General features: G+C 71.3%; 56 protein-coding genes and 2 pseudogenes (1 of these 58 only partly in view). 25 read left to right on the forward strand and 33 right to left on the reverse strand.

Going from position 1 to position 54,765, the window contains the following annotated elements:
• Positions 1-378: 378 nt before the first annotated feature.
• The gene (locus IE212_RS24460; RefSeq protein WP_190200087.1) at positions 379-1,020 is read right to left on the reverse strand and encodes a DNA-3-methyladenine glycosylase; all 642 of its coding nucleotides are present in this window, start codon (positions 1,018-1,020) and stop codon (positions 379-381) included.
• 145 nt (positions 1,021-1,165) lie between these two features.
• Between IE212_RS24460 and IE212_RS24465 the strand changes: the two genes are divergently transcribed.
• The 3 genes from IE212_RS24465 to IE212_RS24475 all read left to right on the forward strand — a co-directional run bounded on the left by IE212_RS24465 (position 1,166) and on the right by IE212_RS24475 (position 3,245).
• Positions 1,166-1,948 (forward strand): sporulation protein, encoded by a 783-nt coding sequence (locus tag IE212_RS24465; RefSeq protein WP_190200088.1) that lies wholly within the window; start codon positions 1,166-1,168, stop codon positions 1,946-1,948.
• A gap of 40 nt (positions 1,949-1,988) precedes the next feature.
• Positions 1,989-2,528, forward strand: a complete 540-nt coding sequence (locus tag IE212_RS24470) for a YbhB/YbcL family Raf kinase inhibitor-like protein (protein WP_190200089.1) — start codon at positions 1,989-1,991, stop codon at positions 2,526-2,528.
• A 210-nt stretch (positions 2,529-2,738) separates the two neighbouring features.
• A complete protein-coding gene (locus tag IE212_RS24475; protein ID WP_190200090.1) occupies positions 2,739-3,245 on the forward strand; it encodes an HNH endonuclease in 507 nt (168 codons plus the stop codon).
• A gap of 117 nt (positions 3,246-3,362) precedes the next feature.
• Here IE212_RS24475 and IE212_RS24480 read toward each other — a convergent pair whose 3' ends face one another.
• The 3 genes from IE212_RS24480 to IE212_RS24490 all read right to left on the reverse strand — a co-directional run bounded on the left by IE212_RS24480 (position 3,363) and on the right by IE212_RS24490 (position 5,770).
• Positions 3,363-4,313, reverse strand: coding sequence for an SPFH domain-containing protein (locus IE212_RS24480; RefSeq protein ID WP_190200091.1), 951 nt, complete (start codon positions 4,311-4,313; stop codon positions 3,363-3,365).
• Between the two features lie 131 nt (positions 4,314-4,444).
• Entirely contained in the window at positions 4,445-4,876 is a 432-nt protein-coding gene (locus IE212_RS24485; RefSeq protein WP_190200092.1) for an NfeD family protein, read from the reverse strand.
• Between the two features lie 96 nt (positions 4,877-4,972).
• On the reverse strand, positions 4,973-5,770 hold the full coding sequence (locus tag IE212_RS24490) for an ABC transporter ATP-binding protein (RefSeq protein ID WP_030248899.1): 798 nt from the start codon (positions 5,768-5,770) through the stop codon (positions 4,973-4,975).
• Positions 5,771-5,921: 151 nt separating this feature from the next.
• Between IE212_RS24490 and IE212_RS24495 the strand changes: the two genes are divergently transcribed.
• Entirely contained in the window at positions 5,922-6,707 is a 786-nt protein-coding gene (locus IE212_RS24495; protein ID WP_190200093.1) for an Rv1486c family protein, read from the forward strand.
• Positions 6,708-6,964: 257 nt separating this feature from the next.
• Here IE212_RS24495 and IE212_RS24500 read toward each other — a convergent pair whose 3' ends face one another.
• The 3 genes from IE212_RS24500 to IE212_RS24510 form a co-directional block, all read right to left on the reverse strand.
• Positions 6,965-7,207, reverse strand: a complete 243-nt coding sequence (locus IE212_RS24500) for a chaplin (protein WP_190200094.1) — start codon at positions 7,205-7,207, stop codon at positions 6,965-6,967.
• 155 nt (positions 7,208-7,362) lie between these two features.
• Positions 7,363-8,004: a response regulator gene (locus IE212_RS24505; protein WP_190200095.1), complete on the reverse strand. Its 642-nt coding sequence runs from the start codon at positions 8,002-8,004 to the stop codon at positions 7,363-7,365.
• A complete protein-coding gene (locus IE212_RS24510; protein WP_190200096.1) occupies positions 7,997-9,142 on the reverse strand; it encodes a GAF domain-containing sensor histidine kinase in 1,146 nt (381 codons plus the stop codon). Before IE212_RS24510 ends, IE212_RS24505 begins: the two co-directional genes overlap by 8 nt.
• A 468-nt stretch (positions 9,143-9,610) precedes the next feature.
• Here IE212_RS24510 and IE212_RS24515 point away from each other — a divergent pair, with 468 nt between their 5' ends.
• On the forward strand, positions 9,611-10,393 hold the full coding sequence (locus IE212_RS24515; RefSeq protein ID WP_190200097.1) for a transglycosylase SLT domain-containing protein: 783 nt from the start codon (positions 9,611-9,613) through the stop codon (positions 10,391-10,393).
• A gap of 91 nt (positions 10,394-10,484) precedes the next feature.
• On the opposite strand, the gene IE212_RS24520 is transcribed toward IE212_RS24515, so the two are convergent.
• Entirely contained in the window at positions 10,485-12,998 is a 2,514-nt protein-coding gene (locus IE212_RS24520) for an ABC transporter ATP-binding protein/permease (RefSeq protein ID WP_190200098.1), read from the reverse strand.
• 241 nt (positions 12,999-13,239) lie between these two features.
• Here IE212_RS24520 and IE212_RS24525 point away from each other — a divergent pair, with 241 nt between their 5' ends.
• Both IE212_RS24525 and serB read left to right on the forward strand, forming a co-directional pair.
• Complete coding sequence (locus IE212_RS24525; RefSeq protein WP_190200099.1) at positions 13,240-15,612, forward strand: streptophobe family protein; 2,373 nt, start codon at positions 13,240-13,242, stop codon at positions 15,610-15,612.
• Positions 15,613-15,741: 129 nt separating this feature from the next.
• Positions 15,742-16,956 (forward strand): phosphoserine phosphatase SerB, encoded by a 1,215-nt coding sequence (gene serB / locus IE212_RS24530; protein ID WP_190200100.1) that lies wholly within the window; start codon positions 15,742-15,744, stop codon positions 16,954-16,956.
• Between the two features lie 88 nt (positions 16,957-17,044).
• Here serB and IE212_RS24535 read toward each other — a convergent pair whose 3' ends face one another.
• From IE212_RS24535 to IE212_RS24545, 4 genes are all read right to left on the reverse strand, one after another.
• Positions 17,045-17,563, reverse strand: a complete 519-nt coding sequence (locus IE212_RS24535; RefSeq protein WP_190200101.1) for a SixA phosphatase family protein — start codon at positions 17,561-17,563, stop codon at positions 17,045-17,047.
• A 66-nt stretch (positions 17,564-17,629) separates the two neighbouring features.
• Entirely contained in the window at positions 17,630-17,836 is a 207-nt protein-coding gene (locus IE212_RS24540) for a hypothetical protein (protein WP_190200102.1), read from the reverse strand.
• A 182-nt stretch (positions 17,837-18,018) separates the two neighbouring features.
• The gene (locus IE212_RS35460) at positions 18,019-18,135 is read right to left on the reverse strand and encodes an SGM_5486 family transporter-associated protein (RefSeq protein WP_097215821.1); all 117 of its coding nucleotides are present in this window, start codon (positions 18,133-18,135) and stop codon (positions 18,019-18,021) included.
• 68 nt (positions 18,136-18,203) lie between these two features.
• Positions 18,204-19,619, reverse strand: a complete 1,416-nt coding sequence (locus IE212_RS24545; protein WP_190200103.1) for a CynX/NimT family MFS transporter — start codon at positions 19,617-19,619, stop codon at positions 18,204-18,206.
• A gap of 103 nt (positions 19,620-19,722) precedes the next feature.
• Here IE212_RS24545 and IE212_RS24550 point away from each other — a divergent pair, with 103 nt between their 5' ends.
• Positions 19,723-20,415, forward strand: coding sequence for a FadR/GntR family transcriptional regulator (locus tag IE212_RS24550; RefSeq protein ID WP_190200104.1), 693 nt, complete (start codon positions 19,723-19,725; stop codon positions 20,413-20,415).
• Here IE212_RS24550 and IE212_RS24555 read toward each other — a convergent pair.
• The 3 genes from IE212_RS24555 to fabG form a co-directional block, all read right to left on the reverse strand.
• Positions 20,393-20,743, reverse strand: coding sequence for a hypothetical protein (locus tag IE212_RS24555; RefSeq protein ID WP_190200105.1), 351 nt, complete (start codon positions 20,741-20,743; stop codon positions 20,393-20,395). The two genes, IE212_RS24550 and IE212_RS24555, sit on opposite strands and share 23 nt — an antisense overlap.
• Positions 20,744-20,903: 160 nt before the next feature.
• The gene (gene fabI, locus IE212_RS24560; RefSeq protein ID WP_190200106.1) at positions 20,904-21,671 is read right to left on the reverse strand and encodes an enoyl-ACP reductase FabI; all 768 of its coding nucleotides are present in this window, start codon (positions 21,669-21,671) and stop codon (positions 20,904-20,906) included.
• A 5-nt stretch (positions 21,672-21,676) separates the two neighbouring features.
• Entirely contained in the window at positions 21,677-22,396 is a 720-nt protein-coding gene (fabG, locus tag IE212_RS24565; RefSeq protein WP_190200107.1) for a 3-oxoacyl-[acyl-carrier-protein] reductase, read from the reverse strand.
• Between the two features lie 271 nt (positions 22,397-22,667).
• Between fabG and IE212_RS24570 the strand changes: the two genes are divergently transcribed.
• Genes IE212_RS24570 through tyrS form a run of 3 tightly spaced genes read left to right on the forward strand, consistent with a single transcriptional unit; the run spans position 22,668 to position 26,907 of the window.
• The gene (locus tag IE212_RS24570; RefSeq protein WP_190200108.1) at positions 22,668-24,191 is read left to right on the forward strand and encodes a TldD/PmbA family protein; all 1,524 of its coding nucleotides are present in this window, start codon (positions 22,668-22,670) and stop codon (positions 24,189-24,191) included.
• On the forward strand, positions 24,188-25,582 hold the full coding sequence (locus tag IE212_RS24575) for a metallopeptidase TldD-related protein (RefSeq protein WP_190200109.1): 1,395 nt from the start codon (positions 24,188-24,190) through the stop codon (positions 25,580-25,582). Before IE212_RS24570 ends, IE212_RS24575 begins: the two co-directional genes overlap by 4 nt.
• A 56-nt stretch (positions 25,583-25,638) precedes the next feature.
• Positions 25,639-26,907, forward strand: coding sequence for a tyrosine--tRNA ligase (gene tyrS / locus IE212_RS24580; protein ID WP_190200110.1), 1,269 nt, complete (start codon positions 25,639-25,641; stop codon positions 26,905-26,907).
• A 62-nt stretch (positions 26,908-26,969) separates the two neighbouring features.
• On the opposite strand, the gene IE212_RS24585 is transcribed toward tyrS, so the two are convergent.
• A complete protein-coding gene (locus tag IE212_RS24585) occupies positions 26,970-27,245 on the reverse strand; it encodes a GlsB/YeaQ/YmgE family stress response membrane protein (protein ID WP_190200111.1) in 276 nt (91 codons plus the stop codon).
• A 200-nt stretch (positions 27,246-27,445) separates the two neighbouring features.
• Here IE212_RS24585 and IE212_RS24590 point away from each other — a divergent pair, with 200 nt between their 5' ends.
• Complete coding sequence (locus IE212_RS24590) at positions 27,446-27,838, forward strand: DUF3099 domain-containing protein (RefSeq protein ID WP_190200112.1); 393 nt, start codon at positions 27,446-27,448, stop codon at positions 27,836-27,838.
• Positions 27,839-28,055: 217 nt separating this feature from the next.
• Complete coding sequence (locus IE212_RS24595) at positions 28,056-28,271, forward strand: hypothetical protein (RefSeq protein WP_190200113.1); 216 nt, start codon at positions 28,056-28,058, stop codon at positions 28,269-28,271.
• 70 nt (positions 28,272-28,341) lie between these two features.
• On the opposite strand, the gene moaA is transcribed toward IE212_RS24595, so the two are convergent.
• The 3 genes from moaA to IE212_RS24610 all read right to left on the reverse strand — a co-directional run bounded on the left by moaA (position 28,342) and on the right by IE212_RS24610 (position 31,479).
• Positions 28,342-29,331: a GTP 3',8-cyclase MoaA gene (gene moaA / locus IE212_RS24600; protein ID WP_190200114.1), complete on the reverse strand. Its 990-nt coding sequence runs from the start codon at positions 29,329-29,331 to the stop codon at positions 28,342-28,344.
• Between the two features lie 169 nt (positions 29,332-29,500).
• A complete protein-coding gene (locus tag IE212_RS24605) occupies positions 29,501-31,126 on the reverse strand; it encodes a monocarboxylic acid transporter (RefSeq protein WP_190200115.1) in 1,626 nt (541 codons plus the stop codon).
• A complete protein-coding gene (locus tag IE212_RS24610; RefSeq protein ID WP_190200116.1) occupies positions 31,123-31,479 on the reverse strand; it encodes a DUF485 domain-containing protein in 357 nt (118 codons plus the stop codon). Before IE212_RS24610 ends, IE212_RS24605 begins: the two co-directional genes overlap by 4 nt.
• A 254-nt stretch (positions 31,480-31,733) precedes the next feature.
• On the opposite strand from IE212_RS24610, the gene IE212_RS24615 reads away from it, so the two are divergent.
• From IE212_RS24615 to IE212_RS24625, 3 genes are all read left to right on the forward strand, one after another.
• Entirely contained in the window at positions 31,734-33,263 is a 1,530-nt protein-coding gene (locus IE212_RS24615) for a S8 family peptidase (protein WP_190200117.1), read from the forward strand.
• 64 nt (positions 33,264-33,327) lie between these two features.
• Positions 33,328-34,848, forward strand: coding sequence for a S8 family serine peptidase (locus IE212_RS24620; RefSeq protein WP_190200118.1), 1,521 nt, complete (start codon positions 33,328-33,330; stop codon positions 34,846-34,848).
• 104 nt (positions 34,849-34,952) lie between these two features.
• A complete protein-coding gene (locus IE212_RS24625; RefSeq protein ID WP_190200119.1) occupies positions 34,953-35,909 on the forward strand; it encodes a CopD family protein in 957 nt (318 codons plus the stop codon).
• A gap of 3 nt (positions 35,910-35,912) precedes the next feature.
• Here the strand turns inward: IE212_RS24625 and IE212_RS24630 are convergent, their stop codons facing one another.
• Together IE212_RS24630 and IE212_RS24635 are read right to left on the reverse strand one after the other, a co-directional pair.
• Positions 35,913-36,593 (reverse strand): lysoplasmalogenase, encoded by a 681-nt coding sequence (locus IE212_RS24630; protein ID WP_190200120.1) that lies wholly within the window; start codon positions 36,591-36,593, stop codon positions 35,913-35,915.
• Positions 36,590-37,489, reverse strand: a complete 900-nt coding sequence (locus IE212_RS24635; RefSeq protein WP_190200121.1) for a sterol desaturase family protein — start codon at positions 37,487-37,489, stop codon at positions 36,590-36,592. The genes IE212_RS24630 and IE212_RS24635 overlap by 4 nt, the downstream gene beginning before the upstream one ends.
• A gap of 249 nt (positions 37,490-37,738) precedes the next feature.
• Between IE212_RS24635 and IE212_RS24640 the strand changes: the two genes are divergently transcribed.
• From IE212_RS24640 to IE212_RS24650, 3 genes are all read left to right on the forward strand, one after another.
• Positions 37,739-38,731: a DEDDh family exonuclease gene (locus IE212_RS24640; RefSeq protein ID WP_190200122.1), complete on the forward strand. Its 993-nt coding sequence runs from the start codon at positions 37,739-37,741 to the stop codon at positions 38,729-38,731.
• A gap of 97 nt (positions 38,732-38,828) precedes the next feature.
• Positions 38,829-39,062 (forward strand): metallothionein, encoded by a 234-nt coding sequence (locus tag IE212_RS24645; RefSeq protein WP_030248803.1) that lies wholly within the window; start codon positions 38,829-38,831, stop codon positions 39,060-39,062.
• 49 nt (positions 39,063-39,111) lie between these two features.
• Positions 39,112-39,909, forward strand: a complete 798-nt coding sequence (locus tag IE212_RS24650; protein ID WP_190200123.1) for an SURF1 family cytochrome oxidase biogenesis protein — start codon at positions 39,112-39,114, stop codon at positions 39,907-39,909.
• Between the two features lie 26 nt (positions 39,910-39,935).
• Here IE212_RS24650 and IE212_RS24655 read toward each other — a convergent pair.
• Positions 39,936-40,265 (reverse strand): annotated as a pseudogene (locus IE212_RS24655) (carbon starvation CstA family protein); the annotation flags it as partial.
• Positions 40,266-40,271: 6 nt separating this feature from the next.
• On the opposite strand from IE212_RS24655, the pseudogene IE212_RS24660 reads away from it, so the two are divergent.
• The 3 genes and pseudogenes from IE212_RS24660 to IE212_RS24670 all read left to right on the forward strand — a co-directional run.
• Positions 40,272-40,448, forward strand: a pseudogene (locus IE212_RS24660) (sigma factor-like helix-turn-helix DNA-binding protein); the annotation flags it as partial.
• Positions 40,449-40,643: 195 nt separating this feature from the next.
• Positions 40,644-42,437 carry a glycoside hydrolase family 15 protein gene (locus IE212_RS24665; protein ID WP_190200124.1) on the forward strand — a complete coding sequence of 598 codons (1,794 nt, stop codon included), beginning with the start codon at positions 40,644-40,646 and terminating at the stop codon, positions 42,435-42,437.
• 5 nt (positions 42,438-42,442) lie between these two features.
• Positions 42,443-43,198 (forward strand): SDR family oxidoreductase, encoded by a 756-nt coding sequence (locus IE212_RS24670; protein ID WP_190200125.1) that lies wholly within the window; start codon positions 42,443-42,445, stop codon positions 43,196-43,198.
• 88 nt (positions 43,199-43,286) lie between these two features.
• Here the strand turns inward: IE212_RS24670 and amaP are convergent, their stop codons facing one another.
• The 5 genes from amaP to IE212_RS24695 are packed head-to-tail and all read right to left on the reverse strand — an operon-like array spanning position 43,287 to position 45,615.
• Positions 43,287-43,874 (reverse strand): alkaline shock response membrane anchor protein AmaP, encoded by a 588-nt coding sequence (gene amaP / locus IE212_RS24675; RefSeq protein ID WP_190200126.1) that lies wholly within the window; start codon positions 43,872-43,874, stop codon positions 43,287-43,289.
• A complete protein-coding gene (locus IE212_RS24680) occupies positions 43,871-44,533 on the reverse strand; it encodes a DUF6286 domain-containing protein (RefSeq protein ID WP_190200127.1) in 663 nt (220 codons plus the stop codon). Before IE212_RS24680 ends, amaP begins: the two co-directional genes overlap by 4 nt.
• Positions 44,530-44,904 (reverse strand): Asp23/Gls24 family envelope stress response protein, encoded by a 375-nt coding sequence (locus IE212_RS24685; protein ID WP_190200128.1) that lies wholly within the window; start codon positions 44,902-44,904, stop codon positions 44,530-44,532. The genes IE212_RS24680 and IE212_RS24685 overlap by 4 nt, the downstream gene beginning before the upstream one ends.
• A 5-nt stretch (positions 44,905-44,909) precedes the next feature.
• The gene (locus tag IE212_RS24690; protein WP_030248771.1) at positions 44,910-45,092 is read right to left on the reverse strand and encodes a hypothetical protein; all 183 of its coding nucleotides are present in this window, start codon (positions 45,090-45,092) and stop codon (positions 44,910-44,912) included.
• 49 nt (positions 45,093-45,141) lie between these two features.
• The gene (locus IE212_RS24695) at positions 45,142-45,615 is read right to left on the reverse strand and encodes an Asp23/Gls24 family envelope stress response protein (protein ID WP_190200129.1); all 474 of its coding nucleotides are present in this window, start codon (positions 45,613-45,615) and stop codon (positions 45,142-45,144) included.
• Positions 45,616-45,702: 87 nt separating this feature from the next.
• Between IE212_RS24695 and IE212_RS24700 the strand changes: the two genes are divergently transcribed.
• The gene (locus IE212_RS24700; RefSeq protein ID WP_190200130.1) at positions 45,703-46,422 is read left to right on the forward strand and encodes a nucleopolyhedrovirus P10 family protein; all 720 of its coding nucleotides are present in this window, start codon (positions 45,703-45,705) and stop codon (positions 46,420-46,422) included.
• 111 nt (positions 46,423-46,533) lie between these two features.
• Here IE212_RS24700 and IE212_RS24705 read toward each other — a convergent pair whose 3' ends face one another.
• From IE212_RS24705 to IE212_RS24715, 3 genes are all read right to left on the reverse strand, one after another.
• Positions 46,534-47,337 (reverse strand): enoyl-CoA hydratase/isomerase family protein, encoded by an 804-nt coding sequence (locus tag IE212_RS24705; protein WP_190200131.1) that lies wholly within the window; start codon positions 47,335-47,337, stop codon positions 46,534-46,536.
• 108 nt (positions 47,338-47,445) lie between these two features.
• Positions 47,446-47,664, reverse strand: a complete 219-nt coding sequence (locus IE212_RS24710; RefSeq protein WP_010037790.1) for a helix-turn-helix domain-containing protein — start codon at positions 47,662-47,664, stop codon at positions 47,446-47,448.
• Between the two features lie 364 nt (positions 47,665-48,028).
• Positions 48,029-49,627 carry an ABC-F family ATP-binding cassette domain-containing protein gene (locus IE212_RS24715; protein ID WP_190200132.1) on the reverse strand — a complete coding sequence of 533 codons (1,599 nt, stop codon included), beginning with the start codon at positions 49,625-49,627 and terminating at the stop codon, positions 48,029-48,031.
• A gap of 139 nt (positions 49,628-49,766) precedes the next feature.
• Here IE212_RS24715 and IE212_RS24720 point away from each other — a divergent pair, with 139 nt between their 5' ends.
• Positions 49,767-50,180 carry a VOC family protein gene (locus tag IE212_RS24720; protein ID WP_190200133.1) on the forward strand — a complete coding sequence of 138 codons (414 nt, stop codon included), beginning with the start codon at positions 49,767-49,769 and terminating at the stop codon, positions 50,178-50,180.
• Between the two features lie 32 nt (positions 50,181-50,212).
• On the opposite strand, the gene IE212_RS24725 is transcribed toward IE212_RS24720, so the two are convergent.
• From IE212_RS24725 to IE212_RS24735, 3 genes are all read right to left on the reverse strand, one after another.
• Positions 50,213-51,616 carry a hypothetical protein gene (locus IE212_RS24725; protein WP_190200134.1) on the reverse strand — a complete coding sequence of 468 codons (1,404 nt, stop codon included), beginning with the start codon at positions 51,614-51,616 and terminating at the stop codon, positions 50,213-50,215.
• A gap of 226 nt (positions 51,617-51,842) precedes the next feature.
• The gene (locus IE212_RS24730) at positions 51,843-52,970 is read right to left on the reverse strand and encodes an alpha/beta hydrolase (protein ID WP_190200135.1); all 1,128 of its coding nucleotides are present in this window, start codon (positions 52,968-52,970) and stop codon (positions 51,843-51,845) included.
• 109 nt (positions 52,971-53,079) lie between these two features.
• Positions 53,080-53,781 (reverse strand): class II aldolase/adducin family protein, encoded by a 702-nt coding sequence (locus IE212_RS24735; RefSeq protein WP_190200136.1) that lies wholly within the window; start codon positions 53,779-53,781, stop codon positions 53,080-53,082.
• A gap of 138 nt (positions 53,782-53,919) precedes the next feature.
• On the opposite strand from IE212_RS24735, the gene IE212_RS24740 reads away from it, so the two are divergent.
• On the forward strand, positions 53,920-54,765 hold the 5' portion of the coding sequence (locus tag IE212_RS24740) for an inorganic phosphate transporter (protein WP_190200137.1). 402 nt of this gene lie beyond the right edge of the window; the window shows 846 of its 1,248 coding nt (coding positions 1-846); its start codon is at positions 53,920-53,922; the stop codon falls past the right edge of the window.

Genomic DNA, 54,765 nt, shown 5'->3' on the forward strand with positions numbered 1-54,765 from the left:
TTTTGGCACGCTGTTGAGTTCTCAAGGAACGGTCGCTTCCTTTGTACTCACCCTCTCGGGCTTTCCTCCGGGCGCTTCCCTTCGGTCTTGCGTTTCCGACTCTATCAGATCTTTTCTCGATCCGATTCCCTGTCGGCGGGTTTTGCCTGAAGGCCTTGGCTTTCGCTCGTCGGCCTTTCGACATTCACTACGTTAACCGATTCGCCGTCCAACTCATAATCGAGTCCGTCGGCGTCGAATTCAGGCATGCGGGCACGCCGAATTCGCCCCCGCTGAGGGGGATGTAGCTAGGTAGTGGGTTGTCCGCTTCCGGCTGCTGGCGAATGCCGTACCCGGGTCAAGCGGCTCGGGCTACATTACGCACCTGGGGAGGGCGCGTCAACTTCGGCGGCGCCGCGGGACATGGGCCCGATAGGGGCTCACGGTCGGGTCGTTGGCGATCCAGTAGCGCCAGGGGTGCTCGGCGCCTTCGCCGCCCACTCCGGTGCGGGGGCCGCTGAGTACCTGGTCGGAGGGCACGGGGGTGCCGCTCAGCATGCGGAGGGGGGTCTCTTCGGAGGTGCACGCGTCGGTGCCGTCGAGGGAGCGGTCCACGTCCAGGGCTGTGGCCAGACGGGCCGGGCCTTTGGCCAGTTCCTTGTCATTGCGGGCCGAGAGTCGACGGGTGCGGGCCAGCTCGGCACCCTCGATGATCTCCCCCGCGCGCAGGAGGACGGCGCTCGCCTTGCCCTCGGGCCCGCACACGAGGTTCATGCAGAACCACATGCCGTAGGTGAAGTAGACGTAGACGTGCCCGGGCGGACCGAACATGACGCCGTTGCGTGCCGTGCGACCGCGATATGCGTGGGAGCCGGGGTCGCTCTCACCGTCGTAGGCCTCGACCTCTGTGAGGCGGAGGGCGATCGGACCGTCCGGGGTGGTGCGGACCAGGATGCGGCCGAGCAGGTCGGGGGCGACATCGAGGACGGGCCGGTCGAAGAACTCCCTGGGCAGGGGCGTACGGTCGGGGGTCGCGATCATGCCGTCCGAGGGTACTTGAGACGGGTGGCGCGGCGGGGTGGCAAGCGGGCACCGGCCTTGTCAGGGTGAGGGCATGGAACCGGCCACGGCCGGATCGCGTTTGTAGGGATCAGGGATCCACCCGTAGTGGGCGAGAGGGAGAGACATGGCGTTCAAGAAGCTGCTCGCGAGCCTGGGGGCCGGCGGGGCTTCAGTCGAGACGGAGCTGCACGAGGTCAACGTCGTGCCGGGCGGTGTCGTCCAGGGCGAGGTGCGGATCCAGGGCGGGACCGTGAACCAGCAGATCGAGGGGCTCTCGGTCGGGCTGCAGGCCAAGGTCGAGGTGGAGAGCGGCGACCAGGAGTACAAGCAGGACATCGAGTTCACGAAGTCGCGGCTGGGCGGGGCGTTCGAGCTGCAGGCGGGTGCGGTGCACGCGGTGCCTTTCGGGCTGGAGATCCCGTGGGAGACGCCGATCACGATGATCGACGGGCAGGCGCTGCGCGGCATGAACATCGGGGTGTCGACGGAGCTGGAGATCGCGCGGGCCGTGGACTCCGGTGACCTGGACCCGGTCAACGTGCACCCGTTGCCGGCGCAGAAGGCGATCCTCGACGCGTTCATCCAGCTGGGCTTCCGGTTCAAGAACGCGGACATGGAACGCGGTGTCATCCGCGGTACGCGCCAGCGGCTGCCGTTCTACCAGGAGATCGAGTTCTTCCCGCCGCAGCAGTACCGGGGGCTGAACCAGGTCGAGCTGAGCTTCGTGGCCGACGAGCACGCGATGGACGTGGTGCTGGAGATGGACAAGAGGCCGGGTCTGTTCAGCGAGGGCAGCGACACCTTCCGGTCGTTCCAGGTGGGTCTGAACGACTTCCGGGGGACCGACTGGGTCGCGTACCTCAACCAGTGGCTGTCCGAGGTCGGCAGCAAGCGCAACTGGTTCTAGGCTCGGGGGCGACCGCAAGAACCGATCAGGAGGTACCGAGGTGACCGAGCTCAAGCGGCGGCCGCTCCCCCACGACTTCCATCCGCCCGTACCGTCGTTCACGGTGACGAGCAAGGACATCGAGGAAGGGGCGACGCTCCAGGACGCTCAGGTGAAGGCGGCCGGCAACACCTCGCCGCAGCTGCGGTGGGAGGGCTTCCCGCCCGGGACCAAGAGCTTCGCCGTGACCTGCTACGACCCTGACGCTCCGACGGGCAGCGGGTTCTGGCACTGGGTGCTGTTCGACATCCCCGCGTCGGTGACCGAGCTGCCGGCGGGTGCGGGCGGCGGCGCGTTCGAAGGGCTGCCCGAGGGCGCGGTCCACGCTCGTAACGACTTCGGCAGCAAGGACTTCGGCGGGGCCGCGCCGCCGCCCGGGGACGGACCGCACCGGTACGTGTTCACGGTGTACGCGGTGGACCAGGAGAAGCTCGGTCCGGACTCGGACGCCAGCCCGGCCGCCGTGGGCTTCAACCTGCGGTTCCACACCATCGGGCGGGCTCAGCTGATCGGTGAGTACGAGGTGCCTGCCGAAGGCTGAGTGACCCGCTGGGCCATCCCGGCGTTCATGCAACGTTTGCCCGCTCCTGGTCTTGGAATTGATCAGGAGCGGGCATTTTTGTTGCCGGGGGTCGCGGGGGTCACCCCCCGTGGGAGCAGCAGATATTGCGTTGTCCATCTCGGCGTGCCCGGCCAGAGTTGATCCCAGCCCGCCAGGGGGTGGGCGGGTGCACACGGGAGGTGGGCTGGTATGCGGGACACGCTGGTACTCAACGCGAGCTTCGAGCCGCTGTCGACGGTGACGCTGAACCGAGCCGTCGTTCTGGTGCTTCAGGACAAGGCCGTCGTCGAGCAGGCCCACCCCGAACTGCGGATGCGGGGAGCCGCGGTCGACATACCCGCGCCGCGGGTGATCAGGCTCTGTCAGTACGTACGGGTGCCGTTCCGAAGACGAGCGCCGTGGTCGAGGCGGGGTGTGCTGGTCCGGGACCGGCACCGGTGCGCGTACTGCGGGAGGCGGGCGACGACCGTGGACCACGTGGTGCCGCGGTCGCAGGGTGGGCAGGACACCTGGCTGAACACGGTGGCCTCGTGTGCGGAGGACAACCACCGGAAGGCGAACCGGACGCCTCAGGAGGCGGGTATGCCGCTGCTGCGGGAGCCGTTCGAGCCGACGCCGGCCGATGCGATGTTGCTCGCGCTGGCGCAGGAGGACTTTGCGGCGCTGCCGGAGTGGCTGGTGCTGGACGCGGCGTGACCCATCGCCGTGGCGGCTGCGGTGGTGTTCCGGTGTGCAGGTTGAATGTGGTTGATCGCGCAGTTCCCCGCGCCCCTGAGGAGAAGGTGGGTGCGGGGAACTCGCGTTGAGGTGCTGTCAGTCGATCGACGGCTTCTCGCGGCGTTCCTGGGCCGGTACGGGTGCGCTGGTCGTGCCTGTGTTGCCGCCGCCGATGCCGCCGAAGTTGCCCATCGCGCCGGAGAGGCCCTTGAGGGCGTCGCCGATTTCGCTGGGGACGATCCAGAGCTTGTTGGCGTCGCCTTCAGCGATCTTGGGGAGCATCTGGAGGTACTGGTAGGAGAGGAGCTTCTGGTCCGGGTCTCCGGCGTGGATGGCCTCGAAGACGGTGCGGACGGCCTGGGCCTCGCCCTCGGCGCGGAGGGCGGCTGCCTTGGCCTCACCTTCGGCGCGCAGGATCTGGGACTGCTTCTCGCCTTCGGCGCGCAGGATCTCGGACTGCCGGACACCTTCGGCCTGGAGGATCGCGGCGCGCTTGTCGCGGTCGGCGCGCATCTGCTTCTCCATCGAGTCCTGGATGGAGGTGGGCGGTTCGATCGCCTTGAGTTCGACGCGGTTGACGCGGATGCCCCACTTGCCGGTCGCCTCGTCCAGGACGCCGCGCAGTGCCGCGTTGATCTCCTCGCGGGACGTCAGGGTCCGCTCCAGGTCCATGCCGCCGATGATGTTGCGGAGCGTGGTGACGGTGAGCTGCTCGATCGCCTGGATGTAGCTGGCGACTTCGTAGGTGGCGGCGCGGGCGTCGGTCACCTGGTAGTAGATGACCGTGTCGATGTTGACGACCAGGTTGTCCTGGGTGATGACCGGCTGCGGCGGGAAGGGCACGACCTGTTCGCGCAGGTCGATGCGGTTTCGGATGGTGTCGATGAACGGGACGACGATGTTGAGCCCCGCGTTGAGTGTCCGCGTGTAGCGGCCGAAGCGCTCGACGATGGCCGCGCTGGCCTGTGGGATGACTTGGATCGTCTTGATCAGGGCGATGAAGACCAACACCACCAGGATGATCAGGACGATGATGACCGGTTCCATCGTCGTTCCCCGTACCTCTCTCCGCCTCGGCGTCTTCGGCAGATCTTATGGTTGTCGAAGATCTTGCTGGACGAGTCTGACAGACCGTCGCGTACCTCGCGAGAGGTTCCCTTCAGTTCCGTCGTGCGAGGTCACATGACGATCGCGGTGGCTCCTTCGATGTCCACGACGTCCACTTCCTGGCCTACTTCGTAAGCACGGTCGGTGTCGAGGGCGCGGGCCGACCACACCTCTCCGGCCAGCTTGATCCGCCCGCCCGAGGCGTCGACGCGTTCCAGGACGACGGCTTGTCTTCCCTTCAACGCGTCGACCCCGGTCGCGAGTTGGGGCCGCTGAGCGCGATGCCGGTTCGCGATGGGGCGTACGACGGCGATGCCCGCGGTCGAGACGGCGGCGAAGACGGCCACCTGGGCGACGGCTCCGCCGCCGAAGACGCCGGTGGCCACCGCCGCGGCGATCGCGCCCACCGCGAGCATGCCGAGTTCGGGCATCGCGGTGATCACGAGCGCGATGCCGAGCGCTGTCGCGCCGATCAGCCACCACAGCCATGCGTCGATTTCCACATGGGCATGGTAGGTCCGCGGGCCCTGTCGCCGACAGGGCGCCCGTCGTGTGAAATGCCGTTCGCGCCCTGGGATTTGCGGTGTTCCAGGGTCGGGTCAGGACAGCGGGAGGCCCTGCGCGGTCCAGCGCTCGCCCACCTGTTCGACGACGAGCGGGAGTCCGAAGCAGAGCGAGAGGTTGCGGGAGGTGAGCTCCAGCTCCAGCGGGCCGGCCGCGAGGACCTTGCCCTGGCGGATCATGAGGACGTGCGTGAAGCCCGGGGGGATCTCCTCGACATGGTGGGTGACCATGAGCATCGAGGGGGCGATCGGGTCCCGGGCGAGGCGGCCGAGGCGGCGGACCAGGTCCTCTCGGCCGCCGAGGTCGAGGCCGGCGGCGGGCTCGTCGAGGAGCAGCAGCTCAGGGTCGGTCATCAGGGCGCGGGCGATGAGGGTGCGCTTGCGCTCGCCCTCGGAAAGGGTGCCGAACCTGCGCTCCAGGTAGTCGCTCATGCCGAGGCGGTCGAGGAAGGCGCGGGCGCGCTGCTCGTCGATCTCCTCGTAGTCCTCGTGCCAGGTGGCGGTCATGCCGTAGGCGGCGGTGAGCACCGTCTCCAGGACCGTCTGGCGCTTGGGGAGCTTCTCGGTCATGGCGATGCCGGCCATACCGATGCGGGGGCGCAGCTCGAAGACGTCGGTGCCGGGCCTGCCGAGGGTCTCGCCGAGGATGGCGGCGGTGCCCGAGCTGGGGTAGAGGTAGGTGGAAGCGAGGTTGAGGAGGGTGGTCTTGCCGGCTCCGTTCGGGCCGAGGATGACCCAGCGCTCGCCCTCCTTGACCGACCAGGAGACCTGGTCCACCAGAGCCCGGCCCTCGCGGACCACGGATACGTCCTGAAGCTCCAGAACATCGCTCATGAGCGCGTTGTCTCCCCTTGCAGTGTGGCCGGTCTCGGCTGTCGCTTACGCCTGTGGCTCGGTCCGCCGCGCCTGTGGGCGCAGCCCTCCATGAAATCTACGCCACCGGTCGTACCGGGCGTTCCCTCGGTCCGGCCCTAGGGTTGAGGGCATGCTCACGGAACCGCGCGCTGGACGTCTCGCATCTTGGGGAAATGCCCTTTTGGCCGGACTTGTCTCACCGGATGACGCCGTGCTCGCCATCGTCGGCGAGGACGCGGTGCATCGGGTGGAGGGGTTGCCCGGGGAGTCGGGCCAGGTCGGGCTGACGCTGGCGCTGGGGCGGCTGCGGAAGCTGGGAGCGACCGGGCTGCGGGTCGCGCTTCCCGCCCCGGGGCATCCGCTGGGGCTGAGCGGGCCGCCGGAGTTCAACGCGCGGGCGCTGGAGGCCGAGGAGGCGGTGGTCTGTCACGGGGCCGCACTCGGGTTGGTGCCGGACGTGTACGAGGCCGGGCCGGTGGGAGTGCAGGTGGAAGTCGTTTGGCATGTGCTGCCCGTGCGGGAGGCGCCGCCTGCGGATGTGCCGTCGCTGGGTGAGGCGGAGCGGGAGCTCGCGGAGGCCCTCCGGGAGGCGACCGAGGTGCTCACGCGGCTGGACGTGGCCGGGTCGGGGCCGGTGGCGGAGGCGGCGGTCGATGCGTATCGGGCCCGGGCCGAGCGGGGGCGGGAGGTGCTGGCGCCGGGGTATCCGTCGCGGGCGGTGCGGGTGCTGGAGTTGGCGCAGCGGGTGGGGACGCTGATCGCTGTGGCGACCGAGAGTGGGCACGGGGGTGCGGTGAGTTCGTCCGAGATCTCTGCTCGGCGGGAGGCGTTGCGGCCGGTGGAGCGGACCGCTCGGCGGGCGCAGGTCGCGGCGTACAACTCCGTCGTGGAGGAGCGGGAGCGGGGGGTGCGGTGACTGTTTGGCGGGCAGGTGCTGGGCGCTGGCGCCGAGGTCGGGGCGTTGCGCAGCCCGGCGGTGCGGGGTGCCGCTGCGCCCACCCGTGCCGCCCTTAGCGGCACGACTGCCCGCAGCTGAGGTGGAGCCGTGTGCCGCTGCGCCCGCCCTCCCCCATCGCCCCGGCGGGACGACCGCCCGCAGCTGGGTTGACCGGCCTCCCAGGGTGGAGCTGGGAGGCCGGTGGTCGCCTTCGGCTGGGAGGCGGAGGCTCGGTGTCAGTGGTTGACGGCGAGGTTGCCGAAGGCGGGGTTCAGGACGCCCACGACGTTCACGCTGTTGCCCGACACGTTGACCGGGACGTGCACCGGGGCCTGGACCACGTTGCCCGAGCCGACGCCCGGGGAGCCCACGGCCTTGCCGTCGGCGTGCGCGCTGGTGGCGGAGGCCATACCGGCGCCCGCGACCAGCAGACCACCGGTCACCATCGTCACGGCTGCGGCCTTCTTCAGGTTCTTCACTTCTGAGCCCTCCTTGCGATTGCCGCGGCAGTCGCCGCAGCACGCACTGGAGAACGGCGGAGATCCACCGAGGATGCGCCATCCGGGGGACATTCCCACGACGGTATGAATCTCAGCCTGGAATGGAACCTTCCGTCGGCCGTGGGGCGAGCGGGTCAGCCCGTCACACCATGACGAACGGCCCACAGCGCCGCCTGCGTCCGGTCGGCCAGGTCGAGTTTCATCAGGATGTTCGAGACGTGGGTCTTGACGGTCTTCTCGGAGAGCACGAGGGCACGGGCGATCTCCCGGTTGGAGCGGCCGTCCGCTATCAGGCCGAGTACCTCGCGTTCCCGGTCAGTGAGCGAACCGGCCCGTCCCGGAGTCGAGTTGGCCTCCTCCTGGGACAGCAGGGCACCGGCGACCTCGGGCTGGAGGAGGATGTGCCCGGCGTGGACCGAGCGGATGGCTCCGGCGAGGGCGTCGGGGTCGACGTCCTTGTAGACGTAGCCCGCGGCGCCCGCGCGCAGGGCGGGGACCACCGTGCGCTGTTCGGTGAAGCTGGTGACGACCAGCACGCGGGCGGGGTTGTCCAGTTCGCGGAGCCGGCGCAGGGCGTCGACTCCGTCCATGCCCGGCATCTTGACGTCCATGAGGATGACGTCGGGCTTCAGTTCCTCCGCGCGGTCGACTCCCCCGGCGCCGTCGGCCGCCTCGCCGACGACCTCGATGTCGTCCTGGACTTCGAGGAACGTGCGCAGGCCCCGGCGGACCACCTGGTGGTCGTCGACGAGCAGGACCTTGATCACGTCAGCCACCGGGGACCTCCATCTCGATCGTGGTGCCCTTGCCGGGCGCCGATTCCACGGTCAGCGTGCCGCCGGCCCCGCTCGCCCGGTCTCGCATGGAGACCAGGCCGAGGTGGCGGCCCGCGCGGCGGACCGCACCGGGGTCGAAGCCGCTGCCGTCGTCCGTGACGCGCAGGACGGCTCCGCTGCCGCGGCGGTCCAGCGTCACGTCGACGTGGTCGGCGCCGGAGTGGCGCAAAGCGTTGTGCAGGGCCTCCTGCGCCACCCGCAGGACGGCCTCCTCCTGGGAGGCGGGCAGGGCCTTGACGCCACGGCCGACGAAGGTCACGCGGGCGGTGTGGGCGCGGTCGAGGACCTGGATCTGGGTGCGCAGGGTGGCGACCAGGCCGTCCTCGTCGAGGGCCGCCGGGCGCAACTCAACGACCGCGGCCCGCAGTTCGTCGGCGGCCTCGGCGGCCAGTGCGGCCACCTGCTGGAGTTCGCCCTTGGCGCGGGACGGGTCGCGGTCCACCAGGGCGGTGGCAGCCTGGGCCGTCAGCCGCAGGGAGAACAGCTTCTGGCTGACCGCGTCGTGCAGTTCGTGTGCCAGGCGGGAGCGCTCCTCGGCGATGGTGAGTTCGCGGCTGCGTTCGTACAGGCGGGCGTTGGTCAGAGCGATCGCGGCGTGCTGGGCGAGGATGCCGAGCAGTTCCTCGTCGTCCTCGGTGAAGCCGCAGCCGCCCTCGGGCTTCGGGCAGTTCTTGTTCGCCAGGAACAGCGCGCCGATGACCTCGTCGCCGTCCCGGATCGGCAGGCCCAGGAAGTCGACCAGGTCGGGGTGGGCCTTCGGCCAGCCCTCGAAGCGGGGGTCCTTGCGGACGTCGGCGAGGCGCTCGGACCTGGTCTGGTGCAGCATCGCGGCGAGGATGCCGTGCTGGCGCGGGAGGGGGCCGATGGCCTTCCACTGCTCGTCACTGACGCCGTCCACCACGAACTGGGCGAATCCACCGTGGTCGTCCGGTACGCCGAGCGCGGCGTACTGCGCGTCGAGCAGCTCGCGGGCCGAGGCGACGATCGTCTTGAGGACGTCGCGCACCTCGAGATGCCTGCTCATGGCCAGCAACGCGGAACTCACCGCGGCGAGGCCGGACCGGGGACCGTGGCTCATGTCCTCACGGTACCGGCGGGCCGTGACGGCGCGGATGGGACCGGTGGCCGCGTGTGCCCGGTCCGGTGGACCTAGGTCGCGGGGCGGAGGCGGACGGAGCCGGTCCGTGCGCCGCACCTGCCCGGAAGCGCCTCACACAGAGCATCGCTTGAGCAACTTGCAGTGAGACCGGACCCGACCGGATGTGAGCCCGCCCATAGGATCCACGTCACGTACGAAAGGACGTAGGAGACAAGTCGGGCCTTTTGAGCGGGGCGGATGGCCCAATCTGCCCCGATTTGCCCCTCCCTGGTCCACTATCGCCTTTCGTACGTCACACCTTTGCCACGCAATTTTGCGGCCGCTAAGAATTGCTGCCGTCGCTCAGCGCCGTGGGTTCACCTCCGCGGCGTTCGTGTCGGAAACACACCGAGTCCAACGCCGGACGCCGAGCGACTCCCGCGCTATTCGAAGAGGTCCAGAACCACCATGCCCAAGAACATCTTCAGCCGTGGCCGCAGTCGCACCCTGACCCGTCACCACAAGATCGCCATGGCGGGTGTCGCCACCCTCGGCGCCGCCGCCATCGGGTTCTCCGCAGTGCCCAGCGGTGCCTCGACGAAGACCACGACCGAGGCCGCTCAGCCGGCTGCGGTGGCGTTCAGCACCGAGCAGATCAAGGACGTCAGGGCGAGCGTCACCGACCAGATGGCCGGTGCCAGCCTGAAGGCGGAGCAGATCGAGGCGAAGAAGAAGGCCGACGCCGCTGCCGCCGCCAAGAAGAAGGCCGAGGCGGCGGCCGCGAAGAAGAAGGCCGAGGCCGCGAAGAAGAAGGCCGAGGCCGCGAAGAAGAAGGCCGAGGCCGAGCGCCAGGCCAAGGAGGCGGCGAGCCGCGCCGCCAAGCGCGCCGAGGCCAAGAAGGCCGCCAAGAAGGCCGTCAAGAAGACCTACCCGAACAACCTCGACGGCTGGATCCGCGAGTCGCTGGACGTCATGAAGAAGCACGGGATCCCCGGCTCCTACGACGGCATCAAGCGCAACATCATCCGGGAGTCCTCGGGTAACCCGAAGGCGATCAACAACTGGGACATCAACGCCATCAACGGCATCCCGTCGAAGGGTCTGCTGCAGGTCATCCCGCCGACCTTCAAGACCTGGCACGTCCCCGGCACCTCCTGGGACATCTACGACCCGGTCGCCAACATCACCGCCGCCTGCAACTACGCGGCCGACAAGTACGGCTCGATGGACAACGTCAACAGCGCGTACTGAGGCCGGCGCGGACCTCTGCTCGCTGCACGGAGCGCCGAAGGGCGGCAGCCTCCTGAGGAGGCGCCGCCCTTCGGGCTTGGCGGAGCGGTGACTAGTTGCGCATGACCTCCGGCTCGTGGCGGCGCAGGAAGCGCGCCACGAGGAACCCGCAGAGCACGCCGAGGGCGAGCAGCGCGCCCATGTCCATCGCCCAGGCACCGGCCGTGTGCTCCCACAGCGGGTCGTTGTCGCCGGCCGTCTCGGGCGGGCTGATCCTGTTGAAGTCCAGCGTGGCCCCGGAGGCGGCGACCGCCCAGCGTGACGGCATCAGGAACGAGAACTGGTTGGCGCCGATGGAGCCGTGCAGGGTGAACAGGCAGCCGGTGAACACGACCTGGATGATCGCGAACATCACCAGCAGCGGCATGGTCTTCTCGGCGGTCTTGACCAGTGACGAGATGATCAGCCCGAACATCATCGACGTGAATCCCAGGGCCATGATCGGCACGGACAGCTCAAGCAGCGTGGCACTGCCGAAGATCAGCCCCTCCTCGGGGATCTCCCGGCCGGCGAAGCCGATGACGCCGACCAGCAGGCCCTGCAACACGGTGATCATGCCGAGCACGAACACCTTGGACATCAGGTACGCCGAGCGGGACAGGCCGGTCGCGCGCTCCCGCTCGTAGATGACCCGTTCCTTGATCAGTTCTCGGACCGAGTTCGCCGCGCCGGCGAAGCAGGCGCCGACCGCGAGGATGAGCAGGACCGTGGTGGCCGTGCCGTTGGGGATGATCCGGCCGGTCTTCGGGTTGGCCGGGTTGGGCAGCAGGCCCCGGTCCGCGTCGATGAGCAGGCTCACCGCGCCGAGCACGGCCGGCAGGATCACCATCAGGGCGAGGAAGCCCTTGTCCGACGCGATCACCGAGACATAGCGCCGGACCAGTGTGACGAACTGGGACATCCAGCCCTGCGGCTTCGGCGGCTTCATCGCCTGCATCGACGGAGCCTGTACGGACTGCGGCGCTCCGGCGTCGATGTCGGCGGCGTACATCTGGTAGTGCTGCGAGCCCTTCCAGCGGCCCGCCCAGTCGTAGTCGCGGTAGTTCTCGAAGGCGGAGAAGACGTCGGCCCAGGAGTCGTAGCCGAAGAAGTTGAGTGCCTCCTCCGGCGGGCCGAAGTAGGCCACCGCGCCGCCGGGCGCCATCACCAGCAGCTTGTCGCACAGGGCCAGCTCAGCCACGGAGTGGGTGACGACGAGTACCGTACGGCCGTCGTCGGCGAGACCGCGCAGCAGCTGCATCACGTCGCGGTCCATGCCCGGGTCGAGGCCCGACGTGGGCTCGTCCAGGAAGATCAGCGACGGCTTGGTGAGCAGTTCCAGAGCCACCGAGACGCGCTTGCGCTGGCCACCGGAGAGGGACGTGACCTTCTTGTCCTTGTGGATGTCGAGCTTGAGTTCGCGCAGCACCTCGTCGATGCGGGCCTCGCGCTCGGCCGCCGTGGTGTCGGCGGGGAAGCGCAGCTTGGCCGCGTATTTGAGGGCCTTCTTGACGCTCAGCTCCTTGTGCAGGATGTCGTCCTGCGGGACCAGGCCGATGCGCTGGCGCAGTTCGGCGAACTGCTTGTAGAGGTTCCTGTTGTCGTAGAGGACCTCGCCCTGGTCGGCCGGGCGGTAGCCGGTGAGTGCCTTGAGCAGGGTCGACTTGCCGGAGCCGGACGGGCCGATGACCGCGATCAGCGACTTCTCCGGGACGCCGAAGGAGACGTCCTTGAGGATCTGCTTGCCGCCGTCGACCGTGACGGTCAGGTGGCGGGCGGAGAAGGACACCTCACCGGTGTCGACGAACTCCTCCAGCCGGTCGCCGACGATGCGGAAGGTCGAGTGGCCGACACCGACGACGTCGGCCGGACCGAGCAGCTGCGTGCCGCCCTTGGGTATCGGCTGACCGTTGACGTACGTGCCGTTGTGGGAGCCCAGATCGCGGATCTCCATGCGGCCGTCGGGCGTGGCGTGGAATTCCGCGTGGTGGCGGGAGACCTGGAGGTCGGAGACGACCAGGTCGTTCTCGAGGGCACGGCCGATGCGCATCACGCGGCCGAGAGAGAACTGGTAGAAGGTCGTCGGGCTGCGGTCCCCGTGGGCCGGCGGCGGCCCCGCGACGCCGTCGGGGCCCTGTTGCTGCGGGATCCGGGCCGCTTGCTGCTGCGGCTGCTGCCAGTCGGCCTGGGCCTGATGCGGCGTCTGCTGGGCGGGGGCCTGCTGGGCCCAGCCCGTGTTCGCGCCCTGCGCGGCGTAAGGCTGGGGGTGGGCCTGCGGTGTCGCGACGGATGCCGCGGCGCCGGAGAGGTTCAGGCGCGGTCCGTCGGTGGGGTTGCCCAGGTTCACCGCCGAGCCCGGGCCGAGCTCCATGTGCTGGATCCGCTGCCCCCGCACGAACGTGCCGTTGGTGCTGCCGTGGTCCTCGATGACCCAACTGCGGCCGTTGAAGCTGACCGTGGCGTGACGCCAGGAGACCCTGGCGTCGTCGAAGACGACGTCCCCCTGCGGATCGCGTCCGAGGGAGTATGCCCTGGACGGATCGAGCGTCCAGGTACGTCCGTTTGATTCCAGTACGAGTTCCGGCACTCCATGCCCCACTGAGTTGTCCCCCGAATTACCCCCGACATGGGGAGTCTAGGGATGTCGAACATCGGGTGGAACTATTTCAGGAGCGGTCCCGTGACTGAAAGGCGGGCCTTGCGGCGACGGTGTGCGGGCGCGTCAGCCGATTCCGTTGACGGGGTTGAAAACGGGCCGGAGAGTGGTATTTCGACGCGAGGGGGACCTGCGCGGTGTTCCCGCCGCGTAGCGGATCGGGGGGTCTGCCATGGGTACTGCCACAGCCGCCGGGTCGGCGAAGGACGCCGCGCGCGTGCCGTGGGGGGACGTGCTGATGTCCGCCGTAGCCGCCGTGAGCTGGGCGTTGATCGCGATGGCGGGTACGGCGGCGCTGGGCCTGCGGCTGCTGGAGGCGGACGCGGCGGGCTCGCCTGGGCCGATGACCGCGGCGGTGGTGGCCCTGGCGGCGGGTGGTTCGGTCACGCCGTCCGGTGACGTGACGGCGTTCGGCCTGTCGGCCGTGGAGGCGGACACGGCCATCGAGATCACGCCACTGGGCGTGAGTCTGGCCGGGGCGCTGTTGCTGTCGTACTTCTTCCTGCGGTCCTTGCGCGGGGCGGGAGTTGTGATCCCGCCGGCCGAACTCCTCGCGCGTGCGGGCACGGTGGTGGCGCTGTTCGTGGCGATGCTGGGCGGGCTGGCGTGGGCGGGCCACGACGTCGTCACGATCGACGGCGGTTCACTGGGGCTGGACGACCTGACCGGGGGTGACGGGGATGGCGGTGTGCAGGTCCCGGGGCTCGGGGACGTCGGCGGACTGCTGCCGGACCGGCTCGGCGACCTGGCGGGCGCGCGGGCGGCGGTCGGTTTCACGGTGGACACGGTGCCCACGCTGCTCGGTGGTCTCGGATGGTCGGCCGGGGTCCTTCTGATCGCCCTGCTGGCCTCGCGCCGGACTCCGCTGCCGCGGGGCTGGGAGGCCGTGCACCGGGTCGTGCGGCCCGCCGTGTCCGCGGTGGTTTCCGTGCTGCTGGTGGCGGTGGCGGCGGGGTTCGCGGCGGCGGTGTGCGCGGCGATCGGCGACGACCACCCCCGGCGTATCGCCGGAGCCGCGCTGCTGGGGGCGCCGAACGGGGTGTGGCTGGGCGTGCCGGTCGGCCTGCTCGTGCCGTGGGACGGCCGGGCGACGGGTGCGCCGGCCCGTTTCCTGCCGGACCCGCTGGACGACCTGCTCAGCGTCCGCTCCGACCAGCCGGTGACGCTGGGGCGGCTGGCCGAGTTGGACGGGCGGGTGTGGCTGCTGGGGGTCGCGGCGGCGCTGATGATGCTGCTCGCGGGGGTGCTGGTGGGAGTGCGGACGCCGGTGGGGGGTGTGGCGGGGGCAGCCGGATACCGGCGAGGGCCGGGGCCGGGTGGCGCACCGTCCGCGAGGGCTGGGGGCGTGGCGGGCCCGGGCAGCGCCGGGCCGGACGGAACGGGGAGCGCGCTGAGCCCCGGTGTCGCACGGACGCGTGGGATCGGCGGCATACCAGGAGCGGGTGCCCTTGGTTTCGCGAGCCGGTGCGCGCTGCGGCTGGGCGTCGCGACCGCGGTCGCCCTGCCGCTGCTGACCTGGCTGACGGAGGTGTCCGTGACCGCCTCCCTGTCCGTGCTCGGCTTCGACGCGTTCGGGGCGGGCATCGAGCTGCGCGGCCATCACGCCTTGGCGCTGGTGCTGGGCGCGGTGTGGGGTGCGGGGGCCGGGGCCGTGGGGGCCCTGCTCGCGTGGGCGAGCGGGGCGGCGGGGCGGTCCGCGTCGCCGTTGGCCCGGACAGGCGGGGCGGACGCCGAGCGCACCGGCGAGGACAGGGGTTCTGGGCGGGCAGGGCCGGGGTCCGTCGGCGCGGGGCGGTCCGGCCACGGGGGCGACACCGGGCGGTGGACTGCCTGGGCCGAGCCGGACACCGCGCGGGCACCGCACGAGCAGGAGGCCGGACCATACGCATCGAGCGCGCCCCACCGAGAAGGACCCGGGGCCTACACCCCGAGCACACCGCACACCGCGAGAGCCGGGCCGTACCCCCCAGGCACACCGCACGCAAAGGAACCCGGACCGCACGCATCCAGCCCGCCGTACCCAGAAGGACCCGGGCCCTACACCCCGGGCACACCGCATCGGCCGCCGAACGCGGCCACCAATCCGTATCTCCGGGTGCCGGAGGAGTTGCGGGGGCCGGAGGATGCGCGGCCCGTTGAGGGGCAGCGGGGCGAAGGGGCGGGGCGGCGGCCCGGTGAGGCACCCTGGTCCGGTGAGTACCCGGGGCGGGGCCGGTCCTCTCGCCCGGGGCAGGCTCCGCCGCCCGGGCGGCCCGCACCGCCCGGTGAAGCCGGCCCGTCCGGTGAAGCCGGTCCGCCTGGTGAAGCCGGTCCGCCCGGCGAAGCCGGTCCGCCCGGCGAGACACTGCAGGCCGGCGAGACCGGCGGCCCGGCAGACGGTGACGTGTACGGCGCGCCGACCGTGGCCCGGCCGGCCGGGCCTCCTCCCCGGGGACCCCGGCAGCCGCCAGGACCGAGAGGCGGCAACCGCCCGGCCGGGCCGGGCGACGGACCACCACCTCCGCCCCCTCCCCCGCCACCGAGGAAGCCCCGAGGTGGAAGGTGAGACGGGGCTGCCGGTCCGATCGCACCGCCGCGTAAGGTTCACGCCACCGGCGCGACACCCACTGTTCGCTGTCCGCAGGGCGGACCTCAGGGGCGGTCCGACCTGCCTGCCGGATACGGTGGAACCACCATGAGCGCTTCGCAGACCTCGTCCTCCGACGTCCCCACCCTCCTTGTCAAGATCTTCGGCAAGGACCGGCCGGGCATCACGGCCGGCCTGTTCGACACCCTCGCCGCCTACTCCGTCGACGTCGTCGACATCGAGCAGGTCGTCACCCGTGGCCGAATGGTGCTGTGCGCGCTCGTGACCGAGCCGCCCCCCGGACTCGAGGGTGACCTGCGGGCGACCGTGCACAGCTGGGCCGAGTCGATGAGGATGCAGGCGGAGATCATCTCCGGTCTCGGCGACAACCGGCCGCGCGGACTGGGCCGCTCCCTGGTCACCGTGCTGGGGCATCCGCTCACCGCGGAGGCGACGGCTGCGATCGCCGCGCGGATCACGAAGACCGGCGGCAACATCGACCGTATCTTCCGGCTCGCCAAGTACCCCGTCACCGCGGTCGAGTTCGCGGTGTCCGGCGTGGAGACCGAGCCGCTGCGCACCGCGCTGGCGACCGACGCGGCGAAGCTCGGCATCGACGTCGCGGTCGTGGCCGCCGGTCTGCACCGCCGCGCGCAGCGCCTGATCGTCATGGACGTCGACTCCACGCTCATCCAGGACGAGGTCATCGAGCTGTTCGCCGCGCACGCCGGCTGCGAGGAGGAGGTCGCCGAGGTGACCGCCGCGGCCATGCGCGGGGAGCTGGACTTCGAGCAGTCCCTGCATGCACGGGTGGCGCTGCTGGAAGGGCTGGACGCCTCGGTCGTGGACAAGGTGCGCAGCGAGGTGCGGCTCACCCCGGGCGCCCGCACCCTGATCCGTACGCTGAAGCGGCTCGGCTACCAAGTCGGCGTCGTCTCGGGCGGATTCACCCAGGTCACGGACGATCTGAAGGAGCGGCTCGGGCTGGACTTCGCCCAGGCCAACACACTGGAGATCGTCGACGGCAGGCTGACGGGCAAGGTCACCGGCGAGATCGTCGACCGCGCGGGCAAGGCCCGGCTGCTGCGGCGGTTCGCCGCGGAGGCTGGCGTGCCGCTGTCGCAGACCGTGGCGATCGGTGACGGCGCCAACGACCTGGACATGCTGAACGCGGCCGGTCTCGGTGTCGCCTTCAACGCGAAGCCGGTGGTACGCGAGGCCGCGCACACCGCGGTGAACTTCCCCTTCCTGGACACGGTGCTGTATCTGCTCGGTGTGACCCGTGAAGAGGTCGAGGCGGCGGACACGCTCGAGGCGAACTGAGCCCGGTCGAAGCGGCCAGGCGGGCCCGGTACCGGTGCGGTTCCGGGCCCTTGTTCACAGCCGGTGCGCCGCGGTCACGCCAGGGCGGTCATTCGGCCGGTGCCCAGTAGTCCTGGAGCGCGGCCACGCCCGGCTCCACGCTCTTCCAGGAGCCGGTGAACGACAGGACGGCGAAGGCTGCCGCCGGGAACCCGCGACGGCTCATCCGCTCGCGCGCGTCGTCCTCGGCCGAGCCCGCGAGGATCTCTGCGAGACCCTGGATCCCCGGGTTGTGGCCGATCACGAGGACGTTCTGCGCGTCGTCGGGGGTTTCGTTGAGCAGGGTGATCAGTTCGCCCGGCGAGGCCTCGTAGATCCGCTCCTCGTAGACGGTTTTCGGCCGCTGCGGGAATTCCTGGACGGCGAGCTTCCAGGTCTCGCGGGTGCGGACCGCGGTCGAGCACAGGGCCAAGTCGAAGGGGATGCCGGTGTCGGCCAGTCGGCGCCCGGCCTCCGCCGCGTCTTTTCTGCCCCGGTCAGCGAGCGGACGCTCGTGATCGGTCACCTGTGGCCAGTCGGCTTTCGCATGGCGGAAGAGGGCAATCCTGCGGGGTTCTGCGACGCTCATGAGATCCAGCTTCGCATGAAACACGCCATGGGGCGCAGGGAGTTGGCCACCGGTTTCCGGTGGTACTCAGCGGGACATCAGCCGCTGCACGCGCTCGAGGAGGTGGGTGAGCGCGGGGTCACCGGTGGCGGCGTGGGCGTCGGACGGGTTCAGGATCAGGGCGAGCAGCGCGGCGAAGGCGAGCGCGGGCAGGGCGAGGGCCCACCAGGGCAGCCGGCTGTCGGCGCCGGCCCGGGCGGCCGGGCGGGGCCGGGTGTGCGTAGGGGCCGACATGGGTGCCTCCGCTCCTCGAGTGATCGGTGGCCCGCGTCTGGCGGCCACACATCGAAGCTACGGAATCGGCGGCCGGCGACCCATCCGGTGACCCACCCACTTGACCCTGACCCATACCCCCTAGGGGACAGGGGGGTCAGCCCCACCATGGACCGGGTGCGGGCCGGCCGGCCGAGGGCCGGTCATGGTGAGGCGATCGTCGCGATGACGGCGATGACGATGAAGATCGCGAAGAACGCGCCGAACACGAGCAGCATCTTCTTCTGACCGTGCTGGGGATTCGGGTCGAGCACTGGCATGGGGCCAAGTCTCGCACCCGCCGGCCGCGCCGGGCGCCCCGGGGTGCCGCCGGGGCGCCGGGACCTGCTCAGCGGTCGGCCTCGTCCTCCACGGTGCGGTCCCGGCCCGCCAGGAAGCCGAAGACCATCTGCGGGATCATCAGGGCGCTCATGAGCGCGATCGGCAGGCCCCAGCCTCCGCTGTGCTGGTAGAGGACGCCCACGAGCAGCGGGCCCGGGATGGAGATCAGGTAGCCGGTGCTCTGTGCGAAGGCCGACAGCTGGGCCACTCCCGGCCCGGTCCTGGCCCGCATGCCGACCATGGTGAGGGCGAGCGGGAAGGCGCAGTTGGAGACGCCGAGCAGCACGGCCCAGGCCCAGGCGCCGTCGGCGGGTGCGAGGTACAGCCCGGCGTAACCGGCGAGGCCGCAGACGCCCAGGGCGAGCACGATCGGGCCCTGGTGCGGCAGCCGTGTCGCCAGCCGCGGTATGACGAAGGCCAGGGGCACGCCCATGACCATGGTGACCGCCAGCAGCAGCCCGGCGGTGCCCGCGGGCACACCGGCGTCCCGGAAGATCTGCGCCATCCAGCCCATGGTGATGTAGGCGGCGGTGGCCTGGAGGCCGAAGAAGGCGGCCAGGGCCCAGGCGGTACGGCTCCGCGTGACCCGCGGCCGCGGCGGCTCCTCGCGGGCCGGTGCCGCCGGGGTGCGGTGGCCGGCCGGCGAGTCCTCGCGTGCGGCTTCCGTGCGGCGGCCGGCGATCCGCGAAGTCGCCGCCCGGCCCTCCACCGGCCCTTCGCCGCGGTTCTCCGTGGCCCGCTCCTGCCGCCCGGAATCCTCCGCGCGTCGCCGTACGAACGGCAGCCACGGCAGGATCGCCGCCACCGCGAGGCTCGCCCAGAGGGAGAGGCCCGACCGCCAGCTTCCGCCCAGCGCGTCGGTCAGGGGCACCGTGACCGCCGCCGCGAGGGAGGTGCCCAGGGCCAGCGCCATGGAGTACAGGCCGGTCATGGAACCGACGCGGTCGGGGAACCAGTGCTTGACGATGACCGGCATCAGGACGTTGCTGACCGCGATGCCCATGAGGGCGAGTGCGCTGGCGGCGAGGAAGCCGGCGGTGCCGCCGGCGTGCGGCCGGACCAGCAGGCCGGTGGCGATGGCGGCCATGCCGGCGCACACCACGGCGCCCGCTCCGAAGCGGCGGGCCAGCCGCGGGGCCATGACGCCGAAGACGGCGAAGCACAGGGGCGGTACGGAGGTGAGCAGTCCGGCGACGCTGCCGCTCATGCCGAGCCCGTCACGGACCTCCTCCAGGAGCGCGCCGAGGCTCGTGATGGCGGGGCGGAGGTTCAGCGCGGAGAGCACGATGCCGAGGACGAGCAGCCGTTTCGGCCATGCGCGCGTGGCCGGGCCGCCGCTTTTCCCGGCGTCGCGGGCGGCCGGGCGGCGCACGGTCGGGGGCGTCATCGTCCGGGTCTTCTCAGCAGCCATGCGGCCCATCATAGAATCATGGGATGATTTACTTCCGGTCCGGTTCGATCCGATCCGGTCCGGTCCGGTCCGGTCCCGGACGCTCGCGGGCGTACCGGCCGTGCGAAGGTGAGTCATGCCCCTGAGCCACCCCCGGCGCTCCGCGCTGTCAGAGCAGGTCATCGCCGCGCTGCGGGCCCAGATCACCTCGGGCGAATGGCCGGTCGGGTCCCGGATCCCGACCGAGCCGGAGCTGGTCGAGCAGCTGGGTGTCGCCCGCAACACGGTCCGCGAGGCCGTCCGCGCGCTCGCGCACAACGGCCTGCTGGACATCCGCCAGGGCTCCGGCACGTACGTGGTGGCGACCAGTGAGCTGGCCGGCGTGATGCAGCGGCGGTTCGCCGGCGCCGACCCGCGGCACATCGCCGAGCTGCGTTCCACGCTGGAGTCGTCCGCGGCCAGGCTGGCCGCCGAGCGGCGTACGGAGAAGGACCTCAAGCAGCTCGACACGCTGCTGCTGCGGCGTGAGGAGGCCTGGGAGTCGGGCGACGCGGAGACCTTCGTGACCGCGGACGCGACCTTCCACCTGGCCGTGGTGTCGGCCTCCCACAACGACGTCATGACCGCGATGTACGCGGATCTGGGCGAGGTGCTGAGGGACTGGCTGCGCGAGGACGTCGGAGAGGAGCTGACGCCGGAGACGTACATGGAGCACGGGCGGCTGCTCGACGCGATCCGCGCCGGGGACGCGACTCGGGCGGCTCAGGAGGCCGCCCGCTATCCGTTCCTGTGCCGGCCGGGCGGGGTCAGCTCCCCCTCCGGTGACTGATCCACGCCTGGTCGACCTCTTTCCAGCAGCGTCCGGCCAGCCGCACGGTCTGGGCGGGCTCGGCCGCCACCGCGGAGCTGTCGGTGTCGATGTCCCACCAGCGGGCGCACTCGATGTGCAGGCTCACGTGATCGGTCTCCGGGTACGGGTTGTGGCAGTACGCGACCACCCGGGAGCCGTCGGTACGGACCCAGCACGCGGCGCCGAAGGGCGCCGCCGGCTTCCGATGACCGTCGGGCACGCGCGGGTGGGGCACCGCCGGGTACGCCAGGGTCAGCACGAGAGCGACGGCCAGGGGCAGGGAGGCCGTTCGGCGGGAGAAGCGCACAAGGGGACCTCCTCGGCCGTGCTGGGGAGGGGATCGCGTGGTGGACGCGTGATCAAGCCTGCCCAGCTGTGGGCCGCCCCGCCCGGCCGGATGAGCCGAACGGGTGACGCCCCGCTCCCCGCGCGCTGCGGGAGACGGGGCGTCGGTGACGTGTCGGAGATCAGGCCCCGATGGCGTGCAGACCGCCGTCCACGTGGATGATCTCGCCGGTGGTCTTGGGGAACCAGTCGCTCAGCAGCGCGACCACGCCGCGTCCGGCCGGCTCGGGGTCCTTGAGGTCCCACTCCAGCGGGGAGCGGTTGTCCCAGACGGAGGCCAGTTCGCTGAAGCCGGGGATGGACTTGGCGGCCATGGAGCCGAGCGGGCCGGCCGAGACCAGGTTGCAGCGGATGTTCTGCTTGCCGAGGTCACGGGCCATGTAGCGGCTGGTGGCCTCCAGGGCGGCCTTGGCCGGGCCCATCCAGTCGTACTGCGGCCAGGCGAACTGCGCGTCGAAGGTGAGGCCGACGACCGAGCCGCCGTTCTGCATCAGCGGCAGGCAGGCCATGGTCAGCGACTTCAGGGAGTACGCCGAGACGTGCATGGCCGTGGCGACCGACTCGAACGGCGTGTTCAGGAAGTTGCCGCCGAGGGCGTCCTGCGGGGCGAAGCCGATGGAGTGCACGACACCGTCGAGGCCGCCGAGCTCCTCGCCGACGATGTCGGCCAGGCGCCCGAGGTGCTCGTCGTTGGTCACGTCGAGCTCGATGACCTTGACGGGCTTGGGGAGCTTCTTGGCGATGCGCTCGGTCAGCGTGGGCCGCGGGTAGGCGGTCAGGATGACCTCGGCGCCCTGCTCCTGGGCCAGCTTGGCGGCGTGGAAGGCGATGGAGGCCTCCGTCAGCACACCGGTGATCAGGATGCGCTTGCCTTCGAGAATTCCGCTCATGGTGATCAGTGACCCATTCCCAGTCCGCCGTCAACGGGGATGACGGCTCCAGTGATGTACGAGGCGTCGTCCGAGGCGAGGAACCGCACCGTCGCGGCGATCTCCTCCGGCTGCGCGTACCGGCCGAGCGGCACCTGCTTCAGGATGCCGTCGCGCTGCTCGTCGGAGAGCGCCGCGGTCATGTCGGTCTCGACGAAGCCGGGCGCGACGACGTTGAAGGTGATGTTGCGCGAGCCCAGCTCACGGGCGAGGGAGCGCGCGAAGCCGACGAGGCCGGCCTTGGACGCCGCGTAGTTGGCCTGCCCCGCGGAGCCGAGCAGCCCGACGACCGACGAGATCAGCACGACGCGGCCCTTCTTGGCCCGCAGCATCCCGCGGTTGGCGCGCTTGACGACCCGGAAGGTGCCGGTGAGGTTGGTCTCGAGGACCGAGGTGAAGTCCTCCTCGGACATGCGCATCAGGAGCTGGTCCTTGGTGACGCCGGCGTTGGCGACCAGGACCTCGACGGGACCGTGGGCCTCCTCGACCTCCTTGTAGGCCTGCTCCACCTGCTCGGCGTCGGTGATGTCGCACTTGACGGCCAGGCAGCCCAGTTCCGTCAGGGCCGCGGGCGGCTCACCCGAGCGGTACGTGATGGCGACCTTGTCGCCGGTATCGGCGAAAGCACGGGCGATGGCGAGGCCGATGCCCCGGTTGCCTCCGGTGACGAGAACCGAGCGGCTCAACGGATCACCCTTTCGGTAGCGGTCTGATACCCCGCCCGGGCGCCTGGACGACAGGCGGCGATGACAGGCGGCTTCCTCGAAAACCTATCGGTCCCGGCACGCCCGCGGACAATCGGGCAGCGACAGTGGCGTTGCGGACTCACTGTCGGGTCCCTACAGAAAGCCACTCACCGGGATCCGGAAACTCATGGCCGGCGCGCTGGATGGACGACATGATCGGAGCAGCCACCGAGCACGGCGACCACGCTCACCTCGACAGAAAGAGACGGCGGTGCCTCATACCATCGACGAGGCCTTCACGGCCCTTCCCCTACGCGCCCTCGCCGACGCGGCCCTCGCACGCGCGCGTGCGCTGGGCGCCGAGCACGCGGACTTCCGGTTCGAGCGGGTGCGAGGCGCCTCCTGGCGATTCCGGGACGCCAGGCCCGCCGGGTCGTCGGACACCACCGACCTCGGGTACGCGGTGCGGGTGGTGCACGGCGGGACGTGGGGGTTCGCGTCGGGCGTGGACCTGACCATGGACGCGGCCGCGAAGGTCGCCTCCCAGGCGGTGGCGATGGCCAAGCTGTCCGCCCAGGTGATCAGGGCGGCCGGATCGGACGAGAGGGTCGAGCTGGCCGACGAGCCGGTGCACGCGGAGAAGACGTGGGTCTCGTCGTACGAGATCGATCCGTTCACCGTGCCCGACGAGGAGAAGGCCGGGCTGATCGCTCAGTGGAGCGCGCGACTGCTCGCGGCCGACGGGGTGGATCATGTCGACGCCTCGCTGCTCACCGTCCACGAGAACAAGTTCTACGCCGACACCGCCGGGACCGTGACCACGCAGCAGCGGGTGCGGCTGCACCCGGTGTTCAACGCCGTGTCGGTGGACGAGTCGAGCGGCGAGTTCGACTCGATGCGTACGCTCGCGCCGCCCGTGGGACGCGGCTGGGAGTACCTGCGGGGCACCGGCTGGGACTGGGAGAGCGAGCTGGAGCAGATCCCGGAGCTGCTCGCCGAGAAGATGCGGGCGCCGAGCGTCGAGGCGGGTCTGTACGACCTGGTCGTCGACCCGTCCAACCTGTGGCTGACCATCCACGAGTCCATCGGGCACGCCACCGAGCTGGACCGGGCCCTCGGTTACGAGGCCGCCTACGCCGGCACCTCCTTCGCCACGTTCGACCAGCTGGGCAAGCTGCGCTACGGCTCGGAGCTGATGAACGTCACCGGCGACCGCACCGCCGAGCACGGTCTCGCCACCATCGGCTACGACGACGAGGGCGTCGAAGGCCAGTCCTGGGACCTGGTCAGGAACGGCACGCTCGTCGGCTACCAGCTGGACCGGCGGATCGCGCGACTGACCGGCTTCGAGCGGTCCAACGGGTGCGCCTACGCCGACTCCCCCGGGCACGTGCCGGTGCAGCGCATGGCCAACGTGTCGTTGCGGCCGGACCCGGCGGGCATGTCGACCGAGGATCTGATCGGGGGTGTGGAGCGGGGCATCTACGTCGTCGGTGACCGGTCCTGGTCGATCGACATGCAGCGGTACAACTTCCAGTTCACCGGGCAGCGCTTCTACCGGATCGAGAACGGCCGCCTCGCCGGGCAGCTGCGGGACGTGGCCTACCAGGCGACGACCACCGATTTCTGGGGCTCCATGGCCGCGGTGGGCGGTCCGCAGACCTATGTCCTCGGCGGCGCCTTCAACTGCGGCAAGGCCCAGCCGGGCCAGGTGGCGTCCGTTTCCCACGGCTGCCCGTCGGCCCTGTTCAAGGGCGTCAACATCCTCAACACGACCCAGGAGGCCGGTCGATGAGCCCCCGTACCAGCAAGCCGCACGAGGTCGTCGAGCGCGCCCTCGAACTGTCCCGTGCGGACGGGTGCGTCGTCATCGCCGACGAGCAGTCCACCGCCAACCTGCGCTGGGCGGGCAACGCGCTGACCACGAACGGTGTCACGCGCGGGCGCACGCTCACTGTCGTCGCCACGGTCGACGGCAAGGAGGGCACGGCCTCGGGGGTGGTGTCCCGGTCCGCCGTGACCGCCGACGAGCTGGAGCCCCTGGTGCGGGCCGCCGAAGCGGCGGCGCACGGCGCCGGGCCCGCCGAGGACGCGCAGCCGCTGGTCACGGGCGTGGCGCCGTCGCCGGAGTTCACCGAGGCGCCGGTGGAGACCTCCTCCGCCGTCTTCGCCGACTTCGCCCCCGCGCTGGGCGAGGCCTTCGCACGCGCGCGTGCGGGCGGACGGGAACTGTACGGCTTCGCCAACCACGAGCTGGTGTCCTCCTACCTCGGCACGTCGACGGGGCTGCGGCTGCGGCACGACCAGCCGAACGGGACGCTGGAGCTGAACGCCAAGTCCCCCGACCGCACCAGGTCCGCGTGGACCGGGCGCTCCACACGGGACTTCAAGGACGTCGACCCGGCCGCCATGGACGCGGAGCTGGCGGTGCGTCTGGGGTGGGCCGAGCGGCGCGTCGAACTGCCCGCGGGGCGGTACGAGACGCTGCTGCCGCCGACGGCGGTGGCGGACCTGCTGATCTACCAGATGTGGTCGGCGTCGGGCCGGGACGCGGTGGAGGGCCGCACGGTGTTCTCCAAGCCGGGCGGCGGCACCCGGGTCGGCGAGAAGCTGACCGACCTGCCGCTCACCCTGCGCAGCGACCCGAACGAGCCCGGCCTGGAGTCGGCGCCCTTCGTGATCGCCCACTCCTCGGGTGGCGACCAGTCGGTGTTCGACAACGGGCTGCCGCTCACCTCGACCGACTGGATGCGCGAGGGCGGGCTGCGTCACCTGACGACCAGCCGGCACAGCGCGGGCCTGACCGGGCTGCCGGTGGCGCCCGGCATCGACAACCTGATCCTGGAGGGCGGCGAGGACCGCTCCCTGGACGAGATGGTCGCGAACACCGGGCGCGGACTGCTGCTGACCTGCCTGTGGTACATCCGCGAGGTCGACCCGGCGACGCTGCTGCTGACGGGCCTGACCCGGGACGGCGTCTACCTCGTCGAGAACGGCGAGGTGACGGGCGAGGTGAACAACTTCCGGTTCAACGAGTCGCCGGTCGGGGTGCTGGGCCGGGCCACGGAGGCGGGGCGGACCGAGAAGACGCTGCCCCGGGAATGGAGCGACTGGTTCACCAGGACGGCCATGCCCGCGCTGCGGGTCCCGGATTTCAATATGAGCTCGGTCAGCCAGGGCGTATAACCTCGTAGTCGGCTGTCACCCGACTGCCCGAAGATCATCGAGGAGACACGAGAACCGTGACGGACATCGTCGACGAGCTGAAGTGGCGCGGGCTGTTCGCCCTGTCCACTGACGAGGACGCTTTGCGCAAGGCGCTCGCGGACGGTCCCGTCACGTTCTATTGCGGCTTCGACCCGACGGCACCGTCACTGCACGTGGGCCACCTGGTGCAGGTGCTCACGGTGCGCCGGCTCCAGCAGGCCGGCCACCGGCCGCTTGCGCTGGTCGGCGGCGCCACGGGCCTGATCGGCGACCCGCGTCCGACCGCCGAGCGCACGCTCAACGACCCGGAGACGGTCACCGGCTGGGTCGCCAAGCTGCGCGCCCAGATCGAGCCGTTCCTGGCCTTCGAGGGCGAGAACGCGGCCGTGATGGTCAACAACCTCGACTGGACGGAGAACCTCTCCGCGATCGAGTTCCTGCGGGACATCGGCAAGCACTTCCGGGTCAACAAGATGCTGACCAAGGACTCCGTGGCCCGGCGCCTGGAGTCCTCCGAGGGCATCAGCTACACGGAGTTCAGCTACCAGCTCCTGCAGGGCATGGACTTCCTGCAGCTGTACCGGAGGTACGGCTGCACGCTCCAGCAGGGCGGCAGCGACCAGTGGGGCAACCTCACGGCGGGCCTGGACCTGATCCACCGGCTGGAGCCGGACGCCGCGGTGCACGCCCTGGCGACGCCGCTGATGACCAAGGCGGACGGCACCAAGTTCGGCAAGACCGAGGGCGGCGCCGTCTGGCTCGACCCGGAGATGACGACGCCGTACGCGTTCTACCAGTTCTGGCTGAACGTGGACGACCGGGACATCTCGAAGTACATGCGCATCCTGTCCTTCCGGTCCCGTGAGGAGCTGGAGGAACTGGAGAGGCAGACCGAGGAGCGTCCGCAGGCCCGTGCCGCGCAGCGTGCGCTGGCCGAGGAGCTGACGACGCTGGTGCACGGCGCCGACCAGACGGCCGCGGTGATCGCGGCGTCCAAGGCCCTGTTCGGGCAGGGTGAGCTGGCGGAGCTCGACGACAGGACGCTGGCCGCGGCGCTGTCGGAGGTGCCGCACATCCAGGTCGCCGAGCTCGGCCCGGTCGTGGACCTGTTCGCCGAGGTCGGCCTGGTCGCCAGCAAGTCGGCCGCGCGCCGCACGATCAAGGAGGGCGGCGCCTACGTGAACAACGTCAAGGTCGCCGGTGAGGACGCGGTCCCCGCCAAGGAGGACCTGTTGCACGGCCGCTGGCTGGTGCTGCGCCGGGGCAAGAAGAACCTGGCGGCGGTGGAGGTGACGGGCGGCTGAGCACGCACGGCGAAGGGGGCGGTCTTGCGGTACCGGGGCCGCCCCCTTCGCCGTGCGCCTCGTCACGCCCGGTATCTGGTTCCCCGGGCCGCCGTCCAGGCCCGGTCTCCGAGACCGACGAGGATGATCGCCATCACCAGTTGGAATACGTGCCGCCACCAGTCGATTCCCGCTGTGGCGTCGACACCGGCCGCCCGGGCGATGGCGTTGCCGGCGACGGCGCCGATCACGCCCAGGATGACGGTCAGCCACAGGGGAAGGTGCTGCTTGCCCGGGATGATCGCCTTGGCGATCAGACCGAGCACCAGTCCTACGACGATCGCCCACAACCAGCCCATCGCTGCCTCCTCGCACGGCTCGACGTGAGCACTACGCCCAGTGTCGGCCCCGGTGCCGTGCGCCGCATGCCGGGCCTGCCCCGGTCTCGTGGCCGACGTGGGCGCGGCGTAACGTGGAAGCTGTCCTGGTCAGGTTCCCCGGCCGGCCGGGGACGGCTACGGGGCGGGGAGAGTCCGATACGGGCGGATGGTGGGATGCGATGCGGAAGCAGCATGGCGGGCATGTCCAGGTTTTCCGGATCACCGGCGCCCGGGCGGGACTCCAGGAGGACGTACGCGGACGGCAGCGCCGGTACGTGATCTCGATGACGATCCGCACGATCTCCGTGATCCTCGCGGCCACCCTGTGGAACGTCGAACGGCACGTCGCCATCGTGGCGTTGGTGCTCGGGCTGGTGCTGCCGTACATCGCGGTGGTGATCGCCAACGCGGGGCGCGAGAACGCGCCGTCTCTGCCCTCGACGTTCGTGGTGCCTCCGGTGCGGCCGATGATCGCTCCGCCGGGGCCGGACGACGCCCGGTCGGAAACCGTCGCGGAAGACGCCGCGTCGGGGACCGTGCGGGGGGCACCGAGCGAGTCGCAGGAGCGGTAGGGCAGCCGAGAGGCTGATCAACACCGGAAGTCAGCTTCCCGCCAAGCTCAAGAAAAGCTCAGATCAATCATGTTGTTCAGGTGCCGGGGCCGGGGTTACCCGTGACATACTTCGTAGGCGCTCCGCATCCCCCGTCGGAGCGACGGACCGACGCCGGGCAGCTCCCCCCGTGGCTGCTCGGCGTCGCCTTTTCTGTGTGCAGTGGTGAGACGAACCTGTGAGTGACGAGACGCCCGTCTGTTCCGCGAAGGGCTGCCGTGTCGATGCGGTATGGGTGCTTGCGTGGAACAACCCGAAGATCCATACGCCGGAGCGGCGCAAGACATGGCTGGCCTGTGAGGAGCATCGCGAGCATCTGTCGCAGTTCCTCGGGGTGCGGGGGTTCTTGAAGGACGTTGTCCTCTTGAAGGAGTGGGAAGAGAGCGACGGATGAGGTCGCCCTGTCGTCTGCGGGCCGTCTGTGGCCGGTCGCGCAGTTCCCCGCGCCCCTTGAGGGCGGTGCCCTAGCCCCCGATTGCCGACATCGGCCGGTCCGGCTGTACGAAACTCGGGTCGTCCAGGCCGGCGCCTGCCTTCTTGCCCCACATCGCCAGGCGCCAGATACGGGCGATCTCCTCGTCCGGGGCGCCGGAGCGGAGGGCGGCGCGCAGGTCGGTCTCCTCCTGGGCGAAGAGGCAGGTGCGGATCTGCCCGTCGGCCGTGAGGCGGGTGCGGTCGCAGGCCGCGCAGAAGGGGCGGGTGACGGAGGCGATGACCCCCACCACGTGCGGGCCGCCGTCGACCAGCCAGCGCTCCGCCGGGGCCGAGCCGCGCTTCTCCTCGCCCTCGGGGGTCAGCTCGAAGCGCGTGCGCAGGGAGGCCAGGATGTCGCCCGCCGTGATCATGCCGTCGCGCTTCCAGCCGTGCTGGGCGTCCAGCGGCATCTGCTCGATGAAGCGCAGCTCGTAGTCGTGCTCCACGGCCCAGGCGAGGAGCTCGGGGGCCTCGTCGTCGTTGAGGCCCGGCATCAGGACCGAGTTCACCTTGACCGGGGTCAGGCCCGCGTCCCGCGCGGCGTGCAGACCCTCGATGACGTCCTTGTGGCGGTCGCGGCGGGTGAGGGTCTTGAAGACGTCCGGGCGGAGGGTGTCGAGGGAGACGTTGACCCGGTCCAGACCGGCCGCCTTCAGGGCCGCCGCCGTGCGCCCCAGGCCGATGCCGTTGGTCGTGAGGGACATCTGGGGACGCGGCTCCAGCGCCGCGACGCGCTCGACGATGCCGGCCAGGCCGGGGCGCAGCAGGGGCTCGCCGCCGGTGAAACGGACCTCCTCGACACCGAGGGACGTGACCGCGATGCCGATCAGGCGAACGATCTCGTCGTCGGTGAGCAGGTCCGGCTTGGCCAGCCACTGCAGACCCTCCTCGGGCATGCAGTACGTACAGCGCAGGTTGCACCGGTCGGTCAGCGAGACCCTCAGATCGGTGGCCACTCGGCCGTAGGTGTCGATGAGCACGTGGCCCCCTCCCTCGACGCGGATCGTGCCCGGAGCACGTTTCTCCGACACCTGCGAGCCTACGTGACCCCGGTGACAACGCCACAGACCCGATCCCACGACGCGGACGCGGCCGCGCCGCAGGGGACCTGGAGGCCCCCGCGGCGCGGCCGCCTGCGAGGGGTCGCGCTCAGTGGGCGCCGGTGCCGGTCAGGGACCGGACCTCCAGCTCCGCGTACTTCTTGGTGTCGGGCTCCTCCTTGGACAGGACCGTGCCGAGCCAGCCCATGAGGAAGCCGAACGGAATGGAGATGATGCCCGGGTTCTTCAGCGGGAACCAGGCGAAGTCGGCCTCGGGGAACATCGCCTTGGGGTCGCCGGAGACGACCGGCGAGAACAGCACCAGGCCGACGGCGACGATCAGACCGCCGTAGATCGACCACAGCGCGCCCTGGGTGGTGAAGCGCTTCCAGAACAGGCTGTAGAGGATCGTCGGCAGGTTGGCGGAGGCCGCGACCGCGAAGGCGAGCGCGACCAGGCCGGCCACGTTCAGATCGCGGGCGAGAGCGCCGAGGCCGATGGAGACGATGCCGATGAAGACGGTCGCCCAGCGGGCCGCGCGGACCTCCTCGGCACCGGACGCCTTCCCCTTGCGGATGACGTTGGCGTAGATGTCGTGCGCGAAGGACGACGACGAGGCGAGGGTGAGTCCGGCGACGACGGCGAGGATGGTCGCGAAGGCCACCGCCGAGATCGTGGCGAGCAGGATCGCGCCCCAGGTCGAGTCGACGCCGCCGAGGTGCAGGGCGAGCAGGGGCGCCGCGGTGTTGCCGGACGGGTTGGAGGCGATGATCTCTTCCTGCGAGATGAGCGCGGCGGCGCCGAAGCCGAGCGCGATGGTCATCAGGTAGAAGCCGCCGATGATGCCGATCGCCCAGTTCACGGACTTCCGGGCGGCCTTGGCGTCGGGCACCGTGTAGAAGCGGATCAGGATGTGCGGCAGGCCCGCCGTGCCGAGCACCAGGGCGATGCCGAGGGAGATGAAGTCCAGCTTGGAGGTGCCGGTCGCGCCGTACTGGAGGCCGGGCTCCAGGAAGGCGGCGCCCTTGCCGCTGTTCTCGGCGGCGGTGCCGAGCAGGTCGGAGATGTTGAAGTCGAACTTCAGCAGCACCAGGAAGGTGATCAGAAGGGTGCCGCCGATGAGCAGCACGGCCTTGACCATCTGGACCCAGGTGGTGCCCTTCATGCCGCCGATGGAGACGTACACGATCATCAGGACGCCGACGAGGGCGACGATGAGGATCTTGCCCGCGTCGGAGGTGATGCCGAGCAGCAGCGAGACGAGGACACCCGCGCCGGCCATCTGGGCCAGCAGGTAGAAGATCGACACCACGATCGTGGAGGTGCCGGCGGCGGTGCGGACCGGGCGCTGGCGCATGCGGTAGGCGAGGACGTCGCCCATGGTGTAGCGGCCGGAGTTGCGCAGCGGCTCGGCCACCAGCAGCAGGGCGACCAGCCAGGCGACCAGGAAGCCGATCGAGTACAGGAAGCCGTCGTAGCCGAAGATGGCGATGGCGCCCGCGATGCCGAGGAACGAGGCCGCGGACATGTAGTCACCGGAGACGGCGAGGCCGTTCTGGAAGGCGCTGAACTGGCGTCCTCCGGCGTAGAAGTCGGCGGCGTCCTTGGTCTGGCGGCCGGCCCAGACGGTGATGCCGAGGGTCGCGAGGACGAACAGCGCGAACAGGGTGATGATCAGCGGCCGGTGCTCGCTGGCCTCGTTCGCGGCGAGGACTGTCTGCTGTACGGGGCTCATGCGCCGCCCTCCATCCGGGACTTGATGGCCTCGGCCTTGGGGTCGAGCTTCGCGGCGGCGTGCCGCGAGTACCACCAGGCGATGAGGAACGTGGTGACGAACTGGGCGACGCCGAGGACGAAGGCGACGTTGATGTTGCCGAACAGCTTGGTGCCCATGAAGCCGCCCGCGTAGTTGGACAGCAGGACGTACAGCAGGTACCAGGCGATGAAGGCGACGGTCAGCGGGAAGGCGAAGGAACGGTGGGAGCGGCGCAGTTCACCGAACTCCGCGCTCTGCTGCACCTCGGTGAACTCCTCGGGGGAAGGGAGTTTGTGTTGCTCTTTCGAGGGGGGCGGTGCGTCGGTGGCCACGTCAGTCTCCTCGCAATGACGACAAGCGGTTGGTACGGGGCGGGGGCGTGTGTCCTCGCGCTCCCTGTTCAACGTCACGGCGGCACACGGGGAGCGGTTCAACCGCCGGGCTTTCTTTCGGAAGTCGTTTCGGCAAACCGTTGCTGGCCAGCGAGAGAGCGGGATAGCTTCACCCTGCACCACCCCGTCATGTACCTGCCCGAGCACCACCTGTGCCTCGGGCCGGTTTCGTTTCCGGATGATGTGGAGACCCCATGTCCCAGCCGCGTTCCAGACGCCGCCTCGCTCTCGCCGTTCCCGTCGTGCTGTCGCTGACGGCCTCGCTTGGCTTCCTGCCGGCCGCCGCGTCGGCGTCCCCGCACGTGGAGTCGGCCGTGCGGTCGGCGGACGCGCCGAAGCTGGCGTACGTCGTCAACACCAAGGTGGACGGGCACACGATCGCGTCGGTGCAGAAGGCGATCGGGAAGGCCGGCGGCTCGGTCGTGGCCACCTACGAGCGGATCGGCGTGATCGTCGTCCACTCCTCGGACGCCGGCTTCGCCGCGTCCATACGCAAGGTGCGCGGGGTCCAGTCGGCGGGTGCGACGCGGACCGCGCCGCTGACCGCGGCGGGGACGAAGGAGGAGGGGGCGGCGCAGTACCTGACGGACGCCCAGGCGCGGCGGGCCGAGGCGGCCTCGGCGAAGACGCCCGAGAGCGAGCCCCTCGAGGCGGACCAGTGGGATCTGCGGGCGATCGGCGCCGACCGGGCCGCGAAGATCAACCCGGGCAGCCGCAAGGTGACCGTCGCCGTGATCGACACCGGCGTGGACGACACCCACCCCGACATCGCACCGAACTTCTCGGCGTCCCAGTCCGCCAACTGCGCCGGCGGCAAGGCCGACACCAGTGAGGGCGCCTGGCGGCCGTACACGGCCGGGGACTACCACGGCACGCATGTCGCAGGGTCGATCGCCGCCGCCCGCAACGGCACCGGCGTGGCGGGCGTCGCTCCCGGCGTGCAGGTGTCCAGCATCAACGTGACCGACCGGGCCAGCGGCCTCTTCTACCCGGAGAACGTCGTGTGCGCGTTCGTGTTCGCCGCCGACCACGGCGTCGAGATCACGAACAACAGCTACTACGTCGACCCGTGGCTCTACAACTGCATGGACGACCCGGACCAGCGGGCCATCGTCGACGCGGTCAACCGGGCGCAGCTGTACGCGCAGAAGAAGGGCACGCTCAACGTCGCGGCGGCGGGCAACTCCAACCACGACCTGGACGCGGACGCGATCGTCGACGACTCCAGCCCGAACGACACCACGCCGGCCGAGCGCACCATCGACCCGCACGAGTGCTTCGACATTCCGACCCAGCTGCCGGGTGTCGTGACCGTCAGCGCGACCGGCGTCAACAACGTCAAGTCGTACTACTCGACGTACGGCAAGGGCGTCGTGGACGTCGCCGCGCCGGGCGGTGACCGCCGCTACCAGCTCCCGGACACGCCCTCCAAGGACGGCCGCATCCTGTCCACGATGCCGAACGGCGAGTACGGCTTCCTGCAGGGCACCTCGATGGCCTCGCCGCACGCCTCCGGTGTCGCCGCGCTGCTGAAGTCCAAGCACCCCTGGGCGTCCCCGGCCCAGCTGCAGGCGATGCTGAAGGCGCAGGCCGACCGGACCGCCTGCCCCACGTCCTACGACCAGGACGGCGACGGCAAGCAGGACGCGGTGTGCGAGGGCGGCGAGCGCGTCAACGGTTTCTACGGCTACGGCATCGTCAACGCGCTGCGCGCGGTCAAGTGACCCGGCTCGCGCTTTCCGGACCTTGCGCATCCTCGGCTCGTACCGTGAACGAACTGGAGACACCATGACTGCGCCGCACGCGCGCTACCGCCGCGCCGTCGCGATCCCGGCCGGCATGGCCGTGGCCACGGCCCTCGCGTTCCTGCCGAACACCACGGCCGCGGCCGCCGGGGACGCCCCCACGTCGGCCGCGGCCGACGGCCCGTCGCTCAGTTACGTCGTCAACGTCAAGCCCGGACACGGCACGTCGGCCCAGGTGAAGAAGGCCGTCGGCAAGGCCGGCGGCACGGTCGTGACGTCGTACGACCAGATCGGCGTCATCGTCGTCCACTCCTCCGACCCGGGCTTCGCCGAGGCCATCCGCAAGGTGCGCGGGGTCCAGTCGGCCGGGACCACCCGCACGGCGCCGCTGCCCTCGGCGGCGACGACCGACCTGGGCACGCCGAAGGCGCTGAGCGCGGCGGAGGTGGCCGGGGCGGAGGCGCAGGCCGGGCAGGACCCGCTGGAGTCCCTGCAGTGGGACCTGCCCGCCATCAAGGCGGACCAGGCGCACGAGAAGTCGCTGGGCAGCGAGAAGGTCACGGTCGCCGTGATCGACACCGGCGTCGACGACACGCACCCGGACATCGCGCCCAACTTCGACCGTGGGGCGTCGGTCAACTGCGTCTCGGGCAAGCCGGACACCGCCGACGGTGCGTGGCGTCCCGCCTCTTCGGAGAGCCCGCACGGCACGCACGTGGCCGGGGAGATAGCCGCCGCCAAGAACGGCGTCGGCATGACCGGTGTCGCGCCCGGCGTGAAGGTCTCGGGCATCAAGGTGTCCAACCCGGACGGCTTCTTCTACACCGAGGCCGTGGTGTGCGGTTTCGTGTGGGCGGCCGAGCACGGGGCCGACGTGACGAACAACAGCTATTACACCGACCCCTGGTACTTCAACTGCGCGACCGACCCGGATCAGAAGGCGCTGGTGGAGGCCGTGACGCGCGCGTCGCGGTACGCGGAGAAGAAGGGCGCGGTCAACGTCGCGGCGGCCGGGAACGAGAACTACGACCTGGCCTCCGACGAGATCACCGACCCGTCGTCGCCGAACGACTCCACGCCCGGCGACCGGGTCGTGGACCCCTCGGAGTGCCTCGACATCCCGACCCAGCTGCCGGGCGTGGTCACGGTCGCGGCGACGGGTGCAAAGGGCATCAAGTCGTCCTTCTCCAACTACGGCCTGGGCGTGGCCGACATGGCGGCGCCGGGCGGCGACTCGACGGCCTACCAGAAGCCGGAGCCGCCGGCCACGAGCGGGCTGATCCTGGGCACGCTGCCGGGTGGCAAGTGGGGTTACATGGCCGGTACGTCGATGGCGTCCCCGCACGTCGCGGGCGTCGCCGCGCTCATCAAGTCGACGCACCCGTACGCCCCTCCGTCACTGGTGAAGGCACTGCTGTACGCGCAGGCCGACGCCAAGGCGTGCACGGACCCGTACGACATCGACGCCGACGGCAAGGCCGACGCGGTGTGCGAGGGCACGAAGAACCGCAACGGCTTCTACGGCTGGGGCATCGCGGACGCGCTGGACGCGGTGACCAAGTAGAGCGCGTGTGACGTTCGGGCCGGGCGGGGACACCCGCCCGGCCCGTTGCGTTGCTTGGTTCGTCCGGCTTGCTCGCGCGTGTGAAGGTTCGTGAAGATCTCGGGGTGACCTTTACAAGACCCGTCGCCGTCCTGGTGCTGGTGGCGGTGGCCGCGCTGACTCCGCTGCTCGGTCCGGCCGCCGCGCTGCACGGCACCGGGGAGGCCGCGGCGCCCGGCGACGGGGGCACGGCCCTGCTGCGCACGGTGCTGTTCGCGGCGTTGTGCATACCCGTCGGTGAGCTGTTCGTGAACCGGCTGGCGCGGTCCCTGCCAGGCGCGGAGATCAGTCACCCGTGCACTCCCCGCAGTTGGTCCCCTTTCGCGGCCGCCGCCGGTTTCGTGGCCGCTCTCGGGCTCGCCTCCATCGTGGCCACGGGCAATCTCGTCCCGGACGATCCGGCGGACATCGACATCGGCGGGCTCTACGCTTCCCGGGACGGCACGCTCGCCCTGCTCGAGGTGAACGCGTTCCTGGTGGCGGCGCTGTGTGCGGTGTCGCGCCGGCCCGCCACGCAGATCTGGCCGCTGGCCGCCGTGGTCGTCGCGGAGGCGCTGCGCGCGCACCCGGCGACCGAGCACAGCCCGCTGACCGGCTCGGGGCTGACGCTCGTCCACCTGACGTGCGCGGCGCTGTGGGTGGGCGGCCTGCTGCACGCGCTGCGCACCCTCCGGCTCCGGACCGGCGCGCAGGGCGCCGCCCTGCTGGGGCGCTACGCGCGCGTGGCGGTCGCCCTGTTCGCCGCCATCACCGCGTCGGGCGTGTGGAGTTCACTGCGCCGGATGCCGCCGGAGACGATCCTGGAGCAGCTGACGGCGACGGCGTACGGGCGGGTACTGCTCGCCAAGGTGCTTCTCGTGGCGGTCGCCGCCGCCCTCGCGGTACGGGCACGGCGCCGGTTGCGCCGGGCGGCCGACCCGCTGACCGCGGTCGCCCCGGCGTGGGCGGAGGTCGTCGCGCTGGGGCTGGCGGTCGCGCTGTCCGGGCTGCTGACCGCCCTTCCGGTGCCCATCCGCTGGTGAACCTCAGGCGGCGCGCATCTCGCCGTACGTCGCGGCCGGTGCCCGGCGCGCGTTGAGGGCGCCGAGGGTGCCGCAGGCGAGCAGGCCCTGCGCGGCGATGTACGTGAGCATGATCCAGAAGTCCGGCCGGGGCGGCTGCGGCCAGTCGGCGGCACCGGTCGCGATGAGGGTGTCGGAGAGCAGGAAGAGCGCGCCGCCGAGTCCGGCGAAGAGGCCGAGCCGGATCGCCGCCCGGTACGCCATGGCCGTGAGCAGCAGGCTGTACGCGGCGACCGGAAGGCGCAGGTCCGCCGGCAGGCCGGACCACAGCAGCGTGACGGTCGTGACGAGGGCGGTGGCGTAGCCGAGGGCGAGGAGGCCCGCACGCGTGCGGGGGACGGTGTAACGGCTGCCGTACCTCGCGAACAGGATGAGATAGCAGACGTGTCCCGCGGCGAAGGAGGCCATGCCGGCGAGGAAGGCGGGTTCGGCGTCGAAGAGCAGCAGGACGTCCCCGCCCCAGCCGAACAGCAGGGCGGCGACCAGCGGCCGGGGGGCTCGGCGCAGGACGGCCCAGAACGCCAGGAGCGGCATGAGCAGGGGTTTGGTGGCGGTGTGCCCGGCGTCGAAGCCGGCGGCGAGGGAGGCGAGATCGACGGCGGCGGCGAGAACGAGAACGGCGAGGAGAAACCGGGAGGGGCTCATGCGGACGCGCTCTCGCCGACCGGCGCGCGTTCCTCACCAGCCGAAGCCGGTGCCGGTGCCGACGCCGGCGCGGGCCCCCAGCCCGGTCCCCGGAACACGCGCCCCGCGCGCTCCCGCCAACTCCGCGCCCGCCTCACGTCCTTCGCGATGGACACGTATTCGTGTGTCGCCACCTTCAGCAGGTTGTACGTGTCGATGTTCTTGGTCAGTCCGTACCGGGGCCGCACGGTCTCGGCGACGAACGAGCCGAACAGCCGGTCCCAGACGATGAGGATGCCGCCGAAGTTGCGGTCGAGGTAGCCGCCCTGGGAAGCGTGGTGGACCCGGTGGTGCGACGGGGTGTTGAGGACGAACTCGAACCAGCGGGGCATCTTGTCGATCCGCTCGGTGTGGATCCAGAACTGGTAGACGAGGTTCGCGGAGGAGCAGAACGCGAGCGCGGCCGGGTGCACACCGGCGGCGACGAGGGGGAGGTAGAACGGCCACACGGTCAGGGACGTCCAGGGCTGGCGCAGCGCGGTGGTGAAGTTGAACTTCCGGCTGGAGTGGTGGACGACGTGGCAGGCCCACAGGATGCGGATGACGTGGTGACCGCGGTGGGACCAGTAGTAGAAGAAGTCCTGCGCCAGCAGCATCAGCGGGACGGTCCACCACAGAACGGGCACGCGCAGGGGCGTGAGTTCGTAGACCGCCGTGTAGACGGCGACGATCGGGATCTTCCAGAGGAAGTCGAAGGCGAGGCTGCCGAGCCCCATGCCGATACTCGTCGCGGCGTCCTTCGCCTCGTAGCCCTGCGCATCCTCGTCGGGATGGAGACGGCAGCTCACCATCTCGACCACGGTGAGCAGCACGAAGGCGGGTATCGACCACAGCACGACATCGGGCAGGTTCGGCATACCTGCACCGTAGGACCGGCGTCCCGCCCCGGCCAGACGTTGTTACTGACAAGTATTACCGACGGTACGCGCTTGCTTCTTGGCGATCTCCGCCAATGCCGGGGCCGGCGGCGGTGCAGCTGAGCATCGATCAGACGTACGCCGCGCGAACGGACAGACCGGACAAGACGCCTGAGGGGGCGTCGGAGCGGACGGGTGACCGCACCTCTCGGAGGGCGCTGTCAGTCATGGCCCGTATCCTCAGGAACCATGCTCGAAGACCTGACGACCGCAGTGCCCTCGTCCACGTCGTGGCCGGCCGCGTATCCCCAGGGATACGCGGTCGTTGACGTGGAGACCACGGGCCTGGCCCGGGACGACCGCATCATCTCCGCGGCCGTCTACCGGCTGGACGCGCGCGGCGAGGCCGAGGACCACTGGTACACGATGGTCAATCCGGAGCGGGACCCCGGCCCGGTGTGGATCCACGGACTGACGAGCGAGGCACTCGAGGGCGCCCCTCTCTTCCAGGACATCGCCGAGGAGTTCGCGACGCGGCTGGAGGGACGCGTGCTCGTCGCCCACAACGCCGTCTTCGACTGGCAGATGATCGCCCGCGAGTACGCGCGCGTGAAGCGCGAGGCCCCGGTGCGGCAGCGGCTGTGCACCATCGCGCTCTCCAAGGAACTCGGACTGCCGCTGCCCAACCACAAGCTGGAGTCCCTCGCCGCGCACTACGGCGTCGTGCAGCGGCGGGCGCACCACGCGCTGGACGACGCGCGCGTGCTGGCGGAGGCGTTCCGGCCCAGCCTCAGGGCCGCCGCCGCCGGCGGCGTGCGGCTGCCGCTGCTCGAATGCCGGCCGCTGACGGAGTGGTCGGACCGCCCGGTCGCGCCCCGCATCGGACAGCAGGCGGGCAGCGGCGGCTACCGGGCGGGCGGTTGGCGGCCGTCCCGGAAGCGGCCCGCCTGCCCCTACCCCAACCCGGGGCGCTACGAGGCGGGCAGGCGGCTCAAGCAGGGCATGCGGGTCGCCTTCTCCGGTGACACCTCGGTCGAGCGCGAGCTGCTGGAGGACCGGGCGACCGACGCCGGGCTGCACGTGGCCTCCAGCCTGTCCCGGCTGACCAGCCTGCTCGTCACGAACGACCCGGACTCGGGCACGTCCAAGGTGGTCAAGGCCCGGCAGTTCGGTACGCCGATCGTGGACGAGGCCGCGTTCGGGCAGCTCCTCGCGGATGTGGAGCCGGCGTCGGCGGTGTGACCGGATGGGCGGGAGCGACCGTACGGACGGGTGATTGCCGGACGACTCGCCCGCCGGCCGCTCGCCCGGGCCGGGGCGACGGCTCACCCTGTGGCCCATGGCGACCTGTGAGGTATGTGGCAATCAGTACGGAATGACCTTCGAGGTGCACGCCCAGGGAGCGGTGCACGTCTTCGACTGCTTCGCCTGCGCGATCCACCGCATGGCCCCCATCTGCGAGCATTGCCGGGTTCAGATCATCGGCCAGGGCGTCGAGGTCGAGGGACAGTGGTACTGCGGTGCCCACTGCGCCCGCGCGGAGGGAAAGGTGGGGATCGTCGACAAGGTGTGAACCCGTACCCGCCTCAGTACACCCCACGACCGAGTTGTACGGTCGTGGGGTGTATCGCTTCCTGATGTCCCGGCAGTGGGTGATCCTTACGCTGGTCGCCCTGCTTCTCATCCCCACGATGATCAGGCTGGGCATCTGGCAGATGCATCGTTACGAGGAGCGCACCGCCCGGAACCAGCTGGTCACGGACGCGCTGGCGGCCGAGCCGGTGCCCGTGGAGAAGCTGACCGCGCCCGGGCACACCGTCACCAGCGCCGAGCGGTACCGGACCGTGACCGCGAAGGGGCGCTTCGACACCGGGGACGAGGTCGTCGTCCGCCGCCGGACCAACGCCGCCGACGAGGTCGGCTACCACGTCCTGACCCCGTTCGTCCTCGAGGACGGCAAGGTCCTGCTGGTCAACCGGGGCTGGATCCCCTCGGACGGCCCGAGCCAGAGGGCGTTCCCGAAGGTCCCCGCACCGCCCGGCGGCACGGTGACGGTCAAGGGGCGGCTGATGCCGGACGAGACCACCGAGGCGAGCGGCATCAAGAACCTCCAGGGCCTGCCGGACCGGCAGATCATGCTGATCAACAGTGAGCGGGAGGCGCGGCGCCTGGACGTCCGGGTGCTCGGCGGTTACATCGCCCAGACGGCGCCCGAGCCGGAGGGGGACACCCCCCAGCTGCTGGGCGACCCCGGCAAGGAGGACGCGGCGCTGAACTACGCCTACGCCGTGCAGTGGTGGCTGTTCTCCGCCGCCGTGCCGGTCGGCTGGGTGATCCTGGCCCGCCGCGAGGCCCGCGAGCGGGCACAGGCGGCGGCCGGGGCGGCCGGCTCCGCGGAGACGCAACCGGCGGCGGTGTAGCGGAGTCCGGTCAGCAGCACCTCCCCCTCGGTGACCGGCAGGGGACCGGGAACCCTGATCGCCCGGACGCACACCACCGCGGCATTGACGATCACCACTGCGACCAGCAGCAGGAACAGGGCGATCAGCACGCCGTCGACCGTGGAATCGGTGACCACGGTGTGCATGTCGCCGGGGTTCTTGGCCGGCGGCAGGACCTGCCCGGCGTCGAGGGCGTCGGCGTAGCGCGCCCGCCGGGCGAAGCAGCCGATATTCGGGTCGCCGGAGAAGATCTTCTGCCGGCCCGCGGTGAAGGTGATCGCCACGACCCGGGCGAGCGGGACGCCCGTGACCCAGGCCCGGCGCAGCCGGCCGGCATACCGATCGACGCGCTCCAGCGACTGCCGGCCCGGCAGCGCGAGGCGCTGGTGCTGCGGCACTGGCTCGGCCTCGAGGAGAGCGAGACAGCCGCCGCCATGGGCATATCGGGCGGCTCCGTCAAGACGCACACGGCACGCGGCGTCGCCGCCCTCACCCAGGCGATGGAGGCCAGGCGATGACGCATCGAGACACGACCGGGTCCCGTGGCACCGGCCCGGACCGCACCGGCCCGGACCGTACCGAGCAGGAGCTGCGTGAGGCGCCGCGGGCCATGGCCGGCGGGGTCGGGCATCGCGGCCCCGGCCGCCGACGGCAGGTCACTCCCCCGGCCTCTGCCCTGATTGCCGCGCCGACTTGCCGGGAACCCGCACTCCGTGCATAAGAGCATCGAGGACTACGCGCTCATCGGTGACGAACAGACCGCGGCCCTGGTCGGCACGGACGGATCCGTCGACTGGTTGTGCCTGCCCCGCTTCGACTCGGCCGCCTGCTTCGCCAGGCTGCTCGGTGACGAGGACAACGGCTACTGGCGCATCGCCCCCGTGGGGGCGGACCGGTGCACCCGGCGCGCGTACCGCCGCGACACCCTCGTCCTGGACACCGAGTGGGAGACCGCACAGGGGGCGGTCCGGGTCACCGACCTGATGCCCCAGCGCGACCAGGCTCCGGACCTCGTCCGTGTCGTCGAGGGCCTCGACGGCGAGGTGACCCTGCACAGCGTCCTCAAGCTGCGCTTCGACTACGGCTCGGTCGTCCCCTGGGTACGCCGGACCGACGGTCACCGGGTCGCCGTCGCCGGCCCGGACTCGGCCTGGCTGCGCAGTGAGCCGGAGGTGACCAGCTGGGGCGAGGACTTCGGCACCCACGCGGAGTTCACCGTCAAGCGGGGCGAGAAGGTGGCCTTCGTGCTGACCTGGCACCCCTCCCACGAGCCACGGCCACCGCTCGTCGACCCCTACGAGGCGCTGCGCCACAGTGTCGAGGACTGGCAGGCCTGGGCGTCGCGCTGCCGCTACGACGGGCCGTACCGGGACGCCGTGGTCCGCTCCCTGATCACCCTCAAGGCGCTCACCTACGCTCCGACCGGCGGCATCGTCGCCGCCGCCACCACCTCACTGCCCGAGGAGCCGGGCGGGGTGCGCAACTGGGACTACCGCTACTGCTGGCTGCGCGACTCCACCCTCACCCTGGGCGCGCTGCTCGCGGCGGGCTACCAGGAGGAAGCCGAGGCCTGGCGGAACTGGCTGCTGCGCGCGGTCGCGGGCGACCCGGCGGACCTGCAGATCATGTACGGCCTGGCGGGCGAGCGGCGGCTGCCCGAGTTCGAGCTGCCGTGGCTGTCCGGCTTCGCCGGGTCCACCCCCGTGCGCGTCGGCAACGACGCCGTGAACCAGCTCCAGCTGGACGTGTACGGCGAGGTCATGGACTCCCTGTCGCTGGCTCGCGAGTCCGGCCTGTCCCCCCAGCCGGACGTGTGGGCACTGCAGACCGCGCTCATGGACTTCCTGCGCGACCACTGGCGGCAGCCGGACGAGGGACTGTGGGAGGTGCGCGGCGGCCGGCGCCAGTTCGTGCATTCGAAGGTGATGGTCTGGGTGGCCGCCGACCGTGCCGTGCGCACCCTGGAGCGCCATCCGGAGCTGGACGGCGACCTGGACGGCTGGCGCGCGCTGCGCGCCGAGGTGCACCGGGAGGTGTGCGAGAAGGGCTACGACTCCGAGCGCAACACCTTCACGCAGTCCTACGGCTCACGCGAACTGGACGCCGCGCTGCTGCTCATCCCGCGCACCGGTTTCCTGCCACCGGACGACCCCCGGGTGCTCGGCACGATCGACGCGGTCCGCGAGGAGCTGGAGCACGGCGGCCTCCTGCGCCGCTACAGCACCCCCGATTGCGACCTCAGGGAGGTCGACGGGCTGCCCGGCAGCGAGGGCACCTTCCTGGTGTGCGCCTTCTGGCTGGCGGACGCCCTGCACATGACGGGCCGGACGAAGGAGGCCCGCGAGCTGTTCGAGCACCTGGCGGGGCTCGCCAACGACGTCGGCCTGCTGTCCGAGGAGTTCGACCCGGTGGCCGGCCGGCAGCTCGGCAACTTCCCGCAGGCGTTCAGCCACATCGGCCTGGTGAACACGGCCCTCGCCCTGTTCGGGCAGGACGGTGCAGGATAGGCACCATGGATCTTGGACTGAAGGACCGGGTGTACGTAGTCACCGGGGCCACCCGCGGCCTCGGCCACGCCACGGCGCGTGAGCTCGTCGCGGACGGGGCGAGGGTGGTCGTGTCGGGGCGGGACGAGAAGAGTGTCGCCGAGGCGGCGGCCGCGCTGGGCCCGAACGCGGTGGGGGTGGCAGTCGACAACGCCGACCCCGAGGCGGCGGCCCGGCTGATCGGGGCGGCGCGCGAGCACTTCGGCCGTTTCAACGGAGTCCTGATCAGCGTGGGCGGGCCGCCGGCCGGCTTCGTCGCGGACAACACGGACGAGCAGTGGCAGGCCGCGTTCGAGTCGGTGTTCCTCGGTGCGGTGCGTCTGGCCCGTGCCGCGGCGACCGAGTTGGAGGCCGGGGGTGTCATCGGGTTCGTGCTGTCCGGGTCGGTGTACGAGCCGATCCCCGGGCTGACCATCTCGAACGGGCTGCGGCCGGGGCTCGCGGGCTTCGCCAAGTCGCTGTCCGACGAACTGGGGCCGCGAGGCGTCCGGGTGGTCGGTGTGCTGCCCGGGCGGATCGACACGGACCGGGTGCGGGAGCTGGACGCGCTGTCGGCGGATCCGGAGGCGACCAGGGCGGCGTCGGAGTCGCGGATTCCGTTGCGGCGGTACGGGAAGCCCGAAGAGTTCGGGCGGGTGGCGGCGTTCGTGTTGTCGCCGGCTGCGTCGTATCTGACCGGGGTCATGGTGCCGGTTGACGGTGGAGCGCGGCACGGGTTCTGAGCGCGGCCGTCCGCGGGGAGCCGTGGGCTGGTCGCCCACGCGGCGGAGCCGCGTATCGAGCAGCCCCGCGCCCCTGGGGGCGTTGCGCTCAAGTCACTCGCTCCGCACGGTGCTTGACGCCCCGCAGTCTCACCTCCGCCGGGAGGGACTCCAGGCCCGCCGAGGTCCTGGCGTGGGTCAGAGCGCCGGTCGTGAAGTCGGTCAGGACCGCTCCCGGGTCCACGTGCGGCTCCAGTGCGAGGCGTGCGCGGACCTCGGGGGCGGTGCGGCGGCCCGTCAGGTGAGCCCGGGCTCCGTCCACGCCGTCCACCTGACCGGCCTCCTGGGTGAGGACGTTCTCCAGGGCCCGGCCGCGCACCAGGGCGCCCTCGCCGTCCCCGGTGTCGACGAGGATCTCGGAGAGGCGACGCCGGCGGAGCACCGCGACCAGCCACCACAGCGCGAGCAGCAGGAGGACCGCCAGGACCGCGATGACGACCGGCCACCACCAGCCGGCGTCCCGCCAGCGGGTGCGTTCGGCGTCGCTCAGCAGCACGTCGTGCTTGCTGTCGTGGATCCACCACGAGGGCGCCGGCGCACCGAGACCGACCGCCAGGACCGAGCCGCCCAGCACCAGCAGGACGAGGCCCACCAAGCCGGTGAACACGCGGTTGACACCCCTGAGCATCGCCGTCATCCCTTCCGTCCGGGGCGCCGTACCCGTACCGACTGCGAGGGCGGCCGGGAGAGCCCCAGTCCGCGGACCGCGTCGGCGAGCACGGCCTCCAGGTCGGTTCGTACCTCGTCCAGTTCGCGGAAGTGGGACACGGCGCGGACGTCCGCCCGTCTGCGGCGCACCCGTACCCGTGCCGTCTGGACGCCGGCCACTTCCATGGCCCGGTCGCGCAGCGCGGTCGCGGCGGCGTCGCGGTGCAGTCCGGCACGTACGTCGGCATGGGTGCGCCGCATCGGGAGCACGTCCCGCAGGCCGGGCGTGGCGGCCAGGACCAGCAGCCACAGCCCGACGACGGCGGCGACGCCGGCCCCGACGAGCACCCAGGTGTCGTCGAGGGGCCGTTCGGCGAGCTGCCGGGCGAGTTCGCGCCGCCAGTACATGCCGGGCCGGCCGGCCCGTACGGAGACGATGTCGTAGAGGAACAGCCCGATGAGGCCCAGGAGCAGCAGGGCGACGATGCCGGCGGGGATGCGGCGCGCGGACCAGAAGCGGCCGGCACGGCCGGCCTCCGGCGCGGACGGGTCCGGTGGGGTGCCGGGCTCCGAGTCGTCGAGGACCGGCAGGCGCTGTGTGGTGCCTTCGGAGGGCTCGGAGGGTTCCGTGCCCCGGGGTTCACTCATCGGGTCCTCCCCTCCACCGCGCCGTGCGCCGCGGTCAGGTGCAGCCGCTCCACCTGGACGACGACCTCCGGCACCTTCATTCCCACCAGGTCGCCCACCCGGTCGACGACTTGGCGACGCACCTGGCGGCAGCGGGCGCCGACGTCGCAGGGGTAGTCGAGTTCGACGTGGATCCGGACGTGGGCGATCTCGTGGTGTACGACGACGGTGGCGGACGGCCGGCCGGCGTCGGGCGGCAGCGTTCCGACGGCCTCGCGGGCCGCCTGCGAGGCCACCTTGGCGACCACCCGGTCGGCGATCCGGGTCCCGCCCCGCTCGCCGGGCGGGACGACCGCCAGGGGTCTGCCGAGGTCACCGGCCCCCGCGCTCATGGGTGTCACCGCCGCCGTTCACGGGAGCGGAAGAAGTCGCCGAGGTCCATGTCCCCCTCCAGGAACCGGCCGACGACGAAACCGACGGCGCCGAGCGCCGCCACCAGCAGAAAGGCGCCGAACCCGCCGAAGTATCCGGCGAATGCCAGTGCCATGCCGGCGATCATGCCGGCCACGGCCATGCTCATGCTGCGCTCCTCAGCTCCTCAGCCGCTGCGTCGTGGGGTGGCCGGTTCCTCACTGGATCCGGCGCTCCGGCTCCTCTTCCTCTTCGTCCGGCAGTTTCACGTCGCTCACCGCGATGTTGACCTCGACGACCTCAAGACCGGTCATACGCTCGACGGCGGTGATGACGTTCTCCCGTACGTCCCGGGCCACATCGGCGATCGACACGCCGTAGACCACGACGATCTCCAGGTCGAGGGCGGCCTGCACCTCGCCGACCTCGGCCTTCACACCACGTGTCACCGACTTGGCACCGCCGGGGACGCGGTCGCGCACGGCTCCGAGGGTGCGGGAGATGCCGCTGCCCATGGCGTGCACGCCGTCGACGTCGCGGGCGGCGAGCCCGGCGATCTTCTCCACCACGCCGTCCGCGATGGTCGTCCGCCCGCGGGAGCCTGGATCGCCACCGCCGCGCTTGACCAGCGGGCTTCTGCGCGCCGCTGACGTCTCCGTCTCCCCGCCCCGGTTCTCGGTCATGTCAGTCATCGCCGTACGTCCTTTTCGGTTGCCGTCCTGTGACCACCGTAAGCACGGTTACGTGGTAGCGCGCCTCTGATGCGGCAGGCTGGGGTAATGACCTCCGACCGGTGGACGCAGACAGTGAGACATCAGCTGGGCCTGGGCAGACTGTTGCCCCTGGGTGATGCGCGGGACGGCGCATGGATCGCCGAACGGGCGGCCGAGACGGTACTGCGGAGCGCGGCCGGGGACGCTCCCGGGGTGCGTCTCGGTGCGCTCCGGGTCACTCTCGCCGACCCGGCGGACTTCCGAGAGCCCGCCGTGCCGGCTCCGCCCAGCGCTCTGCCGCCCGGGCCGCTACGGGTGACGGCGGAGGCCGAGGCCACGGCCTCGCAGCCGCTGCCGACGACCGCGTCGCGGCTGCGGGTGACGCTGGCCACGGCGGCGACCGAGCGGCTCGGTCTGACCGTGGCGGAGGTCGACCTGCGGGTGACGGACCTGCTGGACGAGGAGCCGGAACCCGGGCCGTCCGTCCCTCTCCCCGAGCCGCCACGGCCCGTGCGGGCCGATGGCGGGGACGGCGACACGGGCCGCGTCGCCGCCGCCGCGCTGGCGGTCCCGGGCGTGCTCCACCTGACCGGCACGCTGGGCCACCCGGTGCACATCGAGGAACTGCCGGGTGATGCCGCGCTGCCACGCCGTCACGTCCGGCTGGAACTGGCGGTCGCCGCGGACCACCGGGCCCGGGACGTGGCCCGCGAGGTCCGCACGGCGGTGAGGAGGACGCTGCCGGACCATCCGACGGTGGCGGTCCTGGTGAGTGCGATCGCCTGACGAGGCAGCGGCGGCTCCGGATGGACGCCGGCCTGCGTGGCGACCCGAGGGGCGGCGCGTGACCGAGGAGGGTGCGGCCAGCCGCGCCCTCCTGTCCGGCCCCGGCGGGCCTCAGTCGCCGAGGCCCGCCAGGTCCCGCAGCCTACGGGCCTGGGACTGGCGTTCCGCGCCGCGCTGTGCCTCGTAGGTGCGGTCCTGTGCGCCGCGCAGCAGGGCCTTGGTCTCGATGACCGCGTCGCGGGGCGCCGCGAGCACGGCCGAGGTGAGGTCCTGCACGGCGTCGTCGAGCTGGTCGGCCGGGACGGCGAGGTTGGCCAGCCCGGTGCTCACGGCCTCCTCGGCCGTGACGAAGCGCCCGGTGACGCAGATCTCGAGCGCGCGGGCGTAGCCGACGAGGCCCACCAGGGGGTGTGTGCCCGTCAGGTCGGGCACGAGTCCGAGGCTGGTCTCGCGCATGGCGAACTGCACGTCGTCGGCGACGACGCGCAGGTCGCAGGCGAGGGCGAGCTGGAAGCCCGCCCCGATGGCATGCCCCTGGACAGCGGCGACGGAGACGATGTCGCTGCGCCGCCACCAGGTGAACGCCTCCTGGTATTCGGCGATGGTCGCGTCCAACTCGGCGTCGTCGCCACGCGCGAGGTCGATGAACGACGGTTCCCCGTCGAAGCCCTCGGGCGTGAACGCCTGCCGGTCGAGCCCGGCCGAGAAGGACTTGCCCTCGGCCCGCAGCACCACGACGCGGACGGAGCCCGGCAGCTGCCGCCCGGCCTCGGTCAGCGCCCGCCACAGAGCGGGGCTCTGCGCGTTGCGCTTGGCCGGGTTGGTCAGCGTCACCGTGGCGATCGCGTCGTCGACGGTGAGCCGTACGCCGTCCTTGTCGAGTACGGGAACGAGGTCCTGGTCGGGCGAAGCCATGGGACGCCTCCGATGTGTGCGGTCAGCTAAGTGACTGCACAGTAACCACCCGGCCGATCAGCCGAACGATCGGGTGGCCACCCATCGGAGCCGTGGGGCCACCCGGGGTCAGGCCGTGGCCTTCTTGCCCCGGGTCGCCCCGCCACGCCCTCGCAGCGTGACGCCCGACTCACTCAGCATGCGGTGCACAAAGCCATACGAGCGGCCGGTCTCCTCGGCCAACGCCCGGATGCTCGCACCGGCGTCGTACTTCTTCTTCAGGTCTGCCGCGAGCTTGTCGCGCGCGGCGCCGGTCACCCGGCTGCCCTTCTTCAGAGTCTCGGCCACCCGTGCCTCCTCATGGGAAGTGCGCTCTGGTCTCCTCATGATCACCCCTCCGGGCCTGGATGGCCACCCATTCGGCAAGGTCCGTGAGACAAGGTTGTGACGACGGGAGCACGACCCCACAAGCGGAATAAAGAATTCCGAAGGGTGACGCACGTACGGCCGAACGGATCGTTCCGGGAAATGCCTGGTCAGAAAGGCGCCACGGCCGAGCCGCGAAGAATCGGGGGCTCGGCCGCGAAATCGATGTAGGACACACCTCGGTACGAGGAGATCTCACACAGATGATGGATCACCACTGGGCCGAATGATCGATACGCCGTTGATCACCTGGTTGATCACGTATTCGATCAAGCGGCACCGGCGCTCAGGCCAGGGCGACGAGGTCCGCGTAGTCGGCGCCCCACAGGTCCTCGATGCCGTCCGGCAGCAGGATGATCCGCTCCGGCTGGAGCGCCTCGACCGCGCCCTCGTCGTGCGTGACGAGGACGACCGCGCCCTTGTAGGTGCGCAGCGCGCCGAGGATCTCCTCGCGGCTGGCCGGGTCGAGGTTGTTGGTCGGCTCGTCGAGCAGCAGCACGTTCGCCGAGGACACCACGAGCGTGGCGAGCGCCAGGCGGGTCTTCTCGCCGCCGGAGAGGACGCCGGCGGGCTTGTCGACGTCGTCGCCGGAGAACAGGAACGAGCCGAGCACCTTGCGGACCTCGACCAGGTCCATGTCGGGTGCGGCGGAGCGCATGTTCTCCAGGACCGTGCGGTCGGGGTCGAGCGTCTCGTGCTCCTGCGCGTAGTAGCCGAGCTTCAGGCCGTGGCCGGGGACGACGGCGCCGGTGTCGGGCTGCTCCACGCCGCCCAGCAGCCGCAGCAGGGTGGTCTTGCCTGCGCCGTTGAGGCCCAGGATGACGACGCGGCTGCCCTTGTCGATGGCCAGGTCGACATCGGTGAAGATCTCCAGCGAGCCGTACGACTTCGACAGGCCCTCGGCCATCAGCGGGGTCTTGCCGCAGGGCGCGGGCTCGGGGAAGCGGAGCTTGGCGACCTTGTCGGACTGGCGGACCGCCTCCAGGCCGGAGAGCAGCTTGTCCGCGCGGCGGGCCATGTTCTGCGCGGCGACCGTCTTGGTGGCCTTCGCGCGCATCTTGTCGGCCTGCGAGTGCAGCGCGGCGGCCTTCTTCTCGGCGTTGGCGCGCTCGCGCTTGCGGCGCTTCTCGTCGGCCTCGCGCTGCTGCTGGTAGAGCTTCCAGCCCATGTTGTAGACGTCGATCTGGGAGCGGTTGGCGTCCAGGTAGAACACCTTGTTGACGACCGTCTCGACCAGGTCGACGTCGTGGGAGATCACGATGAAGCCGCCGCGGTAGGTCTTGAGGTAGTCGCGCAGCCAGATGATCGAGTCGGCGTCGAGGTGGTTGGTCGGCTCGTCGAGCAGCAGCGTGTCCGCGTCGGAGAACAGGATGCGGGCCAGCTCGATGCGGCGCCGCTGACCGCCGGAGAGCGTGTGCAGGGGCTGGCCGAGCACCCGGTCGGGCAGGTTGAGCGCGGCGGCGATGGTGGCGGCCTCGGCCTCGGCGGCGTACCCGCCCTTGGTGAGGAACTCGGTCTCCTGGCGCTCGTACTGCTTGAGGGCCTTCTCGCGGGTGGAGCCCTTGCCGTTGGCGATGCGCTGCTCGTTGTCGCGCATCTTGCGGATCAGGACGTCCAGGCCGCGGGCGGAGAGGATGCGGTCGCGGGCGAGGACGTCGAGGTCGCCGGTGCGGGGGTCCTGAGGGAGGTAGCCGACCTCGCCGGAGCGGGTGATGGTGCCGCCGGCGGGCATGCCCTCACCCGCGAGGCACTTGGTGAGGGTGGTCTTCCCCGCACCGTTGCGGCCGACCAGTCCGATGCGGTCGCCCTTGGCGACACGGAAGGTGGCGTTTTCGATGAGGACGCGGGCACCGGCGCGCAGCTCGATACCGGAGGCGGAGATCACGGACAGACTCCAGGGCGGATACGGGGGCGGGTGGACGGCTGAGGACGTTCCCGCCGTCTAATGCGCGAGGAGAATGGCCATGAGGGACAGTCTAACGGGGGCGTGCAACCACTTTTCCTGCAGCAAGGGAGCGACCGGTATGGCAGGCACCTCAGGCGGGCGTCCGAGCATTTGCCCCACACTGCTGTACGCCGACGCGAAGGCGGCGATCCGGCAGCTCACGGAGGCCTTCGGCTTCACGGAGCTGTCGGTGTTCGGGGGCGAGGACGGCGCGGTGACGCACGCCGAACTGGCGTTCGGCAACGGCGCGGTGATGCTCGGCACCAAGGGCACCGGCGGAGTCTTCGACAGGGCGATGACGGGCGCGGGCACGACCGGGGTGTACGTCGTGGTGGACGACGTGGACGCGCACCACCGCCACGCCGCGGAGCAGGGCGCGGAGATCCTCATGCCCCCGACGGACCAGGACTACGGCTCGCGGGACTACATGGCCCGGGACCTCGAGGGCAACGTGTGGAGCTTCGGGACGTACGCGCCCGAGACGGCGGTCTGACGCCCCCGGGCCGGCGGGCGGCCGGTCCCGGGTCAGCTGCCGCCGGTGTGCACCTGGAACGCGGCCCGGCGGACGGCCTTGGCCAGGGCCGGGTCGGGGTGGGCCGCGGCGAGGGCGACCAGGACCTGCACGGTGCGCGGGTGGCCCACGGCACGGACCTCGTCCAGCAGCATCGGGATGGTCGGCTGGACCGCGGACTCCAGGTGGCGGACGAGCAGCGGGGCCTCCCCGTGGTCGGCGACGGCGGCCGCGGTGTCCACCCACAGCCAGGTCGCCTCCTCCCGGGTGAGGACCTCGTGGGCGTCCTCCGGGTCGGCCCCGTCGTGCTCGGCCAGCCACAGCAGCGCGTAGGGCCTGAGCGTGGGCTCGTCCAGCACGGCGCGGACGTCCGGCTCGGCGGGGGCGCCGACCACGCGGAGCGCCTCGAAGGCGAGGCCGCGCAGCAGGGCGTCCTCACCGCGGGCGGCGCCGAGGAGTTCGGTGACCGCGCTGCCGACGGGGCGGGCGGCGAGCCAGGCCCGGTACTCGGCGCGGGCCGCGTTCGGACGCAGTTGGGCGCAGCCGCGGAGCATGTCCTCGGCGGCCTGCTCGATGTTCCCGGCGGGGCTCTGCGCGGCGACGCAGATCTGCTCCAGCTTGACCCAGACGGCCCAGTTGCCGAGCGGGGTGAGCGTGGCCTGGCCGTCGCCGTAGGTGAGGGCGCCGACGGAGGCGAGGGCGCGCAGGGCCCAGTCGAGGAGGGGTGCGAGCGGGGCGTCGGTCGGCTCGGGCTCGGCCGTTCGCGGCTCGGGCTGGGGGCCGTAGGGGATCTCGCAGCGCGCGGTGCGCAGCTCGGTGACGCGCTGCTCCAGCAGGTCGAGGAGCTGCTCCACGGGGACGGGGCCGGCCGACAGCTGAAGGAAGGAGAGCGTCTGCGGCATGGCCGAGACGACCTCGGCGACGGCGGCGGGCTCGTGGTCCCCGGGCTCCGGGTAGGCGAGCGACCAGGCGTCGAAGAGGGCGACCCAGCCGCGCAGGACGGCGCTGTCGTCGCGGTCCCAGGCGCGCAGCCGCCAGCCGGGGCGGGCGCTGTCACCGTGCACCTCGATGAGCCCGGCGAGACGGGCGGTGTCCCAGTCGGCTCTGACCTGAGCGGGGGTCAGGCCCAGCTCACGCGCGGCCTGTTCGGCGGACGCGTCGGAGAGGGTGGCCTTGCCGTCGGCGGTGGCGCTGCCGCGGCCGGGGCCGAGCGCAGTGTCGGCCCAGCGGGCGACGCGGGCCGCGCCGGCCAGACCTGAACGTGCCATTCTCGCCAGTTCCGCCGGTGCCGGGGTGCCCTCCGGGGGGCGCGGGGCGGGACGGCGCGAGCGCCGCTGGTTCATCGCTCTGGGGGCGGCGGCCAGGGGTCGCGGGCGGACGAGTCGGAGCCTGGAGTCGCGCGGGATACGGGACGTCACGGGGGCAGTCTTCCGGTTGACGGTCCGAAAACCCAAACGGAATGTCACGGCGGGCGACGGGGATGGCCAACGCACCGGTTCCCGGGAGTGGTCGAGGGCCGGGAACAAGCCAGTGATACGACGCTAAACGGAATCACCGCGACCGGTCACGGCCGACGGGGCGGGACGGGGGCGCCAGGCCGCTGTCACCTCCGGGACGTCATATGAGGAACGTCACACGAGAGGCTCACATGAGAGGCGTCAGGAACCGCCGCAGCGCCTCCTCGTAGGCCTCCGGGTCGGCGTTCCACATCGCTCCGTGGGGAGCGCCGGCGACACGGTGGAGGGTGACCATGTCCGGGCGGGCGTCGGCGAGCCGGCGGGAGAGCCGCCAGGGGGCCACCGTGTCATCCGGCCCGTGGATGACCAGGGCGGGGACGCGGAGCCCGTCGGCGGGGGCGGTGACCGCGGCGCGGTCGCCGTACAGGCCGGTGCGGCCCTGTGCGGCGCGGACGGCGAGCGGCAGCAGGGGGCCCGGGGTGCGGCGGGCGGCGGCGAGGGCGCGCAGGGTGGTCTCCCAGCTGAGCACCGGGGAGTCCAGCACGAGCCCGGAGACGCGGTCCCGCAGCCCCGAACGCTCCGCCGCGCGCAGGGCCATGGTGGCGCCGGTGGACCAGCCGTGCAGGACGACCTGCCGGGCGCCGTACCGCACGGCGTAGCGGATCGCCGCGTCGAGGTCGCGCCACTCGGTCTCGCCGAGGTGGTTCAGGCCGTCGGGCGGGCGGGGTGCGCCCAGGTCGCCGCGGTAGGCGAGGGCGAGCACCGGGAAGCGGCTGCGGTGCAGGAACCCCATGACGTTCATCGCGACTTCGCGGGTGGTGCCCAGGCCGTGCACGGCGATCACCCAGGTGTCCCGGGCGCCGGGCACGAACCACGCGGGCAGGGCTCCGAGTTCACCGGGGATGTCGATGTCGGCGTGCTCGATGCCGAGGGCGGCACCCGGGTCGCCGACGTACACGTTCGGGGTGAGCCAGGCCTTGTCGCCGGGTTCCAGGGTGCCGTGTGTGACGCGTTCGAGGCGGCGTACGACGGTGTCCGCGGTGCCCGGGGCGTCGGACAGGACGGGGCCGACGACCGCGTGGGAGCCGTCGCCGGAGAGGCCGTACCGGCCGGGCCGGAGGGCGGCCAGGTGCCGGGTCAGGCTGATCCGGCCCGCCGCCGTGGCGTGCACGGTCAGCCGGGGTTCGGTGGGCAGTGGCCGGCCCGGGGGCGCCTTGAGCGCGGCGTCGCTGGCCAGCCGGCCGGCGGCCACGGCGGCCGCGCCGGCCCCTATCGCGGCGGTGACGGCGGCTGCCGTCGCAGTGACAGTGCGCATCACTCCAGTGTCCTGGTGGAGCGAGCGGGCGACCAGTGGGAGGGGGCGGGGGCGTGAAGGCCCGCGGGGCCCGGGGCGGGCGGCCGGCCGCGGCGCTCCTGGCGGTGGGTCAGCGGCTCTGGCCGTACCCGCGCAGCCGCTCCTCCACCTCGGCCAGCTGCTCCCGGGACAGCAGGCTCGGGGACAGACCGGGTACCGACGCGGCGGTCAGCCACAGGCGGCACATCCACTCCAGTTGGGCCGTGCGGTCGTAGGCCTGGTCCAGTGAGGTGCCGTGGGTGACGGTGCCGTGGTTCCGCAGGAGGCATCCGGAGCGGCCGGCGAGGGCGCGGAGCATGTTCCCGGCCAACTCGTCGGTGCCGTAGGCGGCGTACGGGGCGACCCGGACGGGGCCACCGAGCGCGGCGGCCATGTAGTGGATCAGCGGCAGCTCGCTCACGAGCGTCGAGACGGCCGTCGCGTGCACGGCGTGGGTGTGGACGACGGCACGGGCGTCGGTCGTGGCGTAGACCGCGAGGTGCATGGGCAGCTCGCTGGTCGGGACGAGCGTGCCGAGGACCTGCCGGCCGTCGAGGTCGACGCCGGTGACGTCGCGGGGTTCCAGGCGGTCGTAGGGCACGCCCGACGGTGTGACCAGGACCGTGTCCCCGACCCGCACGGAGACGTTGCCGGACGTGCCGACGACGAGTCCCTCGGAGACCGTCCGGCGGGCCGTCGTGACGAGGTCCTGCCAGGCGCGCGCCTCCTCGGGACGCGCGTCCCTCCGCCGCGACGCCCCCGTACGCTGTCCGTCGCCCCGGTGCTCAGCCATGGGGCGATCCTGCCAGGCAGCAGGGCGGAACGGCGACCCTCTCTTGTGGACACCCCCGCGCCCCTCCCAGTTCATCTTCCGTTCACTCGGGTTACGTACGTTCGTCCAGCCAATGACCTCGAACGATTGCCTGGGTAAATGGAAAGCTTCTCGCTGATCCTCGCGATTGTGGTGGTGACCGCACTCGCGTTCGATTTCACGAACGGTTTCCACGACACCGCGAACGCGATGGCCACGACCATTTCCACGGGCGCCATGAGGCCCAAGGTCGCGGTGGCCATGTCCGCGGTCCTCAACCTGGTCGGCGCCTTCCTGTCCGTCGAAGTCGCCAACACCATCTCCAAAGGCCTCGTCGACGAGGCCGGTATACGACCCGAGGTCATCTTCGCCGCCCTGGTCGGCGCGATCCTCTGGAACCTGCTGACCTGGCTGGTCGGTCTGCCGTCCAGCTCCTCCCACGCCCTGATGGGCGGTCTGATCGGCGCCACCATCGCCTCGGCGGGGGTCGGCGCGGTGCACGGTGACGTGCTGGTCACCAAGGTGCTGATCCCGGCGATCGCCGCCCCGCTGGTGGCGGGCATCGCGGCGATGCTGGCCACGCGTCTGACGTACTCCCTGGGCAAGAAGGCCGACGGCGAGGCGTCCAGGAAGGGCTACCGGGCCGGCCAGATCGCCTCGGCGGGTCTGGTCTCCCTCGCACACGGCACGAACGACGCGCAGAAGACGATGGGTGTCATCACTCTCGCCCTGGTCGCCGGCGGCGCCGTCGCCCCCGACTCCGACCCGCCCATGTGGGTCATCCTCTCGGCGGGTCTCGCCATCGCCCTCGGCACCTACCTCGGTGGCTGGCGCATCATCCGCACCATGGGCAAGGGCCTGACCGACCTCCAGCCGCAGCAGGGCTTCGCCGCCCAGACCAGCGCGGCGACGGTCATCCTGGCCTCCTCGCACCTCGGCTTCTCCCTCTCCACCACCCACTCCGTG

The organism is Streptomyces djakartensis (genome assembly GCF_014651075.1).
Classification (GTDB): Bacteria; Actinomycetota; Actinomycetes; order Streptomycetales; family Streptomycetaceae; genus Streptomyces; species Streptomyces djakartensis.

What these genes read in the sequence shown, in the direction of transcription:
- IE212_RS24585 (WP_190200111.1), bottom strand. Translation starts at nt 27,245, where the DNA reads ATGGGCTGGTTGTGGGCGATCGTCGTAGGACTGGTGCTCGGTCTGATC.
- IE212_RS24705 (WP_190200131.1), bottom strand. Translation starts at nt 47,337, where the DNA reads ATGGCTTCGCCCGACCAGGACCTCGTTCCCGTACTCGACAAGGACGGC.
- IE212_RS24690 (WP_030248771.1), bottom strand. Translation starts at nt 45,092, where the DNA reads ATGAGCATGGCCGTGGCCGGCATGATCGCCGGCATGGCACTGGCATTC.
- IE212_RS24475 (WP_190200090.1), top strand. Translation starts at nt 2,739, where the DNA reads ATGCGGGACACGCTGGTACTCAACGCGAGCTTCGAGCCGCTGTCGACG.
- IE212_RS24525 (WP_190200099.1), top strand. Translation starts at nt 13,240, where the DNA reads ATGGGTACTGCCACAGCCGCCGGGTCGGCGAAGGACGCCGCGCGCGTG.
- IE212_RS24615 (WP_190200117.1), top strand. Translation starts at nt 31,734, where the DNA reads ATGTCCCAGCCGCGTTCCAGACGCCGCCTCGCTCTCGCCGTTCCCGTC.
- IE212_RS24510 (WP_190200096.1), bottom strand. Translation starts at nt 9,142, where the DNA reads ATGAGCCACGGTCCCCGGTCCGGCCTCGCCGCGGTGAGTTCCGCGTTG.
- IE212_RS24680 (WP_190200127.1), bottom strand. Translation starts at nt 44,533, where the DNA reads ATGAGTGAACCCCGGGGCACGGAACCCTCCGAGCCCTCCGAAGGCACC.
- IE212_RS24515 (WP_190200097.1), top strand. Translation starts at nt 9,611, where the DNA reads ATGCCCAAGAACATCTTCAGCCGTGGCCGCAGTCGCACCCTGACCCGT.
- IE212_RS24490 (WP_030248899.1), bottom strand. Translation starts at nt 5,770, where the DNA reads ATGAGCGATGTTCTGGAGCTTCAGGACGTATCCGTGGTCCGCGAGGGC.
- IE212_RS24540 (WP_190200102.1), bottom strand. Translation starts at nt 17,836, where the DNA reads ATGTCGGCCCCTACGCACACCCGGCCCCGCCCGGCCGCCCGGGCCGGC.
- IE212_RS24535 (WP_190200101.1), bottom strand. Translation starts at nt 17,563, where the DNA reads ATGAGCGTCGCAGAACCCCGCAGGATTGCCCTCTTCCGCCATGCGAAA.
- IE212_RS24590 (WP_190200112.1), top strand. Translation starts at nt 27,446, where the DNA reads ATGCGGAAGCAGCATGGCGGGCATGTCCAGGTTTTCCGGATCACCGGC.
- serB (WP_190200100.1), top strand. Translation starts at nt 15,742, where the DNA reads ATGAGCGCTTCGCAGACCTCGTCCTCCGACGTCCCCACCCTCCTTGTC.
- amaP (WP_190200126.1), bottom strand. Translation starts at nt 43,874, where the DNA reads ATGACGGCGATGCTCAGGGGTGTCAACCGCGTGTTCACCGGCTTGGTG.
- fabI (WP_190200106.1), bottom strand. Translation starts at nt 21,671, where the DNA reads ATGAGCGGAATTCTCGAAGGCAAGCGCATCCTGATCACCGGTGTGCTG.
- IE212_RS35460 (WP_097215821.1), bottom strand. Translation starts at nt 18,135, where the DNA reads ATGCCAGTGCTCGACCCGAATCCCCAGCACGGTCAGAAGAAGATGCTG.
- IE212_RS24495 (WP_190200093.1), top strand. Translation starts at nt 5,922, where the DNA reads ATGCTCACGGAACCGCGCGCTGGACGTCTCGCATCTTGGGGAAATGCC.
- IE212_RS24605 (WP_190200115.1), bottom strand. Translation starts at nt 31,126, where the DNA reads ATGAGCCCCGTACAGCAGACAGTCCTCGCCGCGAACGAGGCCAGCGAG.
- IE212_RS24545 (WP_190200103.1), bottom strand. Translation starts at nt 19,619, where the DNA reads ATGATGGGCCGCATGGCTGCTGAGAAGACCCGGACGATGACGCCCCCG.
- IE212_RS24695 (WP_190200129.1), bottom strand. Translation starts at nt 45,615, where the DNA reads ATGACTGACATGACCGAGAACCGGGGCGGGGAGACGGAGACGTCAGCG.
- IE212_RS24735 (WP_190200136.1), bottom strand. Translation starts at nt 53,781, where the DNA reads ATGGCTGAGCACCGGGGCGACGGACAGCGTACGGGGGCGTCGCGGCGG.
- IE212_RS24730 (WP_190200135.1), bottom strand. Translation starts at nt 52,970, where the DNA reads ATGCGCACTGTCACTGCGACGGCAGCCGCCGTCACCGCCGCGATAGGG.
- IE212_RS24620 (WP_190200118.1), top strand. Translation starts at nt 33,328, where the DNA reads ATGACTGCGCCGCACGCGCGCTACCGCCGCGCCGTCGCGATCCCGGCC.
- IE212_RS24685 (WP_190200128.1), bottom strand. Translation starts at nt 44,904, where the DNA reads ATGAGCGCGGGGGCCGGTGACCTCGGCAGACCCCTGGCGGTCGTCCCG.
- IE212_RS24670 (WP_190200125.1), top strand. Translation starts at nt 42,443, where the DNA reads ATGGATCTTGGACTGAAGGACCGGGTGTACGTAGTCACCGGGGCCACC.
- IE212_RS24480 (WP_190200091.1), bottom strand. Translation starts at nt 4,313, where the DNA reads ATGGAACCGGTCATCATCGTCCTGATCATCCTGGTGGTGTTGGTCTTC.
- IE212_RS24465 (WP_190200088.1), top strand. Translation starts at nt 1,166, where the DNA reads ATGGCGTTCAAGAAGCTGCTCGCGAGCCTGGGGGCCGGCGGGGCTTCA.
- IE212_RS24550 (WP_190200104.1), top strand. Translation starts at nt 19,723, where the DNA reads ATGCCCCTGAGCCACCCCCGGCGCTCCGCGCTGTCAGAGCAGGTCATC.
- IE212_RS24645 (WP_030248803.1), top strand. Translation starts at nt 38,829, where the DNA reads ATGGCGACCTGTGAGGTATGTGGCAATCAGTACGGAATGACCTTCGAG.
- IE212_RS24635 (WP_190200121.1), bottom strand. Translation starts at nt 37,489, where the DNA reads ATGCCGAACCTGCCCGATGTCGTGCTGTGGTCGATACCCGCCTTCGTG.
- IE212_RS24460 (WP_190200087.1), bottom strand. Translation starts at nt 1,020, where the DNA reads ATGATCGCGACCCCCGACCGTACGCCCCTGCCCAGGGAGTTCTTCGAC.
- IE212_RS24630 (WP_190200120.1), bottom strand. Translation starts at nt 36,593, where the DNA reads ATGAGCCCCTCCCGGTTTCTCCTCGCCGTTCTCGTTCTCGCCGCCGCC.
- IE212_RS24700 (WP_190200130.1), top strand. Translation starts at nt 45,703, where the DNA reads ATGACCTCCGACCGGTGGACGCAGACAGTGAGACATCAGCTGGGCCTG.
- IE212_RS24575 (WP_190200109.1), top strand. Translation starts at nt 24,188, where the DNA reads ATGAGCCCCCGTACCAGCAAGCCGCACGAGGTCGTCGAGCGCGCCCTC.
- IE212_RS24720 (WP_190200133.1), top strand. Translation starts at nt 49,767, where the DNA reads ATGGCAGGCACCTCAGGCGGGCGTCCGAGCATTTGCCCCACACTGCTG.
- IE212_RS24640 (WP_190200122.1), top strand. Translation starts at nt 37,739, where the DNA reads ATGCTCGAAGACCTGACGACCGCAGTGCCCTCGTCCACGTCGTGGCCG.